50 protein-coding genes and 7 pseudogenes are annotated in these 56,570 nt (G+C 68.6%); 36 read left to right on the forward strand and 21 right to left on the reverse strand.

Annotation, left to right across the window (positions count from 1 at the left end):
• Nucleotides 1-135 precede the first annotated feature (135 nt).
• A pseudogene (locus tag ACZ7OO_RS39985) lies at nucleotides 136-1,113 on the forward strand (IS701 family transposase); the annotation flags it as partial.
• Here the strand turns inward: ACZ7OO_RS39985 and ACZ7OO_RS39990 are convergent.
• Nucleotides 1,108-1,572, reverse strand: coding sequence for a hypothetical protein (locus tag ACZ7OO_RS39990; RefSeq protein WP_471512375.1), 465 nt, complete (start codon nucleotides 1,570-1,572; stop codon nucleotides 1,108-1,110). The pseudogene ACZ7OO_RS39985 and the gene ACZ7OO_RS39990 overlap by 6 nt on opposite strands.
• A 231-nt stretch (nucleotides 1,573-1,803) precedes the next feature.
• Entirely contained in the window at nucleotides 1,804-2,406 is a 603-nt protein-coding gene (locus ACZ7OO_RS39995) for a DUF6000 family protein (protein WP_471512327.1), read from the reverse strand.
• Between the two features lie 506 nt (nucleotides 2,407-2,912).
• Between ACZ7OO_RS39995 and ACZ7OO_RS40000 the strand changes: the two genes are divergently transcribed.
• Both ACZ7OO_RS40000 and ACZ7OO_RS40005 read left to right on the forward strand, forming a co-directional pair.
• The gene (locus tag ACZ7OO_RS40000) at nucleotides 2,913-3,170 is read left to right on the forward strand and encodes a thioredoxin domain-containing protein (RefSeq protein ID WP_471512373.1); all 258 of its coding nucleotides are present in this window, start codon (nucleotides 2,913-2,915) and stop codon (nucleotides 3,168-3,170) included.
• A gap of 52 nt (nucleotides 3,171-3,222) precedes the next feature.
• Nucleotides 3,223-4,301, forward strand: a protein-coding gene (locus ACZ7OO_RS40005) for an IS630 family transposase (protein ID WP_471512328.1) whose coding sequence is annotated in 2 segments (ribosomal slippage) — nucleotides 3,223-3,709 and nucleotides 3,709-4,301 — 1,080 coding nt in all. Because the reading frame shifts where the segments join, the coding sequence is not laid out codon by codon here.
• A 141-nt stretch (nucleotides 4,302-4,442) separates the two neighbouring features.
• On the opposite strand, the gene ACZ7OO_RS40010 is transcribed toward ACZ7OO_RS40005, so the two are convergent.
• The 5 genes from ACZ7OO_RS40010 to ACZ7OO_RS40030 form a co-directional block, all read right to left on the reverse strand.
• Nucleotides 4,443-6,773: a tetratricopeptide repeat protein gene (locus ACZ7OO_RS40010; RefSeq protein ID WP_471512329.1), complete on the reverse strand. Its 2,331-nt coding sequence runs from the start codon at nucleotides 6,771-6,773 to the stop codon at nucleotides 4,443-4,445.
• A gap of 56 nt (nucleotides 6,774-6,829) precedes the next feature.
• The gene (locus ACZ7OO_RS40015; RefSeq protein ID WP_471512330.1) at nucleotides 6,830-7,306 is read right to left on the reverse strand and encodes a hypothetical protein; all 477 of its coding nucleotides are present in this window, start codon (nucleotides 7,304-7,306) and stop codon (nucleotides 6,830-6,832) included.
• A gap of 518 nt (nucleotides 7,307-7,824) precedes the next feature.
• Nucleotides 7,825-8,316 (reverse strand): hypothetical protein, encoded by a 492-nt coding sequence (locus ACZ7OO_RS40020; RefSeq protein WP_471512376.1) that lies wholly within the window; start codon nucleotides 8,314-8,316, stop codon nucleotides 7,825-7,827.
• 74 nt (nucleotides 8,317-8,390) lie between these two features.
• Entirely contained in the window at nucleotides 8,391-9,110 is a 720-nt protein-coding gene (locus tag ACZ7OO_RS40025) for a hypothetical protein (protein WP_471512331.1), read from the reverse strand.
• A 317-nt stretch (nucleotides 9,111-9,427) separates the two neighbouring features.
• Complete coding sequence (locus tag ACZ7OO_RS40030; RefSeq protein WP_471512332.1) at nucleotides 9,428-9,820, reverse strand: hypothetical protein; 393 nt, start codon at nucleotides 9,818-9,820, stop codon at nucleotides 9,428-9,430.
• 680 nt (nucleotides 9,821-10,500) lie between these two features.
• On the opposite strand from ACZ7OO_RS40030, the gene ACZ7OO_RS40035 reads away from it, so the two are divergent.
• From ACZ7OO_RS40035 to ACZ7OO_RS40045, 3 genes are read left to right on the forward strand one after another with little or no spacing between them, the layout of a single operon-like run.
• Nucleotides 10,501-12,294, forward strand: a complete 1,794-nt coding sequence (locus tag ACZ7OO_RS40035) for an FAD-dependent oxidoreductase (RefSeq protein ID WP_471512333.1) — start codon at nucleotides 10,501-10,503, stop codon at nucleotides 12,292-12,294.
• Nucleotides 12,295-12,297: 3 nt separating this feature from the next.
• Nucleotides 12,298-13,344: a maleylacetate reductase gene (locus tag ACZ7OO_RS40040; RefSeq protein ID WP_471512334.1), complete on the forward strand. Its 1,047-nt coding sequence runs from the start codon at nucleotides 12,298-12,300 to the stop codon at nucleotides 13,342-13,344.
• Nucleotides 13,341-14,249: an intradiol ring-cleavage dioxygenase gene (locus tag ACZ7OO_RS40045; protein WP_471512335.1), complete on the forward strand. Its 909-nt coding sequence runs from the start codon at nucleotides 13,341-13,343 to the stop codon at nucleotides 14,247-14,249. Before ACZ7OO_RS40040 ends, ACZ7OO_RS40045 begins: the two co-directional genes overlap by 4 nt.
• Nucleotides 14,250-14,261: 12 nt before the next feature.
• Here the strand turns inward: ACZ7OO_RS40045 and ACZ7OO_RS40050 are convergent, their stop codons facing one another.
• Nucleotides 14,262-15,206 carry an AraC family transcriptional regulator gene (locus tag ACZ7OO_RS40050; RefSeq protein ID WP_471512336.1) on the reverse strand — a complete coding sequence of 315 codons (945 nt, stop codon included), beginning with the start codon at nucleotides 15,204-15,206 and terminating at the stop codon, nucleotides 14,262-14,264.
• Nucleotides 15,203-16,120: a LysR substrate-binding domain-containing protein gene (locus ACZ7OO_RS40055; RefSeq protein ID WP_471512337.1), complete on the reverse strand. Its 918-nt coding sequence runs from the start codon at nucleotides 16,118-16,120 to the stop codon at nucleotides 15,203-15,205. Before ACZ7OO_RS40055 ends, ACZ7OO_RS40050 begins: the two co-directional genes overlap by 4 nt.
• A gap of 83 nt (nucleotides 16,121-16,203) precedes the next feature.
• Between ACZ7OO_RS40055 and ACZ7OO_RS40060 the strand changes: the two genes are divergently transcribed.
• The 5 genes from ACZ7OO_RS40060 (at nucleotide 16,204) to ACZ7OO_RS40080 (ending at nucleotide 21,503) form a co-directional block, all read left to right on the forward strand.
• Nucleotides 16,204-17,406: a thiolase family protein gene (locus ACZ7OO_RS40060; protein WP_471512338.1), complete on the forward strand. Its 1,203-nt coding sequence runs from the start codon at nucleotides 16,204-16,206 to the stop codon at nucleotides 17,404-17,406.
• Entirely contained in the window at nucleotides 17,403-18,074 is a 672-nt protein-coding gene (locus ACZ7OO_RS40065) for a 3-oxoacid CoA-transferase subunit A (protein ID WP_471512339.1), read from the forward strand. The genes ACZ7OO_RS40060 and ACZ7OO_RS40065 overlap by 4 nt, the downstream gene beginning before the upstream one ends.
• Complete coding sequence (locus ACZ7OO_RS40070; protein WP_471512340.1) at nucleotides 18,071-18,742, forward strand: 3-oxoacid CoA-transferase subunit B; 672 nt, start codon at nucleotides 18,071-18,073, stop codon at nucleotides 18,740-18,742. The genes ACZ7OO_RS40065 and ACZ7OO_RS40070 overlap by 4 nt, the downstream gene beginning before the upstream one ends.
• A 918-nt stretch (nucleotides 18,743-19,660) precedes the next feature.
• Nucleotides 19,661-20,521: an aldo/keto reductase gene (locus tag ACZ7OO_RS40075; RefSeq protein ID WP_471512341.1), complete on the forward strand. Its 861-nt coding sequence runs from the start codon at nucleotides 19,661-19,663 to the stop codon at nucleotides 20,519-20,521.
• Between the two features lie 49 nt (nucleotides 20,522-20,570).
• Entirely contained in the window at nucleotides 20,571-21,503 is a 933-nt protein-coding gene (locus tag ACZ7OO_RS40080; RefSeq protein WP_471512342.1) for an aldo/keto reductase, read from the forward strand.
• 531 nt (nucleotides 21,504-22,034) lie between these two features.
• Here ACZ7OO_RS40080 and tnpA read toward each other — a convergent pair.
• The 4 genes and pseudogenes from tnpA to ACZ7OO_RS40100 all read right to left on the reverse strand — a co-directional run.
• Nucleotides 22,035-22,321 (reverse strand): annotated as a pseudogene (tnpA, locus tag ACZ7OO_RS40085) (IS200/IS605 family transposase); the annotation flags it as partial.
• A 40-nt stretch (nucleotides 22,322-22,361) separates the two neighbouring features.
• A protein-coding gene (locus tag ACZ7OO_RS40090; protein WP_471512343.1) for an IS3 family transposase occupies nucleotides 22,362-23,542 on the reverse strand; the annotation gives its coding sequence in 2 pieces (ribosomal slippage) (nucleotides 22,362-23,278 and nucleotides 23,278-23,542; 1,182 coding nt in all).
• A gap of 429 nt (nucleotides 23,543-23,971) precedes the next feature.
• The gene (locus ACZ7OO_RS40095; RefSeq protein ID WP_471512344.1) at nucleotides 23,972-25,165 is read right to left on the reverse strand and encodes a pyridine nucleotide-disulfide oxidoreductase; all 1,194 of its coding nucleotides are present in this window, start codon (nucleotides 25,163-25,165) and stop codon (nucleotides 23,972-23,974) included.
• Between the two features lie 211 nt (nucleotides 25,166-25,376).
• Entirely contained in the window at nucleotides 25,377-25,502 is a 126-nt protein-coding gene (locus ACZ7OO_RS40100; protein ID WP_471512345.1) for a hypothetical protein, read from the reverse strand.
• Nucleotides 25,503-25,545: 43 nt separating this feature from the next.
• Between ACZ7OO_RS40100 and ACZ7OO_RS40105 the strand changes: the two genes are divergently transcribed.
• From ACZ7OO_RS40105 to ACZ7OO_RS40150, 10 genes and pseudogenes are all read left to right on the forward strand, one after another.
• Nucleotides 25,546-26,205 carry a tyrosine-type recombinase/integrase gene (locus ACZ7OO_RS40105; RefSeq protein ID WP_471512346.1) on the forward strand — a complete coding sequence of 220 codons (660 nt, stop codon included), beginning with the start codon at nucleotides 25,546-25,548 and terminating at the stop codon, nucleotides 26,203-26,205.
• Nucleotides 26,202-27,431, forward strand: coding sequence for a hypothetical protein (locus ACZ7OO_RS40110; protein ID WP_471512347.1), 1,230 nt, complete (start codon nucleotides 26,202-26,204; stop codon nucleotides 27,429-27,431). Before ACZ7OO_RS40105 ends, ACZ7OO_RS40110 begins: the two co-directional genes overlap by 4 nt.
• Nucleotides 27,344-28,150 (forward strand): hypothetical protein, encoded by an 807-nt coding sequence (locus tag ACZ7OO_RS40115; protein ID WP_471512348.1) that lies wholly within the window; start codon nucleotides 27,344-27,346, stop codon nucleotides 28,148-28,150. The genes ACZ7OO_RS40110 and ACZ7OO_RS40115 overlap by 88 nt, the downstream gene beginning before the upstream one ends.
• A gap of 4 nt (nucleotides 28,151-28,154) precedes the next feature.
• Complete coding sequence (locus ACZ7OO_RS40120; RefSeq protein ID WP_471512349.1) at nucleotides 28,155-28,478, forward strand: hypothetical protein; 324 nt, start codon at nucleotides 28,155-28,157, stop codon at nucleotides 28,476-28,478.
• Nucleotides 28,421-28,831: a Mu transposase domain-containing protein gene (locus tag ACZ7OO_RS40125; RefSeq protein ID WP_471512350.1), complete on the forward strand. Its 411-nt coding sequence runs from the start codon at nucleotides 28,421-28,423 to the stop codon at nucleotides 28,829-28,831. Before ACZ7OO_RS40120 ends, ACZ7OO_RS40125 begins: the two co-directional genes overlap by 58 nt.
• A gap of 57 nt (nucleotides 28,832-28,888) precedes the next feature.
• Complete coding sequence (locus ACZ7OO_RS40130; RefSeq protein WP_471512351.1) at nucleotides 28,889-29,215, forward strand: hypothetical protein; 327 nt, start codon at nucleotides 28,889-28,891, stop codon at nucleotides 29,213-29,215.
• The gene (istB, locus tag ACZ7OO_RS40135; protein ID WP_471512352.1) at nucleotides 29,212-30,009 is read left to right on the forward strand and encodes an IS21-like element helper ATPase IstB; all 798 of its coding nucleotides are present in this window, start codon (nucleotides 29,212-29,214) and stop codon (nucleotides 30,007-30,009) included. Before ACZ7OO_RS40130 ends, istB begins: the two co-directional genes overlap by 4 nt.
• An 84-nt stretch (nucleotides 30,010-30,093) precedes the next feature.
• Nucleotides 30,094-30,312: a hypothetical protein gene (locus ACZ7OO_RS40140; protein WP_471512353.1), complete on the forward strand. Its 219-nt coding sequence runs from the start codon at nucleotides 30,094-30,096 to the stop codon at nucleotides 30,310-30,312.
• Nucleotides 30,313-30,571: 259 nt separating this feature from the next.
• Nucleotides 30,572-30,856, forward strand: coding sequence for a hypothetical protein (locus ACZ7OO_RS40145; RefSeq protein WP_471512354.1), 285 nt, complete (start codon nucleotides 30,572-30,574; stop codon nucleotides 30,854-30,856).
• Nucleotides 30,857-30,981: 125 nt separating this feature from the next.
• A pseudogene (locus ACZ7OO_RS40150) lies at nucleotides 30,982-31,862 on the forward strand (IS5 family transposase); the annotation flags it as partial.
• A gap of 147 nt (nucleotides 31,863-32,009) precedes the next feature.
• Here the strand turns inward: ACZ7OO_RS40150 and ACZ7OO_RS40155 are convergent.
• Both ACZ7OO_RS40155 and ACZ7OO_RS40160 read right to left on the reverse strand, forming a co-directional pair.
• On the reverse strand, nucleotides 32,010-32,378 hold the full coding sequence (locus ACZ7OO_RS40155; protein WP_471512374.1) for a transposase: 369 nt from the start codon (nucleotides 32,376-32,378) through the stop codon (nucleotides 32,010-32,012).
• Between the two features lie 34 nt (nucleotides 32,379-32,412).
• A pseudogene (locus ACZ7OO_RS40160) lies at nucleotides 32,413-33,219 on the reverse strand (IS701 family transposase); the annotation flags it as partial.
• 203 nt (nucleotides 33,220-33,422) lie between these two features.
• Between ACZ7OO_RS40160 and ACZ7OO_RS40165 the strand changes: the two are divergent.
• The 12 genes and pseudogenes from ACZ7OO_RS40165 to ACZ7OO_RS40220 form a co-directional block, all read left to right on the forward strand.
• Nucleotides 33,423-34,123: pseudogene (locus ACZ7OO_RS40165) on the forward strand (transposase); the annotation flags it as partial.
• 318 nt (nucleotides 34,124-34,441) lie between these two features.
• A complete protein-coding gene (locus ACZ7OO_RS40170; protein WP_471512355.1) occupies nucleotides 34,442-36,904 on the forward strand; it encodes a SpoIIE family protein phosphatase in 2,463 nt (820 codons plus the stop codon).
• A gap of 121 nt (nucleotides 36,905-37,025) precedes the next feature.
• Nucleotides 37,026-38,420, forward strand: a pseudogene (locus tag ACZ7OO_RS40175) (IS1380 family transposase).
• A 122-nt stretch (nucleotides 38,421-38,542) separates the two neighbouring features.
• Nucleotides 38,543-38,908 (forward strand): hypothetical protein, encoded by a 366-nt coding sequence (locus ACZ7OO_RS40180; RefSeq protein WP_471512356.1) that lies wholly within the window; start codon nucleotides 38,543-38,545, stop codon nucleotides 38,906-38,908.
• Complete coding sequence (locus ACZ7OO_RS40185; RefSeq protein WP_471512357.1) at nucleotides 38,905-39,753, forward strand: glycosyltransferase family 2 protein; 849 nt, start codon at nucleotides 38,905-38,907, stop codon at nucleotides 39,751-39,753. The genes ACZ7OO_RS40180 and ACZ7OO_RS40185 overlap by 4 nt, the downstream gene beginning before the upstream one ends.
• On the forward strand, nucleotides 39,750-40,556 hold the full coding sequence (locus ACZ7OO_RS40190; protein WP_471512358.1) for an HAD-IIB family hydrolase: 807 nt from the start codon (nucleotides 39,750-39,752) through the stop codon (nucleotides 40,554-40,556). Before ACZ7OO_RS40185 ends, ACZ7OO_RS40190 begins: the two co-directional genes overlap by 4 nt.
• A gap of 9 nt (nucleotides 40,557-40,565) precedes the next feature.
• A complete protein-coding gene (locus ACZ7OO_RS40195; protein WP_471512359.1) occupies nucleotides 40,566-40,745 on the forward strand; it encodes a hypothetical protein in 180 nt (59 codons plus the stop codon).
• A 26-nt stretch (nucleotides 40,746-40,771) separates the two neighbouring features.
• On the forward strand, nucleotides 40,772-41,905 hold the full coding sequence (locus ACZ7OO_RS40200) for an MFS transporter (RefSeq protein ID WP_471512360.1): 1,134 nt from the start codon (nucleotides 40,772-40,774) through the stop codon (nucleotides 41,903-41,905).
• A gap of 1 nt (nucleotide 41,906) precedes the next feature.
• The gene (locus ACZ7OO_RS40205) at nucleotides 41,907-42,740 is read left to right on the forward strand and encodes a hypothetical protein (RefSeq protein WP_471512361.1); all 834 of its coding nucleotides are present in this window, start codon (nucleotides 41,907-41,909) and stop codon (nucleotides 42,738-42,740) included.
• A 111-nt stretch (nucleotides 42,741-42,851) separates the two neighbouring features.
• Nucleotides 42,852-43,046: a hypothetical protein gene (locus ACZ7OO_RS40210; protein ID WP_471512362.1), complete on the forward strand. Its 195-nt coding sequence runs from the start codon at nucleotides 42,852-42,854 to the stop codon at nucleotides 43,044-43,046.
• Nucleotides 43,025-44,098 (forward strand): MFS transporter, encoded by a 1,074-nt coding sequence (locus tag ACZ7OO_RS40215; RefSeq protein WP_471512363.1) that lies wholly within the window; start codon nucleotides 43,025-43,027, stop codon nucleotides 44,096-44,098. Before ACZ7OO_RS40210 ends, ACZ7OO_RS40215 begins: the two co-directional genes overlap by 22 nt.
• Entirely contained in the window at nucleotides 44,095-45,294 is a 1,200-nt protein-coding gene (locus ACZ7OO_RS40220) for an aspartate aminotransferase family protein (RefSeq protein WP_471512364.1), read from the forward strand. The genes ACZ7OO_RS40215 and ACZ7OO_RS40220 overlap by 4 nt, the downstream gene beginning before the upstream one ends.
• A gap of 49 nt (nucleotides 45,295-45,343) precedes the next feature.
• Here ACZ7OO_RS40220 and ACZ7OO_RS40225 read toward each other — a convergent pair.
• A pseudogene (locus ACZ7OO_RS40225) lies at nucleotides 45,344-45,649 on the reverse strand (hypothetical protein); the annotation flags it as partial.
• 1,269 nt (nucleotides 45,650-46,918) lie between these two features.
• Here ACZ7OO_RS40225 and ACZ7OO_RS40230 point away from each other — a divergent pair.
• From ACZ7OO_RS40230 to ACZ7OO_RS40240, 3 genes are all read left to right on the forward strand, one after another.
• A complete protein-coding gene (locus ACZ7OO_RS40230; RefSeq protein WP_471512365.1) occupies nucleotides 46,919-47,782 on the forward strand; it encodes a hypothetical protein in 864 nt (287 codons plus the stop codon).
• Nucleotides 47,783-48,075: 293 nt separating this feature from the next.
• Nucleotides 48,076-49,368 (forward strand): MFS transporter, encoded by a 1,293-nt coding sequence (locus tag ACZ7OO_RS40235; RefSeq protein ID WP_471512366.1) that lies wholly within the window; start codon nucleotides 48,076-48,078, stop codon nucleotides 49,366-49,368.
• Between the two features lie 1,067 nt (nucleotides 49,369-50,435).
• The gene (locus ACZ7OO_RS40240; protein ID WP_471512367.1) at nucleotides 50,436-50,738 is read left to right on the forward strand and encodes a DUF4158 domain-containing protein; all 303 of its coding nucleotides are present in this window, start codon (nucleotides 50,436-50,438) and stop codon (nucleotides 50,736-50,738) included.
• 29 nt (nucleotides 50,739-50,767) lie between these two features.
• Here ACZ7OO_RS40240 and ACZ7OO_RS40245 read toward each other — a convergent pair whose 3' ends face one another.
• From ACZ7OO_RS40245 to ACZ7OO_RS40265, 5 genes are all read right to left on the reverse strand, one after another.
• Complete coding sequence (locus ACZ7OO_RS40245) at nucleotides 50,768-51,511, reverse strand: NADPH-dependent F420 reductase (RefSeq protein WP_471512368.1); 744 nt, start codon at nucleotides 51,509-51,511, stop codon at nucleotides 50,768-50,770.
• 228 nt (nucleotides 51,512-51,739) lie between these two features.
• Nucleotides 51,740-52,477, reverse strand: coding sequence for an NADPH-dependent F420 reductase (locus ACZ7OO_RS40250; protein ID WP_471512369.1), 738 nt, complete (start codon nucleotides 52,475-52,477; stop codon nucleotides 51,740-51,742).
• Nucleotides 52,478-52,582: 105 nt separating this feature from the next.
• Nucleotides 52,583-53,176, reverse strand: coding sequence for a TetR/AcrR family transcriptional regulator (locus tag ACZ7OO_RS40255; protein ID WP_471512370.1), 594 nt, complete (start codon nucleotides 53,174-53,176; stop codon nucleotides 52,583-52,585).
• Nucleotides 53,177-53,423: 247 nt separating this feature from the next.
• Nucleotides 53,424-54,263, reverse strand: a complete 840-nt coding sequence (locus ACZ7OO_RS40260) for a helix-turn-helix transcriptional regulator (RefSeq protein ID WP_471512371.1) — start codon at nucleotides 54,261-54,263, stop codon at nucleotides 53,424-53,426.
• 510 nt (nucleotides 54,264-54,773) lie between these two features.
• The gene (locus ACZ7OO_RS40265; RefSeq protein ID WP_471512372.1) at nucleotides 54,774-55,523 is read right to left on the reverse strand and encodes an SDR family oxidoreductase; all 750 of its coding nucleotides are present in this window, start codon (nucleotides 55,521-55,523) and stop codon (nucleotides 54,774-54,776) included.
• Nucleotides 55,524-56,570: the final 1,047 nt, after the last annotated feature.

Raw genomic sequence — 56,570 nt, forward strand, 5'->3', positions numbered from 1 at the left:
CGGGTCATGGCCGACTGCCGCACCGAGGCCTAGTACTGCAACCGCATCTGGCGTGACGGGCGGCCCTTGGTCTCGTTGGTATGACTGTGTGCTGATGCGCTGTCGGTTGAGCATGTCGAGTCGTGGTCCGAGGGGATGGCCGGGCTCCATGCCCGGTTCGCACGCCATTTCGGCAGGTCGGAGCCCCGCGAGCGGGCGCTGGACTACCTGAACGGGCTCCTCGCGCCGCTGGAAGAGAAAAACGGGTGGACGCTGTCCGAGCAGGTCGGACAGCTTCGCCCGGACGGTGTCCAGCGCCTGCTCAATCACTCCGCTTGGGACGAGAACGCGGTACGCGACGACCTGCGCGACTTCGTGGTGGAAACCATCGGCACCAAGGACGCGGTCCTGATCGGCGACGACACCGGTTTCCTGAAGAAGGGCACCAAGTCCGCCGGAGTTCAGCGACAGTACACCGGTACCGCAGGCCGCACGGAGAACTGTCAGATCGGGATATTCCTGGCCTATGCGTCAGTCAAGGGGCGGGCGTTGATCGACCGCGAGCTCTACATCCCCGCCTCATGGACGGATGACCGAGACCGCTGCCGCGCGGCCGGGATCGACGACGAGATCCCCTTCGCGACCAGGAACGAGCACTTCAAGTGGATACTGCAACGTGCCATCGACGCGGGCATCCCGTTCGCGTGGGTCACCGCCGACGAGGCATACGGGCAGGTCAAACACTTGCGGGTATGGCTGGAGGAACGCGGCGTCGCGCACGTGCTGGCCACCAAGGTCAACGACACCGTGGTCACGGCGGCCGGCGGCGACGCCCGGGTGGACCAGCTCGTCGCCGCCCTGCCCCGGTAGGCGTGGAAGCGGATCTCCGGCGGTCATGGCGCCCACGGGGAGCGGATCTACGACTGGGCCCGCGTCGCGATCCGCCCGTACTGGGAGAACGGCTTCGGGCACTGGGTACTCGCCCGACGCAACGTCAGCGACCTGAGCGAGATCGCCTACTACGTCTGCTTCGGCCCGGTCGGCTCCCGACTGAAGGACCTGGTCAAGGTGGCTGCCGCGAGGTGGGCGGTGGAACAGTGCTTCCAGACCGCCAAGGGCGAGTGCGGCCTAGAAGTCGCCGTAGATTTCTGCGGCACGGGACGTGGCACCCATTGCGGCGGCTGCGGCCGGGTTGGAGCTGTAGACCAGCTGGGCGAGCATGGCCTCGCAGTCATCGCCGGACGTGATGCATCGACCGTCGGTCTTGATTTGCTCAATCGGGGTGGTGACGAATGAGACAACTGTGTTTTTCGTCTCGCGCCAGGCAGTCTTGGCAACGTCACCGAGCCAGCCTCCAAGACCACCGCCTCCACCACCACCCCCTCCTCCACTACCGCTGTCATCCGCACTCTTATCGCCGGCGTCTTCGGGGGAGATGGGGTTCTGCACGCTCGGGTACGAGCCGCCTGAAACGTTGTCACCGCCGGGGTTTATCGAAACAAACAGACCCCGACCATGCTCACCGACCTCCAGGGCGAGAGCCTCCCGGCCTGGCTTGACGCCGTCCGGCAGGACGAACTGCCCAGCCTCCACGCCCTCGCCGCCGGCATCGATCGCGACATCGACGCCGTCACCGCCGGATTAACCCTGCCCTGGAGCTCGGGTGCGGTCGAAGGCATGTCAACCGGATCAAGATGCTCAAGCGCCAGATGTTCGGGCGGGCAGGCTTCCAATTTCTCCGCTAGCGCGTCCTACTGGCATGACGGAGGGTCGCCGCGTCCTAGACGGTGAGCCAGAGTCTTCGACGCGAACAAAACCAATGGGTCAGGTGTCGGCGCATTCGTCGATGACGGCGCAGGCGAGGCGAATGCCTCCCAGGTAGGTGGAGATGCCGTCATCGCCGTGCATGTGGGGCGCACCCTGGAACCACTGCTGCCACAGGCCGCCCTCCTTAAGGAAATGGCTGGCCCGGTCGCTGTGCAAGACGGAGTCGGTGTACGCCAGGGCGCCCATGGCTGTCGGCTGGTCGTAAGCAAGGTCAGGCCGACGCAGGTACCGATCCAGGTAAGCGGCGAGCAAGTCGGCGTCCCCTGCGGTGCCGAAACTCGCCAGCGCCACACAGTAGGCCCCACCCGCGCAGCAGACCTCGCTCTCCAGCAGCAGCGCTCCCAGACGCTCGCGGAAGTGGTCACGGCCCGAGACGGCGGCGAGCCATGCCGCGGTCCGACGCTCGCGCCAGCTGCCTTCGAAGAGGATGGTGAGCTCGGCGTCGGTAACAGCCCTCGCATCAGCGGCCAAGGCATGAACGAAAGGCTCGTACTCCTCGCGCGACATGCGAAGTACCGCTCCGCCGAGCTTCAGGTAGCGGCGCGCGGGGAGGCAATAGCGGCGGTACAGGGCCTGTATCTCGGGGTCGTAGCGGATCACCACTCCATCCTCTCGCGACGAGCACGTAGCTGAGGGCGTGGGGCGGAATACGCCTGCGGTGGCCCCGAGATGGGTGGGACGCCATCGGGGACACCCAGGTCGGGTGAGCAGGGTTTCGACAGCACGCAGCGTTACTGCTCCACAGAAGTTGGCTCGGTCGCTGATTTGGGGGTGTTACTGAGTTTCCAGACGTGATGTCGTACGCAGAACGGCCTACAGACAGCGAACTGTTGCCGCCGGAACAGGCAGGAATCCGGTGGTCACACTTGAGCGGGACGGAAGACCGAACCCCCCGGCCGCGGTCCTGCAGCGGATGGCCTACTCTCCCCTCAAAGACTACGGGGGGCACGATGCGGTTGAATCATGGGAGAAGACGGCTGACGGCAGCCGTGTTGACAGCCGTGCTCGGTGCGGCCCTGATGAGCTGCGGGCCCCGGCACCCGGTTGCCGCGGCCGGCGGCGGGCGACGAAGCCAGGCCAAGACCGATTACCCCCTGTTGGCTGACGTGCCCGAGCAGTTGGAATCGGACGGCACGAGCATTCTGGTGGGCGACCCCCAGGCGCGGGTGACCGTGCACCTCTACGAAGACCCGCGATGCCCGTACTGCAGGGAGTTCGAGACCACGGGCGGCGGCCCTGTCCTCACCAAGTGGGTCCTGCGGCACAAGGTCAAGGTCGAGTACACGATGGCGTCGTTCCTGGACCCGCGGCTGGGAGGAAACGGGTCGAAGAAGGCGGTTACTGACTTCAGCTCGTCAGGGTGAACTGTCCTGGATTGCCTGACGGGCTCGTTGTGGTGGCTGTATCCGATGGTGTGTGAGATATGCGGATGGCGGCGGGCTGACCGCCGCGGGACGGCTGCGCCGGGAGACCGTGCGGATGCAGGCAGCCGAGCTGTTCGAGCGCTCAGTCAAGCCGCTGGAGGTGGCTCGACGGCTTCGGCTGAGTTCGAAGTCGGCTTACCGGTGGCACCAGTTGTGGCGCGACGGCGGGGTCGAGGCGCTGGCGTCACGCGGTCCGAGCGGGTCGCGGTGCCGTCTGTCGCCGCGCTGCCTGGAGAAGCTCGCCGCGTATCTGGAGCAGGGTCCGGCCGCGCACGGCTGGGTGGAGGACCAGGTGTGGACGGCCTCGCGGGTGGCCACGCTGATCGGGCGGAAGTTCCACGTCTCGTACAGCGTCTCGGGTGCCACGAGGCTGATGCACCGGCTCGGTTTCAGCCCGCAAGTCCCCGCGCGTCGGGTGGCCGAGCGGGACGAGCAGGCCGTCACCGCGTGGAAGGAGGTGACCTGGGAGGAGGTAAAAGAGCTCGGGCGGCCTGCGGGGACTACATCTGCTTCGAGGACGAAGCAGGCTTCACCCGCCGACCGCCCAAAGGACGAACCTGGGGCCGGCGAGGCCGCACACCGGTCGTGACCGTCAGCGGGCGCCGCTCGGGACGACTGTCCGTGGCCGGGATGATCGCCATGCGGCCGGGCTCGCGCACTCGGCTGTGCCACCGCCTGCGCGCGCACCCCGCGGGCAAGGGTCAACGCCGCAGTATGGGCGAGCGCGACTTCATCGCACTGGTCGACGGCGTGCACCAGCTCGTCAAGGCACCGATCGTGCTGGTCTGGGACCGCCTGAACACCCATGTCTCGCACGCCATGCGAGAGTTGATCGCTGACCGTGCCTGGCTGACGGTCTTTCTCCTTCCCGCCTACTCGCCCGACCTCAACCCCGTCGAATGGGTCTGGGCACACGTCAAGCGGAGCCTTGCCAACCTTGCCGTGGTCGCCCTCGACCGACTCGAAGCCCTCGTCCGCAACCGACTCAAGCGTCTGCAGTACCGGCCGGACACCCTCGACGGCTTCATAGCCGGCACCGGCCTGACCCTCGACACCCCAGCCTCACCCTGACGAGCCGAGGTCAGGTAAGTCTGTAACGCCGGCAGCCGAACACCTCGCCATGGAGCTGCAGAGCTGAACACGGCTCAGTGACTCTGACTGCTGGTCCGGCTGCGCGCGCCGGCCGCCACCCGGGTGGCGGCCGGCCAAGGTCTACCTCCCTCGTAGCCACCCCCTGCCCCGGGAGTGTTCCTGCCAGTACGTTAGTGCCTGCTGGGTGGTCGCGAGGTCGGGGTGGTCTGGGCGGAGTACGCGCAGTTGCTCGTTCAGCAGGTCGGAGAGGAGGGCAACTGCGCCGCGAGGGTCGCCGGAGTGGCCGCGCCAGTGGGCGAGCGCGGCGCGGGTGCGGAAGATTTCGGACCGGTCGGTGTCGGTGGCTACCGCGTACGGGTTGGACCAGGTGTCCCGAGAACCCTGGGCGATCTCGCGCGACTCCAGGCGGAGCTGATCGTTGAGCAGGTTGGTCAGGACGGTCACGGCCCCTCGCGTGTCGCCCGATTCGCCCAGCCAGTGGCCGAAGCGGAAGCGGGTGTCGAAGGTGCGAGGGTGCTCCGGCCCGTACGTGCGGAACTGCTCGTTAACGAGCTGGCGATACACGACCACTGCCCCGGCCGTGTCCCCCGCCTTTCCCTGCCACTCGGCGGCGGTGCGGCGCAGATTGAAGTCGGGCGGGCCCGTGCGTCCGTCGACGGCCGCGGTGTAGCGATCATCGGCGAGCATGTCGTGATAGATGCTTGCGACGCCCGGCAGGTCGCCTGCCTCTTCGAGCCAGTGGGCCAGGCGGTAGCGCAGCTCGGTGACCTCCTCGACGAGGCGGACCCGTTGGGAGGGGGCCAGTTCGTACTCCGGGTCCAGCAGAGCCAGCTGATCGTCGATCATCCGCCGGTACTCGGTGATCGCGGCGGCGAGGTCGCCGGACTCCGCCCGCAGCCGCGCAATCCGGCCGCGCAGCTTCGTCACGGACTCGTGCCGGGCTCCCAGCCGGTCGGCCGTCGTTGGCAGCAGCGCTACGAAGTAGTCCAGCGCGGCCTGTGGCCGGCCGTCGTCCGCCAGCGCGTCTCCCACCCGGAGCACGAGGTCGTGCAGCCCCGCACCGGTACTCCAGCCGTGCCGGAACTCGGGCTCGCCGGAGCCCAGCAGCAGGACTGGGGCATTGCGCATCAGCGCCTCGACATTCGAACGCAGCACATCCGGCGAGAAGTCGAGGACGCGCGAACGCAGGTGTGGCGCCTGCTCACGCGGAGGTACCAGGAAGAACGACGTCGAGTTCGCCTCGTCCGCCGACTTCCGGGACGCGACGAGGAGTAGGTTGGCGGCCCGGTCGACCAGCTTCGCGGCCCGGTTCGCGGGCACGCCCTCGCGGACGGCTCGCTGCACCACCGGGTGGACCCGCACGGACCGGTCCTGGTCCGCCGGGTCGTAGTCGAGCAGGCTCCACCGGTGCAGCAGCGCGAGCGTCTCGGCGGCACTCCCGTCCGGCTCCGCGCCCTCGGCCGGGCGTGCGGTCTGCTCCTGGTCGAGATACCTGAACGCAGAGGTCAGCACCGCAGCCGGGATGCCGTCGAAAGCCAGTGGCGCCGCCAGCTCCAGCAGCACCCGCGCCGTCCCGACCGGCGCCAGGGCGTCGGCGCGCTCCAGCGCGAGGTCCCAGACGTTCGGCAGCGGCAGGCTCTGCTCGTCCGGCAGTCCGCCAGGGTCCGGTACGAGGTTGGTCAGCTGCCGCCCATCGTCGGCGAGTAGGCGGAGGTAGTCGGCGCAGCTCAGGCCGGTGCTGCCCAGGTAGGCGGCCGCCTGCGCGAGCGCGACCGGCAGGTGTCCGAACTCGCGGGCGAGCGCCTCCAGCTGCTCAGGAGGTTCGACTCGGCCGGACGCAGCGAGCACCGCCGTGAGGTAGCCGAAGGCCTCGGCGGAGCTGAACGACGGCACGGTGACCACCTGTCGGCCGAGCCCCTCGCGGGCCAAGTCCCGGCGCCAGGTGGTGACCAGGGTCCGCCCCACGGGCTGGTCCGGAGGCCAGAGCCCACGCAGATCGTCGGGGTCGACCAGACCATCCAGGACGATCAGCCGGCGGACCGCCTCCCCGCCCCCGCCCGGCCGGAGCCAGGCCAGGAACTCCCGCGCGCCCTGCTCCGGATCGGCTGGCTCACTACCAGTGATCTCGGCGATGGCCCGGGCGTAGGCGGTCAGAATCTCCACGCGGCTGCTGGCGGTCACCCAGACCAGCAAGTCGAGCTGCCCGGCCTGCCAGGCCGTGCGGGCCTCGTTCGCGGCCAGCTGGGTCTTGCCGACCCCCGCTGTGCCGACCAGTATCCGGTAGCGCGCAGGGGTGTCGGGGATGTCGATAACGGCCCGGTGCTGGAAGCAGCACGCGGTGTTCGGAACCGCCCCGACCTGGTGCGGCCAGGCCGCCGGGGCACGTCGGCCGGCGTAGTAGGCCACCTGGTCGGCGTGGCCGACGGCGAAGCTGTGGTTGCTCGCCCGCACCCCCGTGAACAGCGGCGGCGGCGAGGTCTGTAATGGGCTAGGCGTAGCCGGTCCGTTCAGCCCCTGGACGGATCCGGCCCCTGAGGGTGGCCGATCTGCACACCTCCGTGGATCACACCGCCGGCGACCGAGCCTTCCTGGGCGCTGATGTGCACGCTTCCGCCGACTGCCATCCCGCCGTCCCCGGCCGACACCTGGGCCTGCGCCGCGCGCTCATCCAGCAGCTCGCGCAGAGCCTCGCCCGCGCGCTCGCGCTCGTCGTCCGGCAGATCCTCCAAGAACGCCTCGAACCGGGCCTGCCAGGAGGCCTCCTGCCGGATCCGGAGCCGCTCCAGCTGGCCGCCCTCAGCCGCCGCGAGCTCGGCGGCGGTGCGTTCCAGCCGCTCCAGCTCAGCTCTCTCGCGCTGGGCGTTTCCCCGCCCGAACCAGGCGGCCACCCGGCTTCGGAACCTTTCCCAGGCCTCGGTCCCGGCCGCGGTCATCACCGCCGTCCCACCGGACATGGCCAGCGCGGTCAGCGCCTCGGACAGCATGCGCAATCCCCCCTTGTCGGCAACCGTGACCCCGACCGTACCGCGAGCCGGGCACCGTGCCCAGGCGGATATCCACGTAGTTGCTCAGGCGGGCGAGGACAAGTGACCAACCGTCAAGCCAGACTGACCAAATCGCCACCCTGAAGCGCCGATGTCAGTAATGGCGCCCTGTGACACAAAGTAGAGCAGTACCAGCATGAGGATGCCGATGGGCGATCGCCCATGGGGCTATCTCCTTCAGCGGCGGCTTGGCCGGGACGACGGGGATGGAGACGGACGACTGGGCTACAGGCTGTGCCAGGAAGCACCTGTATGAGGGTTGGGTTGGTGCGTGGATGCGCCGGTCACGGCGATGCGGGCGGTGTCGGAGGCGTGCTGTCGGGGTGGGACGCCGATGCGGCAGTCGTCCCCCACCGCAACCGCGGCGGCGGCCCGGCCTGGGTCAGGCCTGAAGGCCTACCATCGCGATGACTTGGCCGGCCCCCGCGAGGGCCGGGCTGATCGGTGATGCCGTCGGTTCAGGACTCGTCGGCGAGGAAGTGCTTGGCGAGGGGGGTGCCGGCGAACTTCTTGTGCATCTCGCGGGAGAAGAGCAGCATCGCGTTGCGCGGCCGGTGGTTCACGACGAGCTGTTCGCACTCGCCGGCGGCATTGCGGGCGACGGTGACAACGACGTGGAGGGTCTCGCCCTTGACCCGGGTGGTGTACTCCTCGATGAAGCCGTTGTCGTCGTAGTCGCCGGTGTAGGTGAAGTCCTGGAACTCGTACAGCCCGCGGGCGGCGGTCACGACCGAGTGGACGGCCTCAGGGCCCTGGATGGGACCGTTGTCGATGAACGAGCCGTTCCCGGTGACATTGTCGGCCAGCTTGTCCAGCCACCAGGGGTAGTAGATGAGGGGCCTTGACCTGGCCTTGACCCCTGATGTTGGACATCCCCAGCCGCAGACGTGGCAGAACAGCAGGTCCGGGCTGGTCGGGGCGTCGGGCCGCAGCCAGTTGCTCACATCCACCGCGCGTCGGACGATTCTGATCTGAAGCTTTCGGCGGACGCCCGCAGCGTTGACGGCTTCGGCCAAGTCTTCTGTCAGCTGAAGTGGATGCTGCTGAGGTCGATCGAGACCATGACCTCGTCGAGGATGGGCCGGCCGTCGGTGTCGCGGCGGTAGGCCCGGCGTCTGGTGGGCAGCACGATGCCGTCCGCTTCCACGTTGTCGTACACGTACTGCGCGGCGGCGAACCCACCGGCGACGTCGACGTGGTAGTCGTGCCGGCGCAGGAGGTGGTCGGGGCCGAAGTAGAAGTCCTGATGGGTGCTGTGACTGGCGATCTCGGACGGGAAGGTGGCGCGCAGTCCTCGCCAGGCTTCGCCTTCCTCCCGCCACGCTTCGATCTCGGTGACCGTGAAGCCGGGCATAGACAGCAGGAATGGCGTGGTGAGGTAGGTCCACAGTGCATAGCCGTTGAAGTAGGCACGGTCCAGCGGGTCCCAGGGGGTCTCCAGGACGTGGCCTGTGAAGGACGTCCGCGGGTCCTTTCGTTCGGCCACCACTCGCCCGTCGAGCTTGTCGATGGCCACTCGCCCGGGCGAGAAGTCGGTCTTCTGGTCAGGGGCACCGAAAGGCTTGACCGAGGCGTGCTCCTCGTGGAGTCGGACGGTCATCTCGCGCGGCTCGGAATCCTGCGGCAGGCCCTTGACTTCGAACAGGTGGCCACCGCTGACGATGGTGGCTTGCGCCTGGGTCAGTTCCTGCCAGCGTGTGATCCCACCGTGGGCTTCGATCGCCCGGGTCAGCAGCTCGTTCATGTCAGGTCTCCTTCAGTGCATCGTGGTGGGTTGTTGTTACAAAGGCGCGCCAGTGATCTGTCGTTGGGATCAGCGTCAGGCGACGCCTTCGAGCCGGGCGGCGGCCTCGGCGACCGCCGGGGCCGCCCGCGGGCTCAAGGGTGAGGGAGGGACGTGGTTCCGAGACAAAGTTCCTCGACGAGTCCGGAGGCGAGGGCGTCTGCGGCGGCGAGTCTCACGCCAGCGGTGATCAGTTGAGGAGTGGACATGGAGGCCCCCGACGAAGATGCCGGGAAGGCGAGGACGCTGTCATGGTTCGGGTAGTCGCCTGGCGAGCGTCAACCCGCGCCGTGTTCAGCCTTGCCGAACATAACATATGTTCGGCAAGGCTGAACATGTGCTAGTTTGATGTTGTGGCAAGCCGCACTTCGACCGAACTCGTGCACCCGGACCAACAACATATGAAGTTCACCGCCGTGATGGCGGCGCTGAGTGACCCCATACGTCTGGCTGTAGTCGCCCGTCTCGCCGAGATGGAACCCGATGGTGAGCTGGCGTGTACAGCCTTCGCTCTTCCAATCAGCAAGTCCACGCAGAGTGGTCACTTCAAAGTCCTGAGGCAAGCAGGGGTTATCCGACAGCGCGACGAAGGAACTCGACGACTGAATCGGCTGCGTCGCGATGAGCTCGATGCCCTGTTTCCAGGTCTCCTGGACCTGGCTATCCGACAAGGACACGAAATCGTTGCCGAATGAGCCGCCCCGACCGACACCGGCGACCGGGGCGGGTGCGGCAGCGCCGGGGGGCGAGCCTCGTCACCACCGCCTGACCCGAAATGGAAGAACTCGGCGGCCTGTACGTGCCGAATATTGCATCCACGCTGGTCACAGCCCTGATTCGACGTCATCGGACCGCGCCTGACGGGGCAGCCTCCCGCGCGGAGAAGAGGCTCTTGGAGCATGCGTGGGGGAGTCGTGTCGGCGTGGCACCCGTGCGTCGCCTCGTTGGGGCCGCGCCGAAGGCGACCGCCCCGTGAGCACCCCGCGTCATGCCGGCCGCCTGCTGCTCACCGATCCCCCAGGATCGCGGTCGATGTCGCCACCCGCTCGATCTGCGCAGCGGTGCTGCGGCCGGGGGTACCAAGGCGGTGGACGCCTCCCTCGCACGGCATGCCCGGCGAATCCGGCTCTGCAGCCTCGTGCCGGACTACCTCCTACGGCGAGTCCCGCCGTACCGCCCGATGCTCAGCGACAGCCGCGCGTCCAGACCTCGCGGTGTGACCGGATCTTTCGTGGATCCGCCATGTCTTGGTGGATCCGCCGACCTCGCCGCCGTGCTGTTCCGCGCCGTCCGAGTCCGTCTCAGACTGACGGAGCCGGCAACGCCGCCGGATCGATGAAAGGTCAGCACGATGCCGATGTTCAACGACGGGATGTCCGAGACCGAGCTGCCGGCCGACTCGGCCGTCACAACCGACGTCGTGGTCGTCGGTTCCGGCCCCGCAGGCGCCTCCGCAGCGCTGCTGCTGGCGACGCTGGGCGTCGACACCATCATGATCACGAAGTACCGGTGGACGGCGAACACCCCCCGCGCGCACATCACCAACCAGCGCGCGATGGAGGTTTTCCGCGATATGGGCATCGAAGCGCAGGTGCTGGCCGACGCCACGGACCACTCACTCGTCGGCGACACGGTGTTCTGCACCAGCATCACCGGTGAGGAGATCGGCCGTATCCACACCTGGGGGACCCGGCCGGACCGTGAGGCGGACTACCGGCTGGCGTCCCCCTGCCTCACCGTGGACATCCCGCAGACGTATCTCGAGCCGATCCTGGTCCGCAACGCGGCGCAGCGCGGCGCGCAGACGAGGTTCTCCAGCGAGTACCTGTCCCACACCCAGGACGCCGACGGAGTCACCGTGCGGGTGCTGGACCGGCTCACCGGGCACGAGTACAGCATCCGCGCGAAGTACCTGATCGGCGCGGACGGTGCCCGCTCCAAGGTCGCGGCGGACATCGGTCTGCCCTTCGAGGGCGCGATGGACATCGCGGGCTCGATGAACATCACGTTCAAGGCCGACATCAGCCGCTACGTGGCCCACCGGCCGTCCGTCCTGTACTGGGTCCTCCAGCCCGGCTCGAACGTCGGCGGCATCGGCGCCGGGCTCGTGCGCATGGTGCGGCCGTGGAACGAGTGGCTGATCGTGTGGGGCTACGACATCGCCGGGGCACCCCCGGTCGTCGACGAGGCCGCTGCCGTGCAGATCGTCCGCAACCTCCTCGGCGCACCCGACCTGGAGGTGGAGATCACCGGCACCAGTCTGTGGGGCAACAACGAGATGTACGCGACCCGGCTCCAGCAGGGCCGCGTGTTCTGTGCGGGCGACGCCGTGCACCGGCACCCGCCGAGCAACGGCCTGGGCTCCAACACCTCCGTCCAGGACGCGTACAACCTCGCCTGGAAGATCGCGGCCGTGCTCAAGGGGCATGCGGGAGCGGGCCTGTTGGAGACGTACACGGCAGAGCGGGCTCCCGTCGCCGAGCGCATCGTCAAGCGCGCCAACAAGTCCAGCCGCGAGTTCATCGACATCTTCGAGGCACTGGGCGTTCTCGGGGCACCGGACGAGGCCTCGATGACGGCCGCCATCGAGGAACGCAAGGCCAACACCCCCGCAGGGGCCGCCAAGCGGGCCGCGCTGGTGCGCGCGATGGATCTGAAGAACTACGAGTTCAACGCGCACGGTGTGGAGCTCGGCCAGCACTACACCTCGACGGCCGTCGTCTGCGACGGCAACGAACTTCCCGCGCCCGCACGTGATGCCGATCTGTACTACGAGATGTCGACCGCCCCCGGCGCGCATCTACCGCACGCCTGGGTCGGGGACAGCGCACACCGTCACGCGCTGATGGACCTGGCGCCCTACGACCGTTGGACGCTGCTGACCGGCATTGCGGGCGAGGCGTGGGAGCGGGCGGCCCGGACGGTCGGCGAGGAACTGGGTGTCCCGCTCACGACCGTCGTCATCGGCCCGGGCCGGGAGGTGACCGACCTCTACTACGACTGGGCCAAGCTGCGCGAGATCGACGAGAGCGGCGTGCTGCTGGTGCGGCCCGACAAGCACATCGCATGGCGGGCCATGGAGCTGCCCGAGAACCCTGAGGACCAGCTGCGTGCTGCTCTGCTCTCCGTCCTGGGAAGGGACTAGTCCATGCAGTTCATCCACGACACTCTGTCGCAGCGGGTGCGGTTCGCCTCCGGCGCGGCCGAGGAAGGCCTGGCCGCGGAGGTCGCCGCGCTCGGCGCCCGGCGGGTGATGGTCATCGCGGGAGCGACCGAGCGGGAGTTCGCCGATCGCGTCACCGCCGGCCTGCCCGTGGTCCACCGGCACGACGACGTCGTCATGCACGTTCCCGTCGAGGTCGCCGTGCGGGCTCGTACGGCGGCCGTGGAACGGGACGTCGACGCCCTGGTCAGTGTCGGCGGCGGGTCCACCACGGGTCTGGCCAAGGCAGTCGCGCTGACCACCGGGCTGCCGATCGTCGCCGTCCCGACCACGTACGCCGGCTCGGAGGCCACCGCCGTATGGGGGCTGACCGAGGACTCCGTGAAGACCACCGGTACGGACGCGTGTGTCCTGCCGCGTGCCATCGTCTACGACGCCATGCTCACGCTCTCCCTTCCGGTCGAGCTGAGTGTCGCCTCAGGGCTCAACGCACTGGCCCACTGTGTGGACTCCATGTGGGCACCGCGGACGGATCCGATCAACCAGGCCCTCGCCGCCGAGGGCGTGCGGGCGCTGCGGACGGGACTGCCGCTGGTCGTGAAGGACCCGCAAGCGCTGGACGGCCGGGAACAGACCTTGTACGGCGCCTACTTGGCCGCCGCGGCGTTCGCGTCCGCGGGGTCGGGACTGCACCACAAGGTGTGCCATGTGCTGGGCGGGATGTTCAACCTTCCGCACGCCCACACCCACGCGGTGGTCCTCCCTCATGTCCTCGCCTTCAACGTGCCCTTCGCCCCGGACGCGGAGCGACGCCTGGCTGCCGCATTCGGTTCCCCGAACGCCGTCGAGGGACTCGTCGGCCTCCGCGACGGGCTCGGTGCGCCGCGCTCACTGCGCGACCTCGGGATGCCCCGGGACGGTGTGGCGGCCGTGGCTGAGGCTGTCGTGGCCGCCGCACCCGCGGGCAATCCGCGGCCCGTCACCCTCGACGGGATCACCGATCTCGTCCGGAACGCCTGGGAGGCCCGATGAACAGCACCCTCACCCCCCGTGAGCCCGTCCCGGCCGAGCAGCAGGAGCGTGAGGAGCAGATCACCCGGCAGGTGCTGGCGTCCTTCGACGGCTGCGCGGACCCTCGGCTGCGCGAGATCATGCAGTCGCTGGTCCACCACCTGCACACCTTCGTGCGAGAGGTCCGGCTCACCGAGGACGAGTGGAGCCAGGGGATCGAATTCCTCACCCGCACCGGCCACATCACCGACGAGCGCCGCCAGGAGTTCATCCTGCTGTCGGACGTGCTCGGAGCCTCCATGCAGACGGTCGCCGTGAACAACGAGGCGTACGGCGACGCCACCGAGGCCACCGTCTTCGGCCCGTTCTTCGTCGACAACAGCCCCGAGATCGCCCAGGGCGGCGATCTCGCCTTCGGGGCCGCCGGGGAACCCTGCTGGGTGGAGGGCACCGTCACCGATGACGCGGGAGAACCCGTGGCCGGGGCGCGGATCGAAGTGTGGGAGGCCGACGAGGACGGCTTCTACGACACGCAGTACGGGGACGACCGAATGGCGGCACGGGCGCACCTGTTCAGCGACTCCGAGGGCCACTACCGGTTCTGGGGGCTCACGCCGACGCCGTACCCCATTCCGCACGACGGTCCGGTGGGAGAGTTGCTGGCGGCGACCGACCGTTCACCGATGCGGGCGTCCCACCTGCACTTCATGGTGAGCGCTCCCGCACGGCGCACGCTGGTCACGCACATCTTCGTCCGCGGTGACGAACTGCTGGACCGGGACTCCGTGTTCGGGGTGAAGGAATCGCTCGTGAAGGACTTCGTGGCTCAGCCGGCGGGTACGCCCACGCCGGACGGGCGGGATCTCGGGGAACGTCCCTGGTCCCGGGTTCGCTTCGACATCGTGCTGGCACCCGACGGCACCTGATCCCGCACCCAGCTACGACCGTGCGCGTGCCCCGCGCAGGACGTCGGTGGCGCGCAGGCCGTAGCGTTCCTTGAACCGGTGGGAGAAGTGGGCGGCCGACGCGAACCCGCACCGCGCGGCCACCTCGGCCACGGTCGCCTCTCCCCCGGTGCTCAGCAGTGTGCGGGCTCGCTCAAGGCGGCGGTTCAGCAGATACCGCGGCACGCTCGTGTCGCCCGCGGCGAACACCCGGGACAGATGGCGCTCGCTGATCCCGATGCCGCGGGCGATGCGGGCCGCCGAGAGCCCCGTGTCGGCCAGGTGGTCGTCAATGTAGGTCTTGGCGACGCTCAGGTGGACCGTGGACAGGGAGGGGCCGCGGTCGCCCGCTGCGGATACGAGCAGGTCCAGCACGGCCTCCTCGTCCACGTTCGCGGCGACGGAGGATTCCGGTGGCAGTGCCCGGGCGACGACGGTGGCGAGAGTCCGAAGGTGAACAGGGCCGGCGTCGATGACCAGCGGCTGTGGCAGCGAGGGCGGTCCGCCCAGATCACGCCACACCGTGTGGGGGATCTTGACCGCGAGTTCCTCCAGGCCGTGCGAGAAGCCCCGGACGAAGGGCTGGTCGGCATCGCAGACCAGCAGCTGTCCCGGACGCAGTAGCCGTACGCCGTCGTCGTAGTAGAAGAAGGCGTCACCGGCCAGGGACAGATAGCAGGCAACGGCGTCCGATGGCACGCGGCGGATCTCGGCGTCGGGTCGTTCGACGACGTGGGGGCTGCCGAGGACCCGGGCGAGGTGTGCTCTGGGCAGCTGGAGGTTGATCTCCGTCGCGTCGAGGGCGGTGTCGTGCAGGGAACGGCAGCGCAGCCCGATCAAGGCCTCGGCGTTGTGCTTTTCCCACAGGGCGATGCGTTCCGCCTCGGGAAGACCGGTCGTAGTGAAGCGCACCGGAGCACCTGTTGTGCCGCTCGTCATTCCTCCAGCGTAGAGGGCGGGGACTGCCGGTGTTGAGGCCCGCCCACACATTCTTCGATCACCGAGGCGACCTGTTCGGTGGCGGGGGTGGTGCGCCGGGCATGGCTCGCGAGGACCAGATCGACGGATTCCGTCTGGGTGAGGGGTACGTAGGCGACGCTGGCGAGGCGGAGGCTCTGTACCGGTGAGGGCACGAGGGCCACGCCGTGCCCGGCGGCCACGAAGACGACCAGTGTGGCCGTCTCTCCGACCTCCATCAGTGACGTGGGCTGGAATCCGGCGCGCCGGCATGCGGTCAGGACCCGGCCGTACATGGAGGATCGTGAGGAGTGGACGACGAAGGGCTCGTCGGCCAGCGCCTTGAGCGAGATGCGTGGCCGGGCCGCGAGGGGATGGTGCGAGGGGAGTACGGCGACCAGGGATTCCGAGCGCAGGGGTGTGGTGCGGATGTCCTCGTGGTCGGCGGGGCCGCGCAGCACTGCCAGGTCGTAGGTGCCGGCGAGCAGTCCGTCGACCAAGTCGGGGGTGAGGAGCTCGCCGCGCAGGTCCATGGTGATTCTGGGCAGTCGGGCTCGTACGGTGCGTGCGACCTGGGGCAGAAGGTCGTAGGTGGCGGTGCCGATGAAGCCGGTCGAGACCCGTCCGGCGTGGCCGTCGGCCAGCTCTGTCATGTGGCGGCGGGCGCGCTCCTCCTCCGCGACCAGGGTGTGGGCGTGTTCCAGGAGGTGATGTCCGGCCTCGGTCAGGGCGACGTGTCGGGTTGAGCGGGTGAACAGTGTGGTCCTGAGCTCCTTTTCCAGCTGTTTGATCTGCTGGGAGAGGGCCGGTTGAGCCACGTGAAGGCGCGCGGCCGCCCGTCCGAAGTGGCATTCCTCGGCCAGCACCAGGAAGTACCGGATCTGCCGCAGCTCCATACCCTGATTCTATAATATCAACTTATCAATCAATACGGATTGAGTCTTGGACCCGTTGAAGTCCGCGCCTCTACCGTGACGGTATGGACGACAGTTATCTCTACTCGGCGGTGCGAACCCCCTTCGGCCGCTTCCGGGGCGCCCTCTCCGAGGTCCGGCCCGACGACCTCGCGGCACAGGTCATCGGCGGGGTCCTCGCCAAGACCCCCGCACTGGATCCCGCACGCATCGACGATGTCGTCTGGGGCAACGCCAACGGCGCCGGCGAGGACAACCGCAACGTCGGCAGGATGGCCGTCCTGCTGGCGGGACTGCCCACCTCGGTGCCCGCGACCACCGTCAACCGCCTGTGCGGATCGTCTCTCGACGCCGCCCTCATCGCCTCACGCGACATCGAGAGCGGCGACGCGGACATCGTCCTCACCGGCGGAGTCGAGTCGATGACCCGCGCCCCGTGGGTTCTGCCCAAGCCCGGTCGCGGCTTCCCCGCGGGAGACGTCACCGCCGTGTCCACCACTCTCGGCTGGCGCCTGGTCAACGAGCGCATGCCCAAGGAGTGGACGGTCTCTCTGGGCGAGGCGAACGAACAGCTCGCCGACCGCTTCGCCATTTCCCGCGAGCGCCAGGACGCTTTCGCCCTCCGCTCCCACCGTCTCGCCGACGACGCCTGGAACGCGGGCTTCTACGACGACCTGGTCGTCCCCGTCTCGGACGGCGAGCGCACCGTTCTGGAACGCGACGAGGGTATCCGCCCCGGGTCCACCATGGACAAGCTCGCCGCACTCAAGCCCGCCTACCGGGCCGACGGCCTCATCACGGCCGGAAACGCTTCGCCGCTGAACGACGGCGCCTCCGCGGTGCTGCTCGGTTCGGCCGCGGCCGCCGACCGCATCGGTGTGGATCCCCTCGCCCGCGTCGCGGGCCGCGGCGTGGCCGCGGTGGATCCGCAGATGTTCGGATACGCACCCGTGGAGGCCGTGAACAGGGCGCTCAAGCGCGCGGGCATCTCCTGGGCCGACATCGACGCCGTCGAACTCAACGAGGCGTTCGCCGTACAGGCGCTGGCGTGCGTGGACGCGTGGGATGTCGATCCGCGGATCGTCAACGCCAAGGGCGGGGCCATCGCGCTCGGCCATCCCCTCGGTGCGTCCGGCGGCCGCCTGCTGGGCACCCTCTGCCGCCGTCTGCAGGAGTCCGGCAAGCGGTGGGGTGTCACGGCGATCTGCATAGGTGTCGGCCAGGCCCTCGCCGTGGTCCTGGAGAACGTCGCCGGGGGCAGCAGGTGACCACACGACTGTGTGCTCGTGCGGACGAGGCGGTCGCCGGTGTCCAGGACGGCGCCACGGTGCTCGTCGGAGGCTTCGGCATGGCGGGCATGCCGGTGGCGTTGATCGACGCACTGATCCGACAGGGGGCCACCGACCTCACTGTCGTCTCCAACAACGCCGGCAACGGCGACACCGGCCTTGCCGCGCTGCTGGCCGAGGGACGGGTCCGCAAGGTCATCTGTTCCTTCCCCCGCCAGGCGGACTCCTGGGTGTTCGACGACCTCTACCGGGCCGGTCGGATCGAACTCGAAGTAGTCCCCCAGGGCACTCTGGCAGAACGGCTGAGGGCGGCGGGAGCGGGTATCGGTGCCTTCTTCTGCCCCACCGGTGTCGGCACGCTGCTCGCGGAAGGCAAGGAGGTGCGTGAGATCAACGGCCGCCTCCATGTGCTGGAGTACCCCATCGGCGGAGACGTCGCGCTGATCGGCGCTCACCGCGCGGACCGTATGGGCAATCTCGTCTACCGCAAGACCGCGCGGAACTTCGGTCCCGTCATGGCCACCGCGGCCACCACCGTGGTCGCGCAGGTCCGGCAGATCGTCGAGACCGGTGAGATCGATCCCGAGACCGTCGTGACGCCCGGCATCTTCGTCGACCGTGTGGTGCAGGTGGCTGATCACTCATGACACAGACATCCCCTTCGACCGGCCGGGGCCCTCTAGGCAAGCACGACATCGCCGCCCTGATCGCCCGTGACATCCCGCAAGGAGCGTTCGTCAACCTCGGCATCGGCCAGCCGACCCTCGTGGCCGACCACCTCTCCCCCGGTTCCGGCGTGGTTCTGCACACCGAGAACGGCATGCTCAACATGGGTCCCGCCGCCTCGGCGGACCAGATCGATCCGGACCTGACCAACGCTGGCAAGGTTCCCGTCACCGAGCTGCCGGGCGCCGCCTACTTCCACCACGCGGACTCCTTCGCGATGATGCGCGGCGGTCACCTGGACATCTGCGTCCTCGGCGCCTTCCAGGTCTCCGCACGCGGCGACCTGGCCAACTGGCACACCGGCGCACCCGACGCCATTCCCGCGGTCGGCGGAGCCATGGACCTGGCCATCGGGGCGAAGAAGGTCTTCGTGATGATGACCCTCTTCACCCGGGACGGAGCGCCCAAGCTGGTCCCCGAGTGCGACTATCCGCTCACAGGACTGGCCTGCGTGGATCGCCTCTACACGGATCTGGCCGTCTTCGACCTCACCCCGAGCGGGATCCAGGTCCGGCAGACCTTCGGCATCGACCTACCCGAACTCGCCGACCGCCTGGGCCTGCCGTTGGGGAGCGGCGCCCCTGAATAGCTCGTTCCAGTACCCAACGGGGTCGGTATTCGTCCACCGTGCGTCTCCGAGCAGTGCGGCAACGATGTAGCCGTGGTCGGCGCTGTCATGGCATTTGCGGTGACGATGTCGCCGTCGCCGATCGCCGCGTCGGTCATGGAGTCACCGCGGACCGGAGACCGACGGCGGCCGCTTCCCGTGGGTCAGGTCCGGCGCCCTCAGCTGCGACGCCGCTCCCCCCGCAATGGTTAGTCAGGACGTTGCGGTCCAGGCGGTGATGGCCTTGGACGGTCGGCGGCCTGCCCGCATGAGGCTGGCGGGAGAGCCCGTCACTGTCGGCTCGTCTGGGGCGGCCCGCCCCCTTCACCTTGCTCGTGGTCGCCAGGTGGTGCTGATGGCCACCACGAGCGCACCGGCACGACGGCGACTCGGACGGGCGACAACACCGATGTCCTGACCGAGGCGGGTGCGCATCGGCGGGGTCTGGGTGGAGGCCCGCACGCCGCCGACGAGGACCTGCTGTCCGGGGACCATGCATCCCTTCCGGAGCGCGGCCGATCTTCTGCACCCGGGATGTGCGGGGTGCCACGCTAGGCGCGAGCGAGGGTGTCAACCGGGTCAAGATGCCGAATCGCCGGATGTTTCGTGCCTACGGAAGCACACCCTGCTTTACCCCCCGTGCCCCGCGCCCCGCGCCCCGCGCCCCGACAGGACCGACTGCCGCATGTCTTCGGGTTGCGCGGCCCGGTCAAGTGACGCTCGTCGGCAAGCGAGAGCACTTATCGCGTCTGCCGCAGATACATTTATCGATTTCCTTTCTCAATGCCATGACCAACAACTGTTGGACCTCTGAATCATCGATTCCTAGGCTCGTCCAGGCAGGCCTTCCGTACGAGAAGACCTCGACCACCTGTCTTCCACACCCGGAGGAGACGTCCGATGAAGCAACGCACGATCGGCGGACAGACGGTTTCCGCGATCGGGCTCGGCGGCATGCCGATGTCCATCGAGGGCCGCCCCGATGCCGACAGATCGATCGCAACGATCCACGCGGCGCTGGACGCCGGTGTCACGCTCATCGACACAGCGGACGCGTATCACCGCGACGCCGGCGAGGTCGGACACAACGAGGAGCTCATCGCACGGGCACTGCGCGCATATGGCCCGGGAGCGGACGACGTGCTCGTCGCGACGAAGGGCGGTCACCTGCGGCCCGGCGACGGCAGCTGGACCGTGAACGGCGATCCGGCCCATCTCAAGCACGCCGCCAAGGAGTCGGCAAAACGCCTGGGCGTCGAGGCGATCGGCCTCTACCAGTTCCACCGCCCCGACCCGCGCGTCCCCTACGCCGATTCGATCGGTGCAATCCGTGACCTGCTCGACGAGGGCGTGATCCTCATGGCGGGCATCTCGAACGCGACCGTGGAGCAGATCGACGAGGCGAACGAGATCCTGGGCGGTCGCCTCGACTCGGTCCAGAACCAGTTCTCGCCCAGGTTCCGCTCCAGTCTGCGCGAGCTCGAACACTGCGCCGAACTAGGGATCGCGTTCCTGCCCTGGAGCCCACTGGGCGGCATAGCGAACGCGCCCGAACTCTCCGCGCACCACGCCGCTTTCCGCGAGGTCGCGGACGAGGTAGGCGTCAGCGTCTACCGCGTGACTCTGGCCTGGGAGCTTGCCCTCGCGCCCGTGGTGGTCCCGATTCCCGGGTCCTCTCGCCCCGAAAGCATCCGTGACTCAGCGGCCGCCACCGACGTCAAGCTCACCCCCGAGCAGATTTCCCGCCTGTCGGCGGCCTGAGGCGCCCGATACCGGCACCGAATACCCGCTTATGGACAAGGAACCGATCGTGAAGACGTTCAAACTGCCCGGCACCGACATGGTCGTCCCGAACATCGTGCTCGGCCTGATGCGTATCCAGGACAAGAGCGACGCTGAGGTGCGCGAACTCCTCGCCGCCGCCCAGGACGCGGGCATCACGTTCCTCGATCACGCCGACGTGTACGGCAGCGAGCTGCACGGCTGCGAGCGCCGTTTCGCCGAGGCGATGCGGCTGAGCTCCTCGCAGCGTGAAAAGTTGATCATCCAGTCAAAGGCCGGCATCGTCCGCGAAGGCCCCTACTTCGACTTCTCCTACGAACACATCATGGAGTCGGTGGACGGTTCACTCAAAGCACTCGGCACCGACTACCTCGACATCCTGCTGCTGCACCGTCCCGACGCCCTGGTCGAACCCGAAGAAGTAGCGCGTGCCTTCGACGAACTCGCCGCGGCGGGCAAGGTACGGGCCTTCGGCGTCTCGAATCACACCCCCCGGCAGATCGATCTGCTGAGCCGCCACGTCGGTCAGCCGCTGGTGGTGAACCAGCTCCAGCTGTCGATCACGCACGCCCCGCTCGTCGCGCAAGGCGTCGCGGCCAACATGCAGGGCCTGGACCAGTCGATCAGCCGTGACGACGGGCTCCTGGACTACTGCCGACTGCACGACATCACCGTGCAGGCCTGGTCACCTTTCCAGGCCGGCTTCTTCGACGGACCGTTCCTCGGCTCGGAGCGCCACACCGAGCTCAACGCGGTCATAGATCGCCTGGCGGCGAAGTACGGTGTGCCGCCCCTTGCCATCGCGACGGCCTGGATCACCCGCCACCCCGCCCGGATGCAGGTGGTCATCGGCACGACCACACCGCAGCGCGTCGCGGACGCCGCCCTCGGTTCGGACCTACCACTGACCCGTGCAGAGTGGTACGAACTGTTCCGCGCCGCCAACTACATCGTGCCCTGACCGTCGGCCCGACTTGGCAGCGTGCCCGACTTGGCAGCGTGGAGAGGCGTCCTCGGCCACAGGTGCGCAAACCACTCCACGATGGCCGCGCACGCGCGGGTTTACTGTCACACACACGACTGCGCGGTTCTCAGGAAGCCGGCGCAGGTACACCCGGCACGGCTGGACGGCGTCTGCGGTACGAAGTTCAGCGACGGCTACGCGGTCACCTTGCATCGCAACTCACCTGGAACCTGCGGGGCTGCGCAGATCGCACAGGACTTCCGCCCCCCTGACGGACACGGGGCAGGCCCAGGTGGACGACACGGCCGCGGACGCGCCGGTCCAAGGCGGTGGCCTGGTCGATCTCGGCGTGTTCTGCGTCAGAGAGCTCCCCGACAGGGTCCTTGACGCGGCGGATCAGGCGGCGGAGGCGTCCGATCCGCCGCGTCAAAGGGTAGGGCCTCGGCTTCGCCCAGTCGTCGGCGTCGACTGTGCCCGGCAGTCGCTCGCGGTGACGCAGCAGATCGGCGAGGTTGGTCTCCAAGTCGGGCGGATAGGGGACAGTGGTACGCCGCCGACGGTGCCGGCGAAGTAGGACCCGGACCACAGCTTGTTCGCCCGCCAGTAGTGCCGCACGAGATCGGGAACTCCTGGTACAGGCGGCGGGAGGTTACGCCCTTGAGGGAGTTGACCAGCTTGGTCACGGCCACCTTGGGCGGGAAGTTCACCAGAAGATGCGCGTGGTTGTCCTCGCCGTTGAACTCGGTCAGCTCGCACTCGAAGTCCGCGCACACCGCCCGCATGATGTCCTCCATACGCCGCAGATGGACGTCTGAGGGGCCTCGCGTTTTCCGAACAGGCTTCTGACCGTTCATTTCACGCGGCAATTCGCAACTTCTGGTGCTCGGCGTGGACTTCGCACGGTGGGCGGTAACCCACCGCCGAGTGGAGGCGTTTACGATTGTACCAGAATTCGATGTAGCGAGTGATGTCCAGCCGGGCAGCCTCGCGGGTCAGGTAAGTCACCCTTGATACGCGCTCGTTCTTCAGAGCGCCGAAGAATGATTCGGCCATGGCGTTGTCGAAACAGATACCAGTACGGCCGGAGGATCTGCGGAGCCCAAACCGGTTGAGTGTCTTCCCGAACTCGGCTGACATGTAGTTACTTCCGCGGTCGGAGTGAAATATCGCGCCGGCCGAGAGGTTCCTGTTCCGTGCCGCGTTGCGGATCGCCCTGGATATCAGTGGGGTTTGGTAGTGGTCGTCCATCGCGTAACCGATGACTTCCTTCGTGCAGCAGTCGATCACCGTCGCGAGGTACAGCCAGCCTTCCCCGGTCGCGATATAGGTAATGTCGCCGACGAGCTTTTCGCCGGGCACATCCGCGGTGAAGTCGCGGCCGACGAGGTCCGGCACCTGGCCGGCCGCAACCTGAGTGAGGTTGAACCTCTTCGGCCGTGGCAGGCTGGACACCAGGCCCAGTTCGCGCATGAGGCGGCGGACCAGCTCCACGCCCGCCGCGACGCCCCAGCGGTGCAGCTGGGCCTGGATGCGCCGGTGCCCGTAGGTGCTGTCGGACATGTCGAAGGCTTTCTCGATGAGCAATTTCAGTTCTTCGCGCCGCAGAGCTGTCGCGGATTCCGAACGCAATCTCCAGTCGTAGTAGCCGGATCTGGAGACGCCGAGTCGGCCGCACATGAACTCGACGCTGTATGCGTACTTCTCGGTGTCGAGCCGCATCTCGTCGATGAACTCGTACTTGCTTGCTACCGGGGATCCTTCGCGAAGTACGCTGCGGCTTTTTTCAGGAACGTAACTTCCATCTCCAGCTCGCGGTTGCGTCGTTCGAGTTCCTTCAGGCGCGCCCGCTCGTTCACCGTCAGTTCCGCATCGGGGGCCGGTTCCTGCTGCTTCTGGTACTTCTTCACCCAGCCGCGTAGCGTCTCCGAGTTCAACTCAAGCTCCCGGGCGACTTCGGAGATCGTCTTGCTTGACCTCAACGCGATCTGGACGGCTTCCTCGCGGAACTCCGGCGAGTACTTACTGGGTGGCGCCACTTCTTCCTCGTCTCCTTGTTCAGGACAACCCTATTGGGTGCCTGTCCGGAAACTTCGTGGCCCCTCAGTGGTGGCGAGAGGCCGGGCGGCCGGAGCGGCGTGTCCGGCCTGCGGTTGCTTCTCGGACCGTGTCAACGGCGCCTATCAGTGCACGTTGCAGGATCCCCGCTCGGTGAGCGGAGCGTTGTGATCCGGTTGACGGTCCGGCGTTTCATCTGTGACGGCGGACTGCCCACGGCGTACGTTCGCCGAGCCGTTCGTTCAGCTGACTTCCCGTGCGTGCGCTTCATGACCTGTCGCGAGGGGACAGCGGTTCGCTGGTGGCTACGTTCAGGGGTCCTTGCTGCGTCGCGGCACAAGGTCTCGCCTGTGTCGTCGCATGTTCGGCTCCGCCTGTTCGCTGTGGTCACCGTTCTTCTGCCTTTGCCGTCATCGGCGAGGGAGGCCCGTCTGCTTGGGGTACCGCAGAACACGCAGGTGGTGTCGGCCGTTCCAGTGGCGCTCCCGGCAATGGTTGCCGCCGGGGCCCCAGATGCCGGCGAGTACCGGCCGTGGGGCGAGCGCGGTGGTGATGTGGGCGGAGGACGACAGGACGTCGTAGATGGCGTTATGCAGGACCGGCCATTCGCCTGACGCGTCGAAGGCCCGTACGGCGCAGCGGCGGATGAGGCGTACGGCGAGGGAGGGCTTCGGGGCGAGGTAGAGCAGGCTGAGGACCTGTCCGGTGGCCCAGGCCCGGCGGGTGGTGCGGTCGATGGCCTGCTGGAGACGGCGGCCGAAGCCCGGCCGGTGCCCGTCGTGGAGTTGTTCGCGCAGCGTGACGGCGCTGAGGGCCGCGACTGACATGCCATGGGCCAGCACTGGGTTGAAGGTGGCAGCGGCATCACCGAGCACGGCGAAGCCGTCGGGCCACCTGCGGGCGAGCCCGGTGCAGTGGCGGCGGCGCCATCGCATGTGGCGTACCAGATGGACGGGACCGAGCGGTTCGGCGTGGGCGATGAGATTGGCGACGAGTGGATGACGTGCGCTGCGTGCGAAGGCGGCGAAGTCCTCCTGTCGCTTCTGTCTGGCGTCCGGTTCGCCGCCGTGGGCACCCAGCAGTGTGACCTGCCACTGTCCTCTTCGATCGGCAGCACAAAGGGCGGCTCGCACGGGGCCCGTGGCGAGGAAGTCCGGCAGAACGAAGACGAGGGGAAACGCGCCGTCCGTGTCGCTCGGGGCGCGGAAGCGTCGGCTGGCATAACCGGCCTGCCAGTTCACCACGGTTTCGGGGACGGCAGGCAGGCCCAGCTCGGTCAGCCAGTGTCCTGCCCGTGATGCGCGGCCTGTCGCATCAATGACCAGGTCGGCGTAAGGGACCTCGGTGGCGCCGCTAACGTGGTCGCGGAGGCTTACGCCCGTGACGCGCTGTGCGCTGCCCACGAGGCCGATGCCCTGCGCTCTGGTGCGCAGCGAGATCCCGGGGGCGGTAAGGAGTGCCTGTTCCCGCAGCACCGAGTCCAGCAGGTCTCGGCTGCACGTGACGACGTAGTGCCGTCCGGGAGTTCGGCGTAGCCAGCCGCTTCCGGGCAGCCATGCGGCGTCCGCGGTCATCTGGATCTTGCGTGCCCCAGCGGCGAGCAACCGCTCGATCGTGCCTGTATCAGGGATTCGACGGCCTGCGCCCCGCCCGACCAGAGCATGTGGCTGTGGTGTGCCTGGGGGACGCCGGTCGCGCGGCGGGTCCAGAAGGCAGGGCGTCGCGTTCGGGGACGGTCACCTTGTCCACGTACGGAGCCATGGCCACGGCGGCCAGGGGTTCCCGCCAGTCCGCCTCCCAGGATGACCGCGTGACTCACGTCATCGGTGCTCCGTGTCCACTCAGGGGGCCGGTCTGGGCGGGGATGCGGGGGACCGCGCCGTAGCGGCGGGTGCGCCGGGCGTACTGTTCGATCGCGTCCCACAGGGTGCGGCGGTCCACCGCGGGCCACCGCAAGGAGCGGACCGGCCTCTACCGGCCCCGGGTGCCCACGCGGGTCCCGCGCAGCATTCCGGACGAGGAGTTCAACGAGATCTTCGCCCGGCTTCCCTCGCACCGAGACCGGGCGCTGGTCGCGTTCTACGTGTCCACCGGGGCCCGGGCCTCGGAGTTGTTGTCGACGCTGCAAGGCGGCGTCGACCCGGGGCGGCAGCTGATATCGGTGGTCCGAAAGGGCACCGGCGCTGTTCAAGAGCTGCCGGCGTCGACCGACGCGTTCGTCTGGTTGCGGCTCTACCAGGTCCAGATGGGCGAACTGGTGCCCAAGGGCCGTCGGCTGCCGCTGTGGTGGACGCTGCGGCGCCCGGTCCGGCCGCTGACCTATCACGCGCTACACCGCATGTTCGAGCGCGTGAACCAGCTGGCGGGGACGTCGGCAACGTTGCACGCGCTGCGCCACACCGCGGCGTTCCGGATGGCCGAGGATCCAGCGTTGCCCTTGACCGACGTGCAGCTGGTCCTTGGACACGCGCAGCTCACCACGACCCAGCTCTATCTGACGCCCCGGGCCGAGGACGTGATCCGCCGGGTCCTGGCGCATCACGCCGAGGAGACCCGGCAGGCAGCTGAGCGCATCGTGCCGATCCCAGCCCCGGGCTACCGGCCGGAGACGATGGACGTGCTCTTCGGCAAGGGCCTGGCGTGATCACCGCCGGGCGGCTGGCTGCCCCGCCCGTGGTCTCCAGGCCGCACCTGTCGGCCGAACAGCAGGCTGAGAGGTTCCCCCCGCGGCCTTCGGCGGCGCACTGGCCGGCCGCAGAGAAGGACCGCGAGGAGGTGCTGCGGATGTGGGTCGAGGCGACGCCGCGGCAGGAGGATCCCCGCAACCACGACTTCCGCCGGCGCGGCTTGATGCTGATGCTGGACTGGCTGGCGGAGCAGCCGGGCGATACTTGGCACCAGCGCTGGCACGCCAGCGGCGCGGACACAGCCGGAGAACAGTGGGCCGATGGTGCGGCACGGTGGCTGGAGCAGCACGGCAAGCTCTCCCGCACCCGGTTGGAGACCATGACCAGCTCCCTGGTCGTCATGATCGGGGCCGACGTGGTCCGTCCCTCGCTGACCTGGTTGCTGACCGGCGGCAAGAAGCGCAAGCTCGCCAGGAACATGATCCGCGCCCGTGACGCCGACGGCTTCGCCCGGCTGGACGACTTCTGTCGGGCCGACGGCGGAATCAGCGACATGGCCCGCCGCGCCGCCTTGTTCCGGACCGCCGTCATCATTGCCGCCAAGGGCGGAACGGTGGCCGACATCGTCGTCGGCGGCCTGCTGGAGGTGCTGGAAGTCGAGGCCGAATTGCGCGGTCAGCGCCGCTCGGGCGCGGCGACGTTCCGGGCGCTCCGCGAGATCGGCGTCTTCGGCGCCGGCGTCCCGACCTTGCGAGAGATCCGCAGCATCGGACAACGCCCTGTCGAGGAGCTCGTCGACAGCTACCCGGTCGCCTGCCTTCCCATCCGCGACCTGCTGGTGGAGTATCTCAAGGAACGCCAGCCCGCCCTCGACTACGGAACGCTGCGCGGCCAGACCTACCAGCTGGTGAAGTGCTTCTGGCAGGACCTTGAACTGCACCACCCAGGCATCGACTCGCTGCGCCTGCCCGCCGACGTCGCCGCGGCTTGGAAACAGCGGCTGCGCACCAGGCTCACGCTCACCACCACAGGCAACGGCGAACGGGTCGAATCCGTCGTCGAACGGCTCAGCTATCAGGACGTCCTGGCCAGCGTCCGCGCGTTCTACCTTGATCTGGCCCAGTGGGCGCTGGAGGACCCGGGCCGTTGGGGCCTGTGGGTCGCGCCCTGCCCGAGGCCCTGCTCGCCGCCGGACGGCAGACCGAACCCCGACAAGGGTTCACCGCCGCCGGCCAGACCCTGACCCGGATCCGGCGCCCCCACGCGAAGCCGGCCAACGTCTGGGTCGAGGACCCGGCCACCGGCCAGCAGCGCCTGCTCAACCGCGAAGAGGACAACGCCTTCTGGGCTTGGGCGATCAACGAAGTTTTGCGGCTGACCGGCGTCCGCGCCGAGGAGATGCTGGAATTGAGCCACCACAGCCTGGTCCAATACCGGCTTCCGACCACCGGCGAGATCGTCCCGCTGCTGCAGATCGCCCCGTCCAAGACCGACACCGAGCGGCTGCTTGTCGTCAGCCCCGAACTGGCCGACGTCCTGAGCGCAATCATCTGTCGGATCCGCAACGCCGACGGCGCGGTCCCCCTGGTCCGGGCCCGGGACTACCACGAGCTCTTGTGGATGCCGCCGGCTCCGCTGCTGTTCCAGCGCCGGGTCGACACCGAGCCGCAGCGGATTGCGCGCGAGCGGGTCAGTTCGCTGCTGGACGAGGCCCTAGCCCGCACAGGTCTGATCGACCAGGCCGACGGAACCCCGCTGCACTACACGCCGCACGACTTCCGCCGGATCTTCATCACCGATGCGATCCTCAACGGTCTGCCGGGAACGATGGGAGCTGCAGCCCGATGTCGGCGTGGGGCCGCTGCGTTTCGGAATGTCTCCAGCCGAGGTCGCAGAGGCGCTGCTCGCCTCCGAGCCGCAGGCGCGAATTGGGGGCGAGTACGGCCAGGAGGACTTTGCTGACGGGGTGAAAGCGTTCTACGACGAGGGCAAACTCGCATGCGTCGCGCTCGATGCGGTCGTCGGTCCGCAGGTCTTCCTAGCCGGCTTCGCACTGGCTGGCAGCCGTCCGGGACAAGGCCAACAGTTCCTTCTGGACCACGCCGCGGAACATGGCAACTGGGTCCTTTTCACCCCTGACGCGTCGCTCGCCCTGACCGATCTCGGCATTCTTCTGCGTGACCAGTGGGTCGGGGACACGCTCCTCACACGCCCGCTCTTCGTGAAAGAGGAGTGGCTGGAGTCGGAGTACTACCGAGACCACCTTCCACTCGAAGGCGTTACACACTGAGCGCTCGACCTGACAAGCGGCGACAACTGGACCCTTGGCCACAGTCGATCAACAGCTCAGTTGGCGAGACGAGGTTCAGAGAACAGATCACCGTCCGCACCAACCGCTACTCGGTTCCCGTCCGCTTGATCGGCAAGAAGGTCCGGGTCATGCTGCACGCCTCTCACCTCGTGGTTTACGACCAGAACGTGGAAGTGGCCCGGCATGAACGCCTGATCGCCAAATGCGGAATCCGCCTGGCCCTGGACCACTACCTGGAGGCCCTGGTCCGCAAACCGGGCGCCTTTCCCGGCGCAACTGCCCTGGAGCAGGCTCGTTCGGCGGGGAGGTTCACCCCGGTCCATGACGCATGATGGGCGGCCGCCCGCAAGGTCCACGGCGAGAGGGACGGCACCCGAGCACTGATCGAAGTGCTCCTGCTGGGCCGGCATATCGCGCACGAACACCTGGTCGCCGGCCTGGCCACGGCCCTTCGGGCTGGAGTGCTGACCGCGGACGCTGTTGCCCTGGAGGCCCGCAAAGCCGCCCAGACCGAGGACGAGTCCACCACCCTTCCTGCCCAGCGCGATCCGCATCCGGCAGGCCAGCCGTCGGCGACCGTCACGTCCTTGCACGAGTGGCGGCTCGCGCACCTGCCGCCGGACACCAGGCCGCTGCCCTCGGTGACCCCCTATGACCAGTTGCTCCGCCGCCACCGCACCGGTGGCAGCACCCACCGTGAGGGAGAAGCCCAGTGACCCTGCCCCGCCAACGGAACATGACCGAGCAGGCCGCCGACGCCGCGATCGACACCGCCTGCCGTCTCCTACGGCTGCCGACGATCCGGGCAGAGTTCCCCGACATCGCAGCCGCGGCCGTCAAGGACCAGATGACCTACCGCGGCTTCCTCGCCGAGCTGCTGATGGCCGAGTGCGACGACCGCGCTCGGCGCCGCTCCGAGCGACGGATCAAGGCAGCGGGCTTCCCGCGGGAGAAGTCGTTGCGGTCCTTCGACTTCGACGCCAACCCGAACATCGACCCGGCCACCATCCATAGCCTCGCCAGCTGCGAGTGGATCAAGAAGAGCCAGCCGCTCTGCCTGATCGGCGACTCCGGCACTGGCAAGTCCCACATGCTCATCGGTCTTGGCACCGAGGCTGCGATGAAGGGCTACCGCGTCCGCTACACCCTGGCCACGAAGCTGGTGAACGAGCTGGTCGAGGCGGCCGACGAGAAGCAGCTGAACAAGACGATCGCCCGCTACGGGCGCGTCGACCTGCTCTGCATCGACGAGCTCGGCTACATGGAACTCGACCGCCACGGCGCTGAACTCCTCTTCCAAGTCCTCACCGAGCGCGAGGAGAAGAACAGCGTCGCGATCGCCTCGAACGAGTCGTTCGGCGGCTGGACGAAGACGTTCACCGATCCTCGTCTTTGCGCGGCCATCGTCGACCGCCTCACCTTCAACGGCACCATCATCGAAACCGGCACCGACTCCTACCGCCTCGCCTCCACTCGAGCCCGAGCCGAGGAGTCGGCCAAGGCCAGCTGACCGCGACAGACTCAGGGCCGACAACCCGCCCCCACCCAGGCGACGGGCCGCCGGCCCGAGATGCTCCAGTAGGCTGCGGTGGCCATGGACACGCACGCCAAACCCGAGCAGACCCGGCACAACACGAACGCTGCTGGTCCGCCGATCCGGCAGCTGTTCCGGGACGTCATCGCCGACCGTCTGCCGGGCCTCAGACCGCCCCAGGCCGCGATGCTGTTCGACGCCGAGATCGACCCCTACTGGGACGACCGGAGCTTCCTCAGCGATCCTCCACCAGGACACCTGCCAGCCCGCCACCGCTGACGGCCTCGCCCTGGTCACAGCACTCGCAGTCGACGACCGCATTCCCGCCCGACACCGGTTCCAAGCCGTCGACCTGCTGGTCAGGGCTGCCACTGTCGCCGAACGCCACCTCGCCGAGAGCTGGCCGGCCACCCCGCGGCACGCCGATCCCGACAGCGAGGCCCGGGCCCGCAGCGCGGTCCAGGCTCACGTTCCAGATCTGCTGGCCCGCTGGTCGGCCGAATGCCCAGCGGTTCGCCTTGCCCTCGCCGGACTCGCCGTGGTCTTCCCGACGGACCGCACCCTGCTCGCCTTGACGCCGCGCCTGCGGCCTTTCACGCGCCAGCACACCCAGGGCACCGACATCGGCGATTACGTGCAGCTCGTCCTCGTCCTGGCCACCCAGAACGACGACCAGATCCTCGCGGTGACAGAGAAGCTCACTGACGCCTACTGGACGGGAACGTCGCGCGGAGTGCCATCACGGCCACGAGCCCTCCGCCTCCTCGGCCAGATGCTGACCAAGGTCGGAGCAGAACTCACACAGTCACGTGTCGGGCAGTGACGCCCCACGGGCAGGACGAACGAGACAGCGCGCGTCGCACGCGCTGCTAATTCTCATGAACATTCACGGGCCTCAAGATCCGCAACTGCTGTCCAAACCGACGGACAAACGCTGCCCCCAGAAGTGAACGAAGCCAGGGCGTCGTGTGGCGGTTCAGGAACGGGGCGAAATGGCGGGAGTTGCCCGAACGATTCGGGCACTGGTCCACCGTTTACGGCCGGTTTCGGCAGTGGCGGGATGCCGGGGTGTTCACCGCGGTGTTCCAGGGTGCGATCGCCGAGGCGGCGAAGCGGGGCCTGGTGGACTTGTCGCTGGTCAGCGTGGACTCGACCACAGTCCGGGCCCATCATGATGCCGCGGGGATGATCGTGGAGCCCGAGACCCTGGAGGCGTTGGAGAAGGCCGCCGCGGAAAAAGGGGCGCCGGCGAGGAACAAGACGGGCAATCGGACCCGGAGCGGGAAGAACGACGACGCGTGAGGCGTCGCCGCAGGGCCCGGCTCGCCGCCGCTGACCTGGGGCGTTCCCGCGGCGGACTGACCACGAAGACACACCTGTCCTGTGTGCCGCAATGTCTGCCCCTCTCGCTCAAGATCACCGCGGGGCAGGCGGGAGACAGTCCGCAGTTCATCCCCGTCCTGAACATGATCCGCGTCCCCGGCCCGGTCGGCCGGCCCCGCACCCGGCCCGACGCAGTCGCGGGCGATAAGGCGTACTCGTCCCGCCAGAACCGTTCGCACCTGCGCAAACGTGGGATCAAAGCAGTCATCCCCGAGAAGAAGGATCAGGCCGCCCACCGCAAGAACCGCGGCTCACGCGGCGGACGGCCTGTCACCTGGGACAAGCAGTTGTACAAGCTCCGAAACAGCGTCGACCGCACCATCAACAAGATCAAGGACTGGCGCGGCCTCGCTGTCCGCTACGACAAAAAACCTGAAAGCTACCAGGCCGGACTCGAATTATGCGCCGGCCTCCTCTGGATCCGACACCTCGGATCACAGCATTGATCACAACTCCACACAGGCCCTAGTCTAGCTAGCTAGTAGTGCTTGGTCAGGTTGGTATGGGTTCTGGCATGTCGCGGTGAGAGGTGGGGCAGGCGCCGGTCCAGACTGCGAGGAGTAGCTGCAGTTCGCGGGCGACTCGATACGTGCTCAGGCCGGCGCCGTCTCTTTTGGGGACCGGGTGATGCGCTGGAGGGTGCAGAAGGCGTGTGCGACGGAGACGAGGGTGACGTGGTGGCGCCAGCCGCGCCAGGTGCGGCCCTCGAAGTGGGCCAGGCCCAGGGCCTGTTTCATCTCTCGGTAGTCGTGCTCGATGCGCCAGCGCAGCTTCGCGGTGCGCACGAGGGTGGCCAGCGGGGTGTCGGCGGGCAGGTTGGACAGCCAGAACTGCACCGGTTCGGGCTCGGTGGCGGGCCATTCGGCCAGCAGCCGGCGCACCGGCAGCTCCGGACCGCCGGTGGTCTTGCGGATCTCGCGTCCGGCGGGCCGGATCCGCAGGGCCACGAAGCGTGAGTACATGCGCTTGACGCCGCTGCGGCCGCTGCCCGGCCGGGAGCCCTCCCGCCACTGCACCGGCCGGGTGGCCTGCTTCCCGGCCGCGACGACCAGCTTCTTCACCGTCTGAGCCGGCTCGGGGTAGACGGGCTGAGGGCCGGGGGCCGCGGCCGCCGTAGGGCGGGATGTGCGGCCGGGCCTCTTCCGGCTGGGCGGTCGTCGTGGTGGAGATGCCCACGACGTAGTCGAGCCCGCGTTCTTCCAGGCCCAGCCGGAAGAGCGCGGCATCGCCGTAGCCGCCGTCGGCGACGACGAGCGGGACATCGATGCCCCACGATCTGGTCTCGTCGATCATGTCCAGGGCCGGCTGCCACTTCTCGACATGGCCGATCTCTTCGGGGATGCCGCACGGGGTACGGCGGGCGACCTTGGCCGCATCGGCCTTCGGCGAGGCGGGATCCCAGCTCTCGGGCAGGAACAGGCGCCAGTCGACCGCCACCGAGGCGCTGTCTGAGGCCAGGTGCAGGGACACCCCGGCCTGGCAGTTGGTGACCTCGCCCGCGGTGCCGGTGTACTGCCGGGCCACACACGCCGAGGCGTCCCTCTCCTTGAGGAAGCCGGTGTCATCGAGGATCAGCGCGGTCGGTTTGATCACGTACTGCATCCGCCAGGCGAGGCGGGCGCGGACATGCGCCGCGTCCCACGGGCTGGTGGTGATGAAGTTCGCCAGGGCCTGTCGGTTGCAGTCCTCGCCCAGGCGGGCGGCCATCGGTTCCACCGACTTGCGCCGCCCCTCCATCAGCAGTCCCCGCAGATAGACCGCTCTGCACCGGCGATGATCCGCCCGCGCGAACGGCTCGAACATCTCCGCCGCGAAGTCCTCCAGATCGCACCGGACCGCGGCCAGCTCCCCACCCAGCTCATCAGGTCAACTACGCACCCGATCAAACGGACACGCCACGGGCGAGTGAACCTGACCAAGCCCTAGCCTCGCCGTTTCGCTTGGGTACGGCGGCTATTGAGGCGGAAATACGAAAGTGCCTTCCTGACCTGGGACGATGAACCTTGCTGAGGGGTTCTGTCGTTCCAGGCGGAGGGCACTTTCTACGTGCAGGGTATCGGGTTGCGTCCCAAGGTGCGGGGGTGGTCGGGCATGCTGGTGCACGGTTGCTGGCAGATCTCGCCGATGCCACGGGGCTGACCGCCACGTACTCCACCGCTCTCAGACCGCTTCGGCCACGCGGGACCGGACACGACCCGGGCCGGATCGCCACCGACCTGGCGGTGATGCTCGCCTACGGCGGCGAGGCCATCGCGTCCTGGCCGTTCTGCGGGACCAGGCAGCAGTCTTCGGTCCTCTCGCCTCGACACCGACGGCATGGCGGCTGTTCGCCGATGTTGACGAGACCGCCCTCGCCTCGCTGGCTTCTGCCCGCGCGCAGGCCCGGCAAGTCGCCTGGCTACAGGCCGCGGAGCACGGTGAGGGCATACCCGCTGCCCGGGCCGCGGGACGCATGCTGCCCGGGCTGGTCCTGGACCTCGACACCACGCTCGTCACCTGCCACTCAGAGAAACAGCAGGCCGCACCCACCTATAAAGGCGGCTTCGGGTTCCACCCGCTGCTGTGCTCCCTGGCCAACACCGGCGAGGCACTGTCCGGCCGACTGCGGCCCGGGAACGCCGGCGCCAACACCGCCACCGACCACATCACGGTCCTCGATGCACGAACTCGCCACGGCCTTCCACCGCCTCGCCGCACTGCCTCGTCCCGCCGACTGACCGGCAGCCCGACAGCGACCCTTGATGACCGCGCCGGCATCCGTCACGCCCGCGACCCTGTCACAGATCGGAGCACTATCCGGACATTTACCCAAAATGGGCAAATTGGCTCAGAGTGACGCCTTCAGCTGCGTTTGAAATCGACAACGGAGATGAGGCACACGCCGCTCAAGCCGTCCGCCCCGCCGTGGCCCCGGCCGCCGCGGCCGTCCGCGCACCGGCTTCCCGCACCCCTACCACCCCTCCCCCACCTACCTGAGAGCGGCAGTTCGATGATCAGCACTCGCAATATGACACTTGGTAATCAAATGAACACGCGTGAGACGTCCGAGTCGGCAGTCGCGATGTTCGACGAGCACGGGACGGTGGTCGCGTGGACACAGGCCGCCGAGCAGCTCGTCGGATACTCCGCCGGGGACGTGGTGGGACGCTCTGCCGCACTCGTCCTGCCACTTTCCGAGGAAGCACCGACGATATCGGCGTTCGTCGAGCAGTGCCATGCCCAGAATGGGTGGTCGGGTACGACGGCGGTGCGCCACCGAGACGGCCACATGCTCAACACCAACCTGCGGATCTCGATGTTGTGGGGGCAGGACGGAACAGTCCGGTGGCTCATCTCCGTGACCGACATCGACACACTCTCCGGGGAGGCAATGAACGGATCGGTGCGGGAGTCGCTGCTTACCCGCGCACCGATCGGCATCGTCGTTCGTGACCCGCAGCTGCGCTGCATCTGGGTGAACGACACGATGGAGAGCTACGACGGCATTTCCCGTGACCGACGACTCGGACGGCAATACACCGAAGCAATGCCCGATGCCAAGGCCGAAGCACTCGAGGCAGTGATGCGGCAGGTACTCCACAGCGGCACCACCACGGTCCACCAGTACCGGATGTGGCCGCCGACGAGTCCGCGCCATGAGCACACCATGGCGGCTTCGTTCTTCTGCCTTCAGGACGCCGACGGCCAAGCGCTGGGGGTGTGCACCATCAACGTCGATATCACTGAGAGCCGGCAGGCGCTCGAGCGCCTCGCCATCCTCAGTGAGGCCAGTACGCGCCTAGGCAGGACCCTGGACGTGATGCAGACCAGCCAGGAACTGGCCGACCTTGCCGTGCCCCTGCTCGCCGACTACGTCGCCGTCGACCTGGAGCAGTCGGTCCCGTTCGGTGAGGGGCCCCCGGTCCACATCGGCCCGGTGGACCGGTGCCTTCCCGCCTTCCGACGTGCCGGTCTGGCCTCGATACACCAAGGGGTCCCGGAATCCCCGTGGGTGCGCGGTGAGCCGGTCCCCGTGACGCCCGCCTCACCACTCACCGGCGTCATGCGCACCGGGAGGCCCCACCTGGAGCCGATCCTGAACACCGCTCCGGGCACATGGATCGACGAGGACCCGGCACGCGCGCAGAAGATCCGTGAGAACAGCATGCACTCCCTGATGGTCGTACCCATCCGTGCGCGGCGCGCCCTGCTGGGCGTGGCGTTGTTCATCCGCACCAAGAACCCGGTGCCCTTCCAGGAGTTCGATCTACTCCTCGCCGAAGAACTCGTCAGTCGCGCTGCGATGTCGCTGGACAACGCTCGCCAGTACGCGCGCGAACACACCGCGGCCCTCGCGCTGCAACGCAACCTGCTCCCTCACCGTTTGAGGGGCGGTACGGCGGTCGAGGCGACCTCGCGCTACCTGCCCGCCGACATGGACCACGGCGTCGGAGGCGACTGGTTCGATGTGATCCCGCTGTCCGGCGCCCGGGTGGCCCTTGTAGTCGGCGATGTGGTCGGACACGGGATCAACGCCGCGGCGACCATGGGCAGGCTCCGCACCGCCGTCCACACGCTTGCCGACATGGAACTGCCCCCCGACGAACTGCTGGCCCACCTCGATGACACGGTCCAGCGACTGGCCGAGGAAGACGCCGACGCCCCGGACCAGACCCCCACGGTGGTGGGCGCCACGTGCGTCTTTGCCGTCTACGACCCGGTCACCCGGAAGTGCACCATGGCACGGGCCGGGCACCCTCCGCCCGCGATCATCGACCCGCAGGGCCGAATCACCTTCCCCGATCTTCCCGCCGGAACCCCGCTCGGCACCGGGCTCGGGGTCCCTTTCGAGGCCGTGGAACTGGAACTGCCCGAGGGAAGTCTCCTCGCTCTGTACACCGACGGCCTGATCGAGACCCGCGACCACGACATCGACATGGGTATGGACCGCCTGGGCGCCGCCCTGACACAACCGGATCGCTCCCTGGAAGACCTCTGCACCCACGCGATGGAGACCATCCCGGGGCAGGTACCGCGCGACGACGTCACCCTGCTCCTCGTCCGCACCCACTCGCTCAGCCCAGCCCAGGTCGCCTCCTGGACGCTCCCGAGTGACCAGACCGCAGTCCGCAGCGCCCGGCACATGGCAGCCTGCCAGCTGGCTGAATGGGGCCTGGAAGGTCTCGAGGACGCCACGAAGCTGATCGTCAGTGAACTGATCACCAACGCCGTCCGCCACAGCACCGACCCGATCGGTCTGCGTCTGATCCAGCACCAAGTCCTGACCTGCGAAGTGTTCGACACCAACGTCGGCTCCCCGCACCTACGTCGCGCACGCACCACCGACGAGAACGGCCGCGGCCTCTTCATGGTCGCCCAGCTGTCCCGCAGATGGGGCGCCCGCTCGGTATCGGGCGGCAAGGTCGTCTGGGCCGAAGAAGACCTGGCTTCCGCACCCTCAGGGGCTTTCGGCACTCCGCCCGCACTCGATGAGCAGCTTGCCCACTAGCCTCCGCGTTTCAGTTGCGGCGGTGTCCGGATCTTGATCGGAAACGCGAAGGTGCCTTCTGAGCTGGGATGATGAGGCTTGTCTAGGGCTTCTGTCACCACAGCAGGAAGGCACTTTCTGCGTGCACACTACCGGGTCACGTCCCAAGCTTGTCGTCTCGGCCGACGGTCGCGGGGTCGTCAGTCACGCCGGATCCCGCCTGCTGGCCGATGTCACCGGCCTGACCGGCGCGTTCACGGACGCACTGCGCAAGCTGCGGCCGCGTGGCACCGGGCACGGCCCCGGGCGGACCGCGGTCGATCTGGCGGTGATGCTCGCCGACGGTGGCCAGGCGATAGCGGACCTGGCCCTGCTGCGAGACCAGGCGGAAGTCTTCGGCCCGGTCGCCTCCACTGCCACCGCCTGGCGTCTGCTGGCCGGCATCGGCCCGGACGCACTCGCCCGCCTGCGCTCGGCGAGGGCCACCGCCCGGGAAGTCGCCTGGCTGCAAGCCGCCGAGACCACAGGCGGCATACCCGCGGCCCGCGCCGGCGGGCGCGACCTGCCCGGCCTGGTCCTGGACATCGACGCCACCCTGGTCACCTGCCACTCCTAGAAGGAACAGGCAGCGGCCACCTACAAACGCGGCTTCGGCTACCACCCGCTGCTGTGTTTCCTGGACAACACCGGCGAAGCCCTGGCTGGCCTACTGCGGCCGGGCAATGCCGGCGCCAACACCGCCGCCGACCACATCACCGTCCTGGACGCGGCCCTGGCCCAGGTCCCCGACGCCCACCGCCACGGCACCACCATCCTCATCCGCGCCGACAGTGCCGGAGGCGCGAAAGCCTTCCTCGCCCACATCCGAGCACTCCGTGAGCGGGGTATCCACACCTCCTTCTCCGTCGGACATCCCGTCACCGATCCGATCCGCCGCGCGATCCGAGCCGTGCCCGACCATCTGTGGCACCCCGCGCTGGAGCAGGACGGCATCCTGCGGACTGGCGCTGAAGTGGCAGAACTGACCGGCATGGTGGACCTGACGGACCACCCGGACGGCACCCGGATCATCGTCCGGCGCGAGCGCCCTCACCCCGGCGCCCAGTTGTCCTTGTTCGATGTCGACGAGGGCATGCGCCACCAGGTCTTCCTCACCGACACTCCTTATGGCGAAGGCTCCCTGCAGCAGCTTGAGGTCCGCCACCGCGCACACGCCCGCGTCGAGGACCGCATCCGCTGCGGCAAGACCACCGGCTTCGGCCGCTTCCCCTCCCGCCACTTCGCGCTCAACGCCGCCTGGCTGGAACTGTCCCTGACCGCCGTCGACCTGCTCGCCTGGGCCCAGGCCCTCTTGCTGGACGGCGAGTTGGTCTCCGCCGAGCCGAAGAAGCTCCGCTACCGGCTGCTGCACGCCGCCGCCCGCATCACCCGCGGAGGCCGCCGCCTCCACCTGCGGATTGCCGCCACCTGGCCCTGGCGACATGAACTGGCGAACGCATTCGCCCGCCTTGCGGCCCTGCCGAGGCCGGCCACCTGACCAACGGCGCTGCCTCTGCCCACCCACGACCCGAGGAACCCGGAGCACCCGACTCGAGCGCCGGGCCCCAGCCATGCCCACCCGCCGACAGCAACGGCCCCTCCTGCTGCGCGCTGAAGGCCGTGGTGATGGTACCGCTGGAGGTGACGGAGGCCCCCCGGCTGCTGCCGGCGGCGGTGGACCGCATCCGGCGCACCGGCACACCCCTGGGTGCCGCTCTGGACAAGCTCGAACGCGAGTCGCCGCGGGGCGAGAACAAGGACCGCGAACCCATCTGGGACGTCGTGGCCGCCGCCCTCCTGGCGGACGCGAGCCTGCCGTACAAGCAGGAGACAGGAGTGATCTCCGTGGCCACCGGTCTGCCGGACCGCGGCACGATCCGCTTCCGGCGGGGAGAGGGGACGCACCACCTGGTGACGGACATCGATCCCGAGGCGGTGGTCCAGCGTTTCGAAGCAGCCGTCAGCCGTCCGAGGAGGTCGCCTTGACCACCGGGAACGCCGGCGCCTCGCGCGACCTGACCATCGTCGTCCCCGTGTGCGACGACCCCCTCATCTACCGCTGCCTGGCCTCCATCGACGTCACCTGCCCGGTCATCGTCTCCACGAACGGATCGCCGGACTGGTTCCTCGAAGGACTCCAGACCTACGCCAAGGCGGCACCGCACGTCACCGTCCTGAGCACCTCGGAACGCGGGATAGGCCTGGCGTACAACAGGGCGATCGCGCTGGTGGACACCCCCCTCGTGCTCCTCATGGACTCCGACTGCGTCTTCGAGCCCGGAGCCATCACGGCGATGCTGGCGGCGGCGTCCGGCGGACTGGTGAAGGGACGGGTGCGGTTCGAGACCCGGGGACGCGGCACCCGACTGGTCGCCGCGGCGCGGCGGCTGACCGAGGACCCGCTGGTGACCAGGAAGGTCAACGCGTACAGCCCGCCGCTGCTGTACCGCACGGACATCGTGGAGCATATGGGGGGCTACCACTTCGACACGGCCATGAAGTGGCGCGAGCACCGTGACTTCGAACTGCGCCGCCGCAAGGCCGCGTTACCGGTCCGGCTGATCCCTGAAGCCGTCATCTGGCACAAGCCCCTCAGCCTGCGGGACGACCTGAGAAGCGTGTGGGCCTACGGCGTGGGTCAGGCTCACGGCGAAGCACTGGACGTACTGCCCCGGATGTCCCTGAGACATGAGCTGAAGAAGGCGGGCACCGTGGCCTGGAGAGGGGTGCGGCGCGGCGAAGCCGACGCGGGCGGGTACGCGGCGGTCAGAAACCTCGTCGTGCTGGCGAGCCGGGGCATCGCGGTACGGGGCCTGCGGGGGGCACGGTGATCAGGATCCTCTTCTGCGACCTCGACGGAACCCTCGTACGCCCGGGCAACCGGGTCCTCGACGAGGACATCGGCATGCTGCGCGAGGCGACCGCGTGCGGAGTGCGTCTGGTCTTCGTCACGGGACGCCCCTCGCGCTGTCTCGCCGACCTGCCGCCGGCCGTCACCGAACTGTCCCGCGAAGTCGTCACGTCCAACGGGGCCTCCGAAGTCGTCGAGGGCGGAAAACGCCTCCTCGCTCCCCTGGACGGGCGATGGGTCAGGGACTTCGCCGAGGCGCTCCGCGCGGCCGATCCGAAGGTCAGCTTCGCAACGGAGTTCGAATCGGCCTTCGGCTTCGAGCCCGGGTACGCCTGGTGGCCGGCCACGGACACGGGAGCGGACGCGGTCTGCGCGGACATCCCGGACCTGACCGGTGGCAGTCTTCCCATCACGAAACTGCTCTGCCGCAGCACTGACCTCGACGCCGGACGATTGGCCCGGACCGCCGAAGCGTTGGGCTTCGAGGCGACCGTCACCTACTCCTGCCGACCGGAGGAGGGCGGACCGCTCGAAGTTCTGTCGCCCCGCGCCTCCAAGGGGCACGCGGTGCGGCGGATTCTCGACGAGGCGGGCATCGCGCCGGCCGCGGCGGTGGCCTTCGGGGACCGGTCCAACGACATTGCGATGCTCGCGTCCGTCGGCGCCGGTGTCGTCATAGGAACTCCCGCCGAGCCTCGCCTCGCGGTCTTCGAGTCGGCGGCATCGGTGGGGACATGGCTCGCGGCGCACCAGGAACGCTGGCGAGGACACCTTGGCACGTAGAGGAGCGATGTGAAGCTCGCCCGTTTCGCCCGACCCGGGAGTGCGGACGGTCCGCCCAGGTCGCGCCCGTTCAGCCGGGCGGCGATGTCACTGGGCATCGCCGCCGGGTGCTACGCCGTGGCGATGTCGGTGTTCGGCACCACGACCAGCCTGTTCCTCGCGGACGCGGTGCATGCGGGCCGGGACTGATCGGCCTGTACTTCACCGGCTGCGCCGTGGCCGCCGTCGGCATCAACCTGGTCACGGGATGGCTGTCCGACCGGGTGACCGACAGAAGGGTCGCCCTGGCCGCGACCGCGCTGGCTGGGGTCGCCGGTGCGCTGGCGTTCACCGCCGTGCGGAGCTACGCGGTGGTGTTCGCCACCGGGGCGGTCCTGCTCAGCCTGAACGACGCGTACATCTCCCAGTTGTTCGGGTACGTCAAAGAGTTCGCCGAGTCCTCCGGCAGGGAGGTGACCCCGTTCAGTTCCGCCGTTCGGTCAGTCTTCTCCGCCGGGTGGGTGGTCGGCCCGCCGGCCGGCCTCTTCCTGTTGGCGCACACGGGTTTCGGGCTCCTGTACACGAGCGTCGCGTGTCTGCTCCTGCTGACCGCGCTGCTCGGCCGCTGGCTCCTGCCGGCCGTGCCCGCGCCGCCCGGACCGGTGGCCGACGACGACGCCGGCGACAGGGGCGAACGCCGCCTGTCGGGGGTGCGCCGAGCCCTCGCCGTCGTGCCGCGCCGCACCTGGCTGCTACTCGGCGCCGTCACGGCGGTCAACGTGGCGGATCAGATGTACCTCATCGCCATCGCCTTGTACGTCACCAAGGACCTGCACCTGTCGGCGGCTCTGGTCGGCGTGATGGCCGGGGTCTGCGCGGCACTGGAGATCCCGCTGATGATCGCGGTGGGCCGGGTCGCCGACCGCGTCGGAAAGCTGCGGGTCGTGGCCGCTGCCGTGGTCCTCGCCGTGGTCTTCTTCTGCCTGTTGCCGGTGGCCGGCTCAGCGCCGGTCCTGATCGCCCTCCAGCTGCCGAACGCCATGTGGACCGCCGTGGTGACGAGCATCCCGATGGTGGTGGTGCAGCAGGAGGTGCCCGGCGGCACCGGCTCCGTGTCCGCGCTCTACTCGTCCACCTTCCCCGTCGCCCAGCTGCTGGCGGGAGCCGTCACCGGGGTGGTCGCCGCGCAGGCCGGATACCGCGACGTGTTCTGGATCTCCGCCGGACTCTGCACGCTCGCCGCCGTGCTCCTGCTGTGCCGCAGGGCTGCGCGCGGCGCGGACGACGGCCCGAGACGCGCCCCGGGGGCTGCGCTTCGGTACGCCCCAACGGCATCGAGAGCCGTACAGAGGAAGACGGGAGAGACCTGACGTGACGATTCGCTTCGTGTCGGTCGTCGGCGCCGACACCGGCCTGCTGGATGCCGCCATCACGCACTACCGCGACCTGGGGGTCGAGTCCTTCCACATCGCCCGGCACATCGAGTCGTTCGACGAACCGGACTTCCAGCGGTCGCAAGAGGTCGTGGCATGGCACGGGTTCTCCTTCGCCGCCGTGCACCAGGGCCCCTGGGACGAGGACCTGAACGCGTATCTGATCCGGGCCCAGATGCGGCGGCACCCGGCCGACTGGTGGGTCGTCGCGGACCTCGATGAGTTCCATGTGTACGACCGGCCGCTGACCGACGTCATCGGCGCCTGCGAGGCCGGCGGGTACGACTACGTCAAGGGCGCCCTGCTGGACCGGGTGGCCGCCGACGGCAGTCTGCCGGCGCTGCAGCCGGACGTGTCGATCTGGGAGCAGTACCCGCTGGCCGGACTGCTGACCCTGCGCGTGCCAGGAGCGGGATCGTCGAAGGTGACGCTCGCCCGCGGCAGCGTGCCCCTGCACCTGGGCCAGCACGGGGCGGACGCGGGGCGGCCCATGCCCGCGGAGGAGGCCTTCCCGCAGGTGCACCACTTCAAGTGGAACGACTCGGTCCTGCCGCGGCTCATCCAGCGGGAGAAGGCGTACTCCTCCGGCGACTGGCACCTGACCTATCCGGACACCGTCGACGAGTTACGCCGGATCCTCCGGCACCTCGAGGTCAACGGCGGTCGCATCAACGTCACCGCCGAGGAGCTCGCGCTGCATCCCTGCGGCAGTGACTACGCGGACTACAAGCCGTGGCCGGACCTCATCCCCCTGCTGAAGAACCGCAGATGAGGAACACACCGGGTGGCTCGCCAGCCGATCGGCTGTTCCCGGCCGAACCGCCGCCCGGCCCCTCTGACAACGCCGCGGGCAGCCAGCACCCACGACACAGGAGGCATCTGGATGGAATCAAGACGCACGGCGGCCCGCACCGCGGTCTTCGGATACTTCGCCATCAACGGCACGGCGCTCGCCCTGTGGGTGGCCCATGTCCCCGACATCAAGCGGGACTGGACCTTAGCCCCCTGCAACTCGGCGCGGCGCTGCTGGTCGTGGCCGGTGGAGCGCTGGCCGCCATGCAGGTCGCCGGCCGGCTGATCGACCGCGTGGGTTCGGCCGCCGTGACCAGGGACAGCGGTGTGCTGCTCCCGCTGACCCTGGTGGGGCCGGCTTTCGCCCCCTCGCTGCCGTGGCTGGTCGCCGCGCTCGTCCTGCTGGGCGCCGCCAACGGCTTGATGGATGTCTCCATGAACGGGCAGGCCGTCGAGGTCGAACGGCACTATGAGCGGCCCATCATGTCCGCCTTCCACGCCGTCTTCAGCGTCGGCGGAGTCGCGGGCGCCGGACTGGGCGCCCTGTTGCTGAGCCTGGACGTCCCCCGCGAAATCTCGCTGCCGGTGGCGGCTGCGGTGCTCGCCTCGGCGGCCTGGGCGATCAGCGGCGGGCTTCTGCCGAAGACTGCGGCCACGGACGACGAGGACGTAACGGGGCAGGGCGCCACGGGCCGGCTGCCTCTGCTCGCCACGATCCTGGGCTGCGTCGCCTTCAGCAGCATGGTGGTCGAGGAGGCAGCCGCGGACTGGGGCGGGGTGCACCTCCAGGAGACGGTGGACGCGGACACCGGTGTGGCGGCCCTCGCCTATACCGCCTTCGCCGGAGCCATGACCACGGGCCGGGCGCTGGGCGACCGTGTCGTCGCCCGGTACGGATCGGTTGCAGTCGTCCGCTGGGGCGGCGCCACGGCCTGCGCGGGCCTGGCCCTGGTCGTCTGGTCCGGTCACCTGGCGCCGATCCTGCTGGGCTGGCTGCTGGCCGGTGCGGGCGTGTCGACCGTTGTACCGCAGATCTTCACGGCCGTCGGCAATCTCAGCGCCGACCAGTCCGGGGCGGCGCTCGCCCGGGCCGCGACGCTGGGCTACTTCGGATTCCTCGCCGGCCCGCCGCTCGTGGGCTGGCTGGCGGACATGACCGACCTGTCGACCGCCCTGCTGATCCCGCTCCTCCTCGCCGCCACGGTCGCGCTGAGCGGCCCCCTAGTCCGGCGCGCTGCCGCGGCCAGATCCGTGCGGGCGCAGCCCGGCGCGGCAGCGCACTCCGACGCTCTGTCACCTGCGGGACATCACCGGAACGAACCACCGGGAGAAAAATGACCATGGCCGACCACCGGGTGCCGGACGGCATGTACTACCCCGTCTCCGAGCACAAGATGACGCGCGGAGAGGGCGTCTACCTCTACGACTCCCTGGGCCGCGACTACATCGACTGTGCGGCCGCCACGTTCAACCTGAGCCTCGGCTACGGCCACCCCGAAGTCGTGGCGGCGATCCAGAAACAGGCCGAGCAGCTGGTCCACGTCACCTTGAGCTTCCAGAGCGAACCGGTCAACGAGCTCGTCGACCGGCTGGTCTCCGTCTCGCCGGAGAACCTCACCAAGGTGCACCTCAAGGTCTCCAGCGGCTCCGCCGCGAACGAGGGCGCGATCAAGATGGCGCAGGCAGCGACCGGGAAGCGGGACATCATCACCCTGTTCCGCAGCCACCTCGGCCAGTCGATGATGATGGCGTCCCTGTCCGGGAACGCCTTCCGCAAGGCGCCCTTCCCCTCCCTGCTGCCCGGAGGTCTGCAGGTTCCCGACCCGTACTGCTTCCGCTGCTTCTACGGCCAGAATCCGGCGAGTTGCGGAATGATGTGCGTCGACCGGATCGACGACTTCATCGAGTACGCCAGTACCGGCCAGATCGCCGCAGTGATGGTCGAGCCGATTTCCGGGAACGGCGGCAACATCGTGCCGCCGCCGGACTACTTCCCGCAGTTGCGCGAGTTCTGCGACGAACGCGGAATCGTACTGATTTTTGACGAGATACAGACCGGCATCGGCCGTACCGGCCACATGTTTGCCGCCGAGTACTTCGGCGTCGAACCGGACGCGATCACCGTGGCCAAGGGACTCGGCGGGTCCGGCGCCCAGGTGGCGGCGATCCTCACCAACGAGCGTCTGGCCGGCCTGGACGCACACCACCACTCCGTCACTTATGGTGCGAACGTCATGGCCGCCGCTGCGGCCAATGTCACCCTGGAGGTCATCGGCCGCCCCGGCTTCCTCGGCAACGTCACCGCCGTCGGCGAGTTCGTCGTCCAGCGTCTGCACGCCATGCAGAGCAGGTTCCCACAGCTCGGCGATGTGCGCGGGGTCGGTCTCATGATCGGCGTGGAGATGGTGGACCACGCCGGAGCACCCGCCGTGGAGCCGCCCGGAAGGCCGCCCGTGCAATGGCCCGCGCGGCCGCCGTCCCGTTCAGTGGGGACGAGGAGTGGTACGAGGCAGCAGGGATCATGGTCGAGGTGATGTGGCCTGCGGGCGAGGCCGCCGGACTGCCGCCGCTGGAGGGACGCCCGATCGATAGCACAGACCAGGCCAGTCCCTCACGCCACATGGGCACCTGCGACTTCGGCTTCGCGGCCCTCGACGCCGACGATGCCTCCTCGGCCAGCATCGCCCGCTCGGTCCGGGCGTGATCTTCGGTCTCGTCCACCGGTGCCAGCACCTCGCCGACCCGCGAGCGGGCGATGACCCACTCCTTCCATTCCCGCTCGGCCACGGCCAGCTCGGCCTGGACGCGGTCGGCTTCCTCCCGCAGTTCGTGCACACGACGGCGAGCACCCAGCTCACGCTGTTCCAACAGCCCAACCACCGACGGCATCCACGACCTCCCGGGCAGCGACAGCACGACAGGCCACTACTCCCACGGGATCGTCGACCCTATGCCCGACCAGCGAAAACGCAGTCTTCAACTCCGGAAAGACAACGGCTTCTGACCAACAACCACCGGGCGTAGCCACCGAGGGGTTCGGAAACGCCCTGGTCGGTAGGTTCCAGCAGGCACTCAGCTGGCTCGCAGCAAAGACTGATGTCGACGAGTGGACCATCGCCACCGTCTTCCGGGACGTCAGCCGCTACCTCAGCGACCCCAACGTCCGCGACACGGACCTGGCCACCGTACTCGAAACAATGCCGACCACCGGGGAACTGGTGCTGGTCACACACAGTCTCGGCACCGTCGTGGGCACGGACCTCATCAGCCGGCTTCCGGACCCGCTCGATCTCACCCTGCTTGTCACCGCGGGCAGCCCACTGGGCATGGACGCTGTGAATGAACGCCTCCTCGTCGGCGGGCCCCACCGCCCCGAGAAAGCGCGTCAATGGCTCAACGCCTGGTGCCCAACCGATGCGGTCGCCATCGGTTGCCCCTCGAGGACCCCCGTTGGGGCAAGATCACCCAACTGGCGGTCGCCAACGGAAGCGATCGCGCCCACAACATAGACGAGTACCTCGCCCACCAGGGCGTCGCAAGCGAAATCGGCGAAGCACTTCACCTGCCCTGACGGTCCGCCGACCGTTCCATGAGGTTCCCGCGCTGCTCCTTTCGGGCGGAGTTGGTCCAGCCTCCTCGTGAGGCTCTCCGTCGGTTGGCGGGGCGGCCCTAAAGTCCGTGCTGACTGCGCCGGTCGGACACGGAGAACCGTATGAGGCATCGCCCCGGGTGGATCGCACGCATCGCCCTCTGCACGACTGCCTGCCTCGGCATGGTCACCGCCTGCGGGTCGAAAGGGGGGTCCGGCGGGGGCGGGACGTCACCCACACCGTCACCCACACCATCGTGCGTGACGGCCGCGTCCGCCTCGCCGTCGTGCCCGGCACCGTCGTCCCCCGCAGCGCCGTCGTCCGTGCCCTCCGCACCGTCGTCGTCCGGCACGTCGTCACCAGGACACACAAGCGGCTCGCCCGGCTACGGCAATGGGTCGGTCCCCCCGGAATCGAGGGTGACTTCGAACCCAGGGCAGACGCCGAAGAACCCCGGAATCGTGCCACCCCCGACGGCTACTGCTCCCTCCGGCTGTCACGGCACGCCAGCCTGCGCGTCGCCTCCCGGCAACGGCGAGACCCCGCAGGCCCCCGCTCCGGACAGTACGTGAGCGAACGCAAGCCAAGCCCCGCGCAGGAGGAACGAGGAGCCGGCTCAGCAGACCTGGTGTCGTCCAAACTGATCAACATCGTGATCGGCCAGGCCTCATTTATCGCCGCGTTGATGTTCTACCTGGGCGTGATCTACATGGAGCATTACTTCGGCTACTACCACCTCAACCCGTTCAACCTGGGCTTCGGCTTCGCCGAGTTCGCTCTGCAGAGCCTGAACCTGATCACCTTCCCGGTTCTCGTGAGTGCCGTCATCCTGATCGTCGCTGTCGCCCTCTACGGACGCCAGTCGCGTCAGGCTCTGCCCGAGGCACTGGTCCGCTGCCACATGTTCGTCGTGGCGGCGGGCCTGATCCTGCTCGTCCTGTGGTGGCAGTGGCGGCTGCTGTTGCCGGACTGGGCCGGCCCTCTGCTCATCGGCGTTGGCCTGCTGCTCGGTGCGGCGCCGCACGGCGGCGTGGACCGCCCGAGAGGCGTGCGGATCACAGCTCTACAGATCTTCGGGGCCGGGCTGTTTCTGTTCTGGACCCTCACCCTGGTCGTTGGCCGGCTCGGCGAGCAACACGCCAGGAACGACGCCCGCAATACGTTCACAGGCACCGGCCTGATCATCTACAGTGCCAAACCACTCAACCTTCCCGCACCGGGACGACTCCGGACCGAGGACCTCGGCAATACCATCCGTATGCGCTACCGCTACTCGGGTCTGCGGCTCATCACGGTGCGCGACGGCCGCTACTACGCCGTGCCGATCGGGTGGCAAGCGCAGACGGACTCCGTCTACATCCTCCGCGAAAGCGACGACGTGCGCTTCGAGCTGACTCCCGGTGTCTTCGAGCTGACTTCCGGTGTGCAGTAGGCACCCAGGAGCGGCTTGTTCTCCACGAAGTGCATGGAGAACAAGCCATGCCCTCACCAGGCTGTCCAGCAACCCCGTGACCCGAGCCCGTCCCGTCTTGCTGCCGACACCTACCAGCAGCTTCCGGCACCTGCCCGCCGGCCGCGGCGCGCATCACCCCACCAAGATCCCCCTGTACAGCCACGGACCTGCTCCGCTACGTTGCCGACCAGAATCGGGCCTGTCGACGCGTTGGTGGCTGGGTGGCGCGTCTCCTCGACATGCCCGACGGAGACACCCCGACGGAGACACCCATGTCCTACCGTTCCCTGCTAGGCGCAGCAGGCGCCGGTTTCTTCCCTCTCGGATTCCTCGCCCGCATCCCGTACGCGACATCAGCCCTCGCCACCCTCATCCTGCTCCAGTCGACCACCCACAGCTACGCGTTCGCCGGCCTCGCCAGCGCGGCCCAGAGCGTCGCCATAGCCGCCGGCGGACCCCTTGTCGGGACCATGGCCGACCGCCACGGCCACCGCAAAATCGGCATCATCGCGGCGGTCGCCAACTTCGCCTCATGGACCACCCTGCTGACCGCAAGCCACAGCTCGAGGACCAGCATGCTCGCCGCAGCCACCCTCGTCGGCCTGACCCAGCCCCAGGTCGGTCCCCTGGTAAGGGTCCACTGGTCCCGCCTCGTACGCGCCCAGGGCAAACCCCACTTGCTGTCACCTGCCCTGTCGTACGAGGCGGCCGCCGACGAAGTGAGCTTCGTCGCCGGCCCCGCCCTGGTCGGGCTGCTGGCCGCCGTCAGCCCCCTCGCACCCGCCGTACTGACCATGTCCTTGATCGTCGCAAGCACACTCCCCTTCGCCCTCCTCTACGCACACCGCTCCCACGGGCAGAACGCACCGGCCGGCCATCGGAGCGGACAGCCCTTGCCCCGCCGCCCCCTGGCCGTCATGTTCTTCGCCATGGTCGCCATGGGAGCCGTGTTCGGAGCCGTCCAGACCACCGTCACCGTCTACGCCAACACCATCGACAAGCCCGGCGCCGCCGGCCTCATCTACGCCGAGTTCGGCATCGGCAGCGCCCTGGCCGGCGCCGCCTGCGCCTGGCTCCCCCAGCGATTCACCTTGCGGGCCCGCTACACCGCCTTCGCCGCGGCACTCTTCGCGGGCATGATCATCCTCTACACCGGCGTACAACTCGCATCCGTCCCCGCAGCTGTCGCACTGGCGAGCTTCACCGTCGCGCCCTACATGATCAGCCTCTACGCCCTCACCGAACGGCTTGCCCCCGCCGAACACGCCGCCGTCGCCATGACCATCCTGTGCGCCGGAGGCCCCCTCGGGACAGCCGCAGGACAGGCCCTCTCCGGCAGCCTCGCCCAAACCCACGGAGTCGACGGCGCCTTCCTGGTCGCTCTCACTGCAGCCGGCGCCGCACTTCTGCTCGCGCTCTCGGCCCGCCTCGGTATCTGTGACCGCTCGCCGTCTGACCGCCGCCGCTGCCGTGGGCGCCGCTGCTGTGGGCGCGTTCGCGCTGACCGACAAGGCCGATCTGCGACACCGTCCACGGCGTCACATGTCGAAATCGACACTGCTTAGCCAGGTGCAGTTGCTCGTCGAGGAGGCCGCCAAGGCGGGTAGGTACGCCACTGCCTCCCAGCGGCAGGAGATCGACCGCTGGGTAGAGCGTGCAGAACGCGCACAGTCCGGCGTGTGCGCTCCGACGGCTTCTGCAGCACGGCCTGCAGGGAAGGGCCCGGCGTCGTCGAAGCCGAGCGCGAACGCGGGCACCGGAACAGCAGAGCAGTCCAGCACGATCACGGTATGAGTGTGGAAGGACCGCTACGGCGGCCTGCACGCCACCGACACGCAAACCCGTCCCGAAGCATCAGTGCGGCATGTGCCGCTGCCCACCGAGTCGGCCCGCTGCAGCGACTCTACGGCAACCTCACTCGCATGATCGCCGAGCGGCAGGCCGCTAGTGGCCCCGTGCAACACCGGCCGGGCCTCGCTGAGTGTGCGGATATGGGAGATGTACAGCGGTGAACTGGCCGCCACTCTCACCCGGCGCAGGGGTTGCACCGCGGTGACACTGGCGCTGCCAACTGGGCGCTCAGTTCCGTGTAGGGAGGGGGCGCCCGTCGGAGTTGGTCTGTCAACGTTCCTTGTGTGGTGGTGGGGCCGACCGCGGAGCGGGGGTCCGACGGACGGGGTGGCCAGCAGGGCCGTTGGTGAGCCAGGAGCCTTCGCCCAGGGGCACTAGCTCGTATGGGCTGTTCACATGGACGTGGATCACCGCTGAGTGTGCCCGTGTGCACGTCAACCAGGTGGTAGCGGAACCACTCCTCCTCGTCCTGGGTCTCACCGCCCAGGGTGACGATGGCTGTATCCGGGGTCAGATAGCCGCCGCTCCATTCCACGAAGGCCTCCTCCGGGTCGTATCCGAAGGTCTCGACGGAAAGAGTGAAGAGCACCTCGGCACCGGAGCGACTGAATGTGGCCGCCGGTCAAGGAGCCCACCGAACCCTGAACAGCGACCGCCACATGCCAACCCTTGGCTTCCGCCAGGTCGGGCAGCTCTGCAGTTGTCGGCGGCTTCGGAACAGCTGATCGCCCGATGACACACCGGCCCGCACCGCGGTGTAGCCACCGGTGCCGTCCTGAACATGCAGAAGCCGTCTCCGTTCAGGTGGCTTCGAGGACACCCGGAGCGTCGTGCAGGGCAACACCCTGCTGGAGGCGGCGAGCCGTCCGTTCAGGAGCTGGAGGAGTTTTTCCGGCTGGACGCGGTGGCCTTGGAACAGGCCCGGGCCAAGCGCGGGTCTCATAACCGGCTGGGCTGGGCGGTGCAGTGGGGCACCGTACGGATGCTGGGCACTTTCTTGTCGGCGCCGGCCGACGTGCCGCCGGGGGTGGCGGCGTTCGTCGCGGAGCAGCCGGAGACGAGGGCGAGATACGAGGGCCTCTGACGGGTCAGCGCGTCAGCCCCCGTCCCTCTTCACATGGAAATTGCGCGGTTCAGGCGGACAAGGTATTCCGCGTCTGGTTGCACGCCGGCCCCGAAGCGTTCCTGGACCACGGCAAGCCCGAGGTCGCGCCGCTTCGGTGATCGCGCCGCGTCGGCCGTCGCCAGTGCGTCCGGCAGCTCCTGACGGGTGAGATCCGTGCAGTAGGCGGGTGTGCCGGGCTGCTGCCGCCACGATTCCGCGAGCGCCCCCGCATCAAAGGCGTCGAACCCGGTGTCCTCAACGAGTGCCATTGCCAGGTCACGCTCTCGCGCACTGTCGGCCGCGACGGGGAGTGAGATGCGGTCCGCGCTTCCCGCCGGCTTGTTCCTGTGCGCGAACGACTCGGCTCCGATCGAGTTCCACGCCTTGGCGATGGGCCGGCCCAGCTGCTTGGCAGCCCACGCGCTCTCGGCCTGGCCGGCCTCGATCGCCGCGATTCCGTTGTCCCGGTGCGGGAAGTAGTTCGACGTGTCGATGACAACCGTGTCAGCCGGCACCTTGGCGATCAGTGGTGCGACCTGCGGAATGCGGTCGAAGGGAATGGAGAGGATCACGGCGTCGACGTCCACTACGGCTTCCGCCGCTGTCACCGCTCGTCCGCCCGTGGCCAGCACGTCCGCCTCGATCGTCTCAGGGCCGCGCGAATTGGCCGCCTTCACCTCGTGCCCGGCCGCGCTCAACCGCCTGGTCAACGTCTTGCCGATGTTCCCGGTGCCGAGAATGCCGATCTTCATGGTGAAACTCCTTGTCCGGAACGGAACCCCGGTTTCGGTGACCGGGGTTCCGGGACTTGGTCTCCGCGGCGCGACCGGGGCTGTGGCCGACCTCGGACGCGGTGGTGTAGGTGAGTGATGACGACCTTGCCGAAGTGAGCGCCGCTCTTCGTGTTCGTCGTGTGTGTTCGTGGCGTACCAGCGCTGCCGCCTCGTGCCGATGCGTGCACGAGAGCCGCGTCTGGCGTCTCAGCGGTGGGCGGCGCGGTTCATCTCGACGACGTCGTCAACGGTGGGGTTGGCCGGGAGGGCGGCGAAGCGTTCCGGGAGGCTGTCGCGGATGGCCGCGTCCTTGACGCGGTCGGCCGCGGCCAGAGCCGCTGGCAGCTCGTCGAGGGTCAGCTCAGTGCAGTAGGCAGGGCTGTTCGGCTGCTGGCGCCAGGAGTCGGCCAAGGTGCCGGCGTTGTAGGGGTCGAAGCCGGTGTCGTCCACCAGGCTCATGGCCACCTTCCGCGCCTCCTCGGAGTCGCCGGCGACGGGAATGGCGAGGCGGCCGGGCGTTCCGGCCGGAACACCCTTGGTCCGCTGGGTCTCTGCCAGGGCGGCGTTCCACGCCTTGACCACGGGGCGGCCGAGCAGCTCGGCGGTGTACACGCTCTCCACCTGGCCGTTGTCCACCGCCTCGATCGGCTGGCTGAGCATGCCGGGGTAGTAGTTCGAGGTGTCGATGACCACCGTCTCGTCGGGCACCGACGCGAACAGGTCCGCCAGCTGGCCCGCCACCCCGAACGGGATCGACAGGACGATGACGTCCCGGCCCTGGACGGCGTCGGCGAGGTCCGCCGCGCGGGCCCCGGCCTCCAGCACCTCCGCCCGGACGGCCTCGGGGCCGCGGGCGTCGGCCACCTGGACGTCGTGGCCGGCCGTGCTGAGCTTGGCAGCGAGGTTCCCGCCGATGGCGCCGGAGCCTATGACAGTAATTTTCATGATTTGTCCCTTCGGGGGTTGTGCTGCCCCTGAGGGCAGCGCGATGTGATGGCCGTGTGGTGGGGCCACCTGGCGCTGTGAGGTCGGGGCGGGGTGTCTGGCGTTTTAAGCCTGGGTGTCCCTCTGGCGGTAGCCGCTTGCAATGAGCGTGCGGAGCCGGTCGAGCGGCTCCTCCTCGGTGCCGGTGCCCTTGATCCAGGCGACGGAGCAGGCCGCGAGGAACAGGTCGTGCCCCTGCACCGACGCGCGCACGCGCCCCGCGAGCTGCGCGGCGCGCACGTACTGATCGGTGGCGGAGATGAGGATGTCGCAGGGGATGGTGAGCGGGTTGTCCGGCTCCTGAGCCCTGGCCGCGGCCATGAGCGGGTCCGGCAGCCCGCTGAAGGCGCTGAAGTACTCCTCCATCGCCCGCAGCCATTGCTCCAGCGCCTCGGCGGGGTCGCCGAGCTGATCGATGTCCGCCTGGCGGGCCACCAGTTCTTCGGAGCGCGTCTGCAGCACGGCCGCCAGTAGCGCTTCACGGGTGGGGAAGTGCCGGTACAGGGTGGCGGGCCCGACGCCCGCCTCCTTGGCCACCGCCTCGAGGGAGGTGCCGACCCCGTGCTGCAGGAAGTGACGCTGCGCGGTCTCCAGGAGGGCCACGCGGTTGCGCTGGACGTCCGCGCGGGGCTTGCGTCCCCGCAGTTCACCGGCGCTCATGGGCCCTCCTGCCTGCCGTGACCGTGTGGCCGCATCAAAACGGATGCTGCCTCCGTACGCGTTCGAGAGTAAAACGGAGGCGGCATCCGGTCAAACCGGCGGCCCGACCACGGAGCCCGGACAGAGCAGGGGGCCGCCATGTCTGGCCGCAGAGCGCAGGGCACAAGCCGCGCGGGCTCCACCATTCCAGGTTGCCCTTGTCCGGCCCCTCCCGCGCCGAGCCCGGCCCGGTCCCCGATCCGGGACGTCAGGGGGTGAGCTGTTGGTGTCCGATGACGGAGAGCAGTTCGAGTTTGCTCTGGCTCTCCGTGCCGGGGCGAGTGGTCAGGACCACCAGGGTCTGGGCGCGGTTCTCGGTGAACAGGAGCTGGGCGTCGACGTCGATGCGGCCGAGTTCGGGATGGAGGACGGTCTTGCAGTCGTCGTAGCGTCGTGCGACTTCCTGAAGTTCCCACATGCGGACGAACTCGGGGCTGTGCTCTTGGAGTTCGGCGAGGATCCGGGCGGCTCGCGGGGTGTCGCTGCCGGATGTGAGTGCGGCACGCAGGCGTGCTGCCTGGGCGCGGCCGTGGCGCTCGCGGCTCTCCTCGGGAACCATCAGACGTTCGGCCGGGTCCATGAACCAGCGGTAGTAGGCGCTGCGGGCCAGGCCGGTGTGGCGGGTCTGGTCGCCGAGCAGCGCGACGGCCAAGGGGTTCATCGCGAGGGTGTCGACCAGATCGGTCTGCACCAGGGCCGGCGAGTCGTCCAGGCGGTCCAGGACCCGCAGCAGCGTCGGGCTGACATGTTCGGAGCGCTGGAAACGGGCCGGGGCGTTGTGGCCGATGAGCACGAAGAGATGGTCGCGTTCGTCCAGGGAGAGCCGCAGCGCCCGGGCGAGAGCCGCGGTGATTTGGACGGAAGGCTGCGGAGCACGCTGCTGCTCCAGCCGGGCGTAGTAGTCGGTGGACATGCCCGCGAGCTGCGCGACCTCCTCGCGGCGCAGCCCCTGCGTACGCCTGCGCGGCCCCTCGACCAGCCCGACGTCGCGGGGGCGCAACATCTCACGCCGATGCCGCAGGAATTCCGCCAGTTCCTTCTTGTCCACGCCTCCATCCTCGCCGCATCCCGCCCTGCTATCCAGAGACCGCCGATCCATGGCTGAGCCCTCCTCTCCCACCCGCGCGAAGCCGCCCGCACGGCCGACGCCGAGGGCGCTCGCCGCGAGACAACCCGCTGGTCACCTGACCTACATGACCGCTGGGAAATTCGCCGGCTGTCGGCGGTGCGCCGCAGGCCGCCGGCCTGGAAGACGGCCTGCGGCGACGGTCCCCCGCCGAGGACGCCCGACGCCTCGGACCAGCCCCGGGCCTCGTCGCCCGGCCTGGCCGACACAGCGATGTTCGTCGTGTGATGGGCGCTGGCGTGCCCGTCGGCGCTCACGACCGAGCCGGTCGCCTCCAGTGCGACGACCGGGGCGAAGCCGAAGGCGCTTCCTGACCGTTCCGCGTCTTGGGCCAGGACCTCCCCGAGGCGGGTCCAGCTCGCGTTCGTCCATGATGTGGCCTAATGGGACCCGCCTGCGTGCCGTTGTTCCGCGTCGGGCATTTCAGGTCGGTCAGCTGCCGCTGATCATGGCGAGGACGTCGTCGTAGGAGCCGTTGGCCTGTGCGTCGCGGATGAACCTGGCGCGCTCGACGACCAGTTCCTTCCCATCGGGCTTCTCGCGCAGCAGGTCGAGGGTCTCGGTGAGGAAATCGTCCAACGGCATGGACTGGTCGCTGTCCTGCTGGCTCAGCAGCGTCGTGCGCACGCCCGGCGGGACCACCTCGATCACCTGGACCCCGGCGCCAGCACCGGCGAGCTGGATGCGCAGGCTCTCGGAGAAGGAGTGCAGCGCGGCCTTCGTCGCGCTGTAGGTCGGCGTGATCGGGAACGGTACGAACGCCAGCGCGGAGGTGACATTCATGACGACCGCGTCGTCCTTGCCCACCAGCAGCGGCAGGAAGGCATACGTCACCCGGATCGTGCCGAGCAGATTGGTCGCGACGTGATCCTCGGCGACCGGGAGTCCGGCTGGGTCGAGGAGATTCTCCAGCAACATGATGCCTGCGTTGTTGACCAGGACGTTCAGCCCCGGGTGGCTCGCCGCCACGGTCTCACGGGCCCGGGCGATCGAGTCGGGGTCCGCGACATCGAGGACGAGCGCGTCGATGCCCGGGTGCTCGGCCGTGATCTCGTCGAGGAGTTCCTTGCGCCGGCCGGCGACGACCACCTTGTTGCCGGCCTCGTGCAGACGCAGGGCCAGACCGAGGCCGATGCCCGAGGTGCCGCCGGTGATCAGAATCGTGTTACCGGTCATCTTCATGGGGGGATCGCTCCTTCGGTACGGCGGGCCGGTGAGCGCCCGCAGCCTCGACCGTAGGGGCGCCCGCGCAGGGGCGGAAGAGGAAGGTTTATCCATGGATCGGCGGTCTCTGCCTCGTGAAGCGGCCCTGCGCAGCGGATCCGGTGTCGTGGGCGGTGGAGGTGGCACCGATGGTGACGTCGATGCCGAGGCGGTCGGCGTCGGCTGACGACGGCGAGGGCGGTGAGCCCAGCGCCTCCATAGTGGCTGTCAGCTGGGATACCGCGTTGCCTGCCGCGGGACTTCGAGCCGGATGGTCACCGAGTAGGAGACGCTGGGCGTGCTTACGGAAGGGCCCTCATCTGTCCTGGTGCACGGCGGCCTGGAGGATGCCGTCGAGGGGTGACTGCACTCGACGGGAACGGCTACTTGCCTGCGCCGACCTTGGCGGTGTCCAACTCGTCCTGGGGCGGTGTGGTGGTGCGGGAGTGCAGGACCTTGCGGGCCTGTTCGATGTCGAAGTCATTCTCCCAACCTGCTGACGGAGCGCGCCACAGCCGCAGCCTCCCCCGACTGCCGCCCCAGCAGCCTCACCTATCGCTCCGCGGCTCCTTTCTGGTTCAGAGCCCGGGTCAGTTCGCGGTTAGCCGCGCGGGCAGCCTCCAGCTCCGCGTCTTTCTCATCCAGTCGCGCCGACAGGTCGGTGTTCGCCTGTTCCAGGCGGGTGACTTCACCTGATGCGCCTGTTCGGCATCTCCTCTCACACCGCAATGCGGTACATCACCGCAGCCCACCCCGAACGCACCGCGAAGCTACCCCGATGAGGCGAGCGGCAGCCATCGCCCCGTACACAGGGGGCCTGGGTCCAGTAGTCGCGTACGAGTTCCTACGGCCTGACGTCCAGGAATCCTGGACCCGCGCGCCTTACTGCGTGGCGGGGTCTGTACGGTGAGTGGTGTAACTCCCGAGCCGGAAGCGACAGTTGATGACTGACGTGACCGAGTGACATCGAGGCCGGGGAGGCCGCTGTGGGTGCGACGGGCACCGTGGATGACGGGCTGGTCGCCG

The organism is Streptomyces sp. NPDC111744 (assembly GCF_055634995.1).

Coding starts and splice junctions, on each gene's coding strand:
- ACZ7OO_RS40015 (WP_471512330.1), bottom strand. CDS start 7,306: ATGCTGTCCGAGGCGCTGACCGCGCTGGCCATGTCCGGTGGGACGGCG.
- ACZ7OO_RS40025 (WP_471512331.1), bottom strand. CDS start 9,110: ATGAACGAGCTGCTGACCCGGGCGATCGAAGCCCACGGTGGGATCACA.
- ACZ7OO_RS40035 (WP_471512333.1), top strand. CDS start 10,501: ATGCCGATGTTCAACGACGGGATGTCCGAGACCGAGCTGCCGGCCGAC.
- ACZ7OO_RS40040 (WP_471512334.1), top strand. CDS start 12,298: ATGCAGTTCATCCACGACACTCTGTCGCAGCGGGTGCGGTTCGCCTCC.
- ACZ7OO_RS40045 (WP_471512335.1), top strand. CDS start 13,341: ATGAACAGCACCCTCACCCCCCGTGAGCCCGTCCCGGCCGAGCAGCAG.
- ACZ7OO_RS40050 (WP_471512336.1), bottom strand. CDS start 15,206: ATGACGAGCGGCACAACAGGTGCTCCGGTGCGCTTCACTACGACCGGT.
- ACZ7OO_RS40055 (WP_471512337.1), bottom strand. CDS start 16,120: ATGGAGCTGCGGCAGATCCGGTACTTCCTGGTGCTGGCCGAGGAATGC.
- ACZ7OO_RS40060 (WP_471512338.1), top strand. CDS start 16,204: ATGGACGACAGTTATCTCTACTCGGCGGTGCGAACCCCCTTCGGCCGC.
- ACZ7OO_RS40070 (WP_471512340.1), top strand. CDS start 18,071: ATGACACAGACATCCCCTTCGACCGGCCGGGGCCCTCTAGGCAAGCAC.
- ACZ7OO_RS40075 (WP_471512341.1), top strand. CDS start 19,661: ATGAAGCAACGCACGATCGGCGGACAGACGGTTTCCGCGATCGGGCTC.
- ACZ7OO_RS40140 (WP_471512353.1), top strand. CDS start 30,094: ATGGACACGCACGCCAAACCCGAGCAGACCCGGCACAACACGAACGCT.
- ACZ7OO_RS40155 (WP_471512374.1), bottom strand. CDS start 32,378: ATGTACTCACGCTTCGTGGCCCTGCGGATCCGGCCCGCCGGACGCGAG.
- ACZ7OO_RS40170 (WP_471512355.1), top strand. CDS start 34,442: ATGAACACGCGTGAGACGTCCGAGTCGGCAGTCGCGATGTTCGACGAG.
- ACZ7OO_RS40210 (WP_471512362.1), top strand. CDS start 42,852: ATGGAATCAAGACGCACGGCGGCCCGCACCGCGGTCTTCGGATACTTC.
- ACZ7OO_RS40215 (WP_471512363.1), top strand. CDS start 43,025: ATGCAGGTCGCCGGCCGGCTGATCGACCGCGTGGGTTCGGCCGCCGTG.
- ACZ7OO_RS40220 (WP_471512364.1), top strand. CDS start 44,095: ATGACCATGGCCGACCACCGGGTGCCGGACGGCATGTACTACCCCGTC.
- ACZ7OO_RS40235 (WP_471512366.1), top strand. CDS start 48,076: ATGTCCTACCGTTCCCTGCTAGGCGCAGCAGGCGCCGGTTTCTTCCCT.
- ACZ7OO_RS40240 (WP_471512367.1), top strand. CDS start 50,436: ATGCAGAAGCCGTCTCCGTTCAGGTGGCTTCGAGGACACCCGGAGCGT.
- ACZ7OO_RS40245 (WP_471512368.1), bottom strand. CDS start 51,511: ATGAAGATCGGCATTCTCGGCACCGGGAACATCGGCAAGACGTTGACC.
- ACZ7OO_RS40250 (WP_471512369.1), bottom strand. CDS start 52,477: ATGAAAATTACTGTCATAGGCTCCGGCGCCATCGGCGGGAACCTCGCT.
- ACZ7OO_RS40255 (WP_471512370.1), bottom strand. CDS start 53,176: ATGAGCGCCGGTGAACTGCGGGGACGCAAGCCCCGCGCGGACGTCCAG.
- ACZ7OO_RS40265 (WP_471512372.1), bottom strand. CDS start 55,523: ATGAAGATGACCGGTAACACGATTCTGATCACCGGCGGCACCTCGGGC.